The sequence below is a fragment of the Paraflavitalea pollutisoli genome, assembly GCF_029360705.1.
Taxonomy (GTDB): domain Bacteria; phylum Bacteroidota; class Bacteroidia; order Chitinophagales; family Chitinophagaceae; genus Paraflavitalea; species Paraflavitalea pollutisoli.
Genome location: NZ_JARKMX010000008.1, coordinates 925,620 through 983,290, shown reverse-complemented (window position 1 = coordinate 983,290; position 57,671 = coordinate 925,620). Strand labels below are relative to the sequence as shown.

General features: G+C 52.5%; 44 protein-coding genes (2 of these 44 cut by a window edge). 30 read left to right on the top strand and 14 right to left on the bottom strand.

The window, feature by feature from the left end; all coding sequences use genetic code 11:
• The 3 genes from P2W70_RS17905 to P2W70_RS17895 form a co-directional block, all read left to right on the top strand.
• Positions 1 to 794: the 3' portion of a HEPN domain-containing protein gene (locus P2W70_RS17905; protein WP_276482875.1), read on the top strand. 7 nt of this gene lie to the left of the window's left edge; only the last 794 of its 801 coding nucleotides appear in the window; the start codon falls outside the window, past its left edge; the stop codon is at positions 792 to 794.
• 1,437 nt (positions 795 to 2,231) lie between these two features.
• The gene (locus P2W70_RS17900; protein WP_276482874.1) at positions 2,232 to 5,129 is read left to right on the top strand and encodes a T9SS type A sorting domain-containing protein; all 2,898 of its coding nucleotides are present in this window, start codon (positions 2,232 to 2,234) and stop codon (positions 5,127 to 5,129) included.
• A 173-nt stretch (positions 5,130 to 5,302) separates the two neighbouring features.
• On the top strand, positions 5,303 to 6,517 hold the full coding sequence (locus P2W70_RS17895; protein WP_276482873.1) for an MFS transporter: 1,215 nt from the start codon (positions 5,303 to 5,305) through the stop codon (positions 6,515 to 6,517).
• A 92-nt stretch (positions 6,518 to 6,609) separates the two neighbouring features.
• On the opposite strand, the gene P2W70_RS17890 is transcribed toward P2W70_RS17895, so the two are convergent.
• Positions 6,610 to 8,256: a tetratricopeptide repeat protein gene (locus P2W70_RS17890; RefSeq protein WP_276482872.1), complete on the bottom strand. Its 1,647-nt coding sequence runs from the start codon at positions 8,254 to 8,256 to the stop codon at positions 6,610 to 6,612.
• 213 nt (positions 8,257 to 8,469) lie between these two features.
• Here P2W70_RS17890 and P2W70_RS17885 point away from each other — a divergent pair, with 213 nt between their 5' ends.
• The 7 genes from P2W70_RS17885 to P2W70_RS17855 all read left to right on the top strand — a co-directional run bounded on the left by P2W70_RS17885 (position 8,470) and on the right by P2W70_RS17855 (position 13,533).
• Entirely contained in the window at positions 8,470 to 9,159 is a 690-nt protein-coding gene (locus P2W70_RS17885) for a response regulator transcription factor (RefSeq protein WP_276482871.1), read from the top strand.
• Between the two features lie 4 nt (positions 9,160 to 9,163).
• Complete coding sequence (locus P2W70_RS17880) at positions 9,164 to 10,543, top strand: HAMP domain-containing sensor histidine kinase (RefSeq protein WP_276482870.1); 1,380 nt, start codon at positions 9,164 to 9,166, stop codon at positions 10,541 to 10,543.
• Positions 10,544 to 10,614: 71 nt separating this feature from the next.
• Complete coding sequence (locus tag P2W70_RS17875; protein ID WP_276482869.1) at positions 10,615 to 10,839, top strand: hypothetical protein; 225 nt, start codon at positions 10,615 to 10,617, stop codon at positions 10,837 to 10,839.
• A 48-nt stretch (positions 10,840 to 10,887) separates the two neighbouring features.
• A complete protein-coding gene (locus tag P2W70_RS17870) occupies positions 10,888 to 11,703 on the top strand; it encodes a universal stress protein (RefSeq protein WP_276482868.1) in 816 nt (271 codons plus the stop codon).
• Positions 11,704 to 11,783: 80 nt separating this feature from the next.
• Entirely contained in the window at positions 11,784 to 12,917 is a 1,134-nt protein-coding gene (locus P2W70_RS17865) for a mechanosensitive ion channel family protein (RefSeq protein WP_276482867.1), read from the top strand.
• A gap of 18 nt (positions 12,918 to 12,935) precedes the next feature.
• Complete coding sequence (locus P2W70_RS17860; protein WP_276482866.1) at positions 12,936 to 13,196, top strand: hypothetical protein; 261 nt, start codon at positions 12,936 to 12,938, stop codon at positions 13,194 to 13,196.
• A 67-nt stretch (positions 13,197 to 13,263) separates the two neighbouring features.
• A complete protein-coding gene (locus P2W70_RS17855; protein WP_276482865.1) occupies positions 13,264 to 13,533 on the top strand; it encodes a hypothetical protein in 270 nt (89 codons plus the stop codon).
• A gap of 51 nt (positions 13,534 to 13,584) precedes the next feature.
• Here P2W70_RS17855 and P2W70_RS17850 read toward each other — a convergent pair whose 3' ends face one another.
• Positions 13,585 to 15,978 (bottom strand): ABC transporter permease, encoded by a 2,394-nt coding sequence (locus P2W70_RS17850; protein ID WP_276482864.1) that lies wholly within the window; start codon positions 15,976 to 15,978, stop codon positions 13,585 to 13,587.
• Positions 15,979 to 16,160: 182 nt separating this feature from the next.
• Here P2W70_RS17850 and P2W70_RS17845 point away from each other — a divergent pair, with 182 nt between their 5' ends.
• The 4 genes from P2W70_RS17845 to P2W70_RS17830 are packed head-to-tail and all read left to right on the top strand — an operon-like array spanning position 16,161 to position 23,261.
• Positions 16,161 to 18,677 carry a carboxylesterase family protein gene (locus tag P2W70_RS17845; protein WP_276482863.1) on the top strand — a complete coding sequence of 839 codons (2,517 nt, stop codon included), beginning with the start codon at positions 16,161 to 16,163 and terminating at the stop codon, positions 18,675 to 18,677.
• Between the two features lie 19 nt (positions 18,678 to 18,696).
• Complete coding sequence (locus P2W70_RS17840; RefSeq protein ID WP_276482862.1) at positions 18,697 to 20,136, top strand: alpha-L-fucosidase; 1,440 nt, start codon at positions 18,697 to 18,699, stop codon at positions 20,134 to 20,136.
• A gap of 59 nt (positions 20,137 to 20,195) precedes the next feature.
• Positions 20,196 to 22,859, top strand: a complete 2,664-nt coding sequence (locus P2W70_RS17835; RefSeq protein WP_276482861.1) for a glycoside hydrolase family 2 protein — start codon at positions 20,196 to 20,198, stop codon at positions 22,857 to 22,859.
• 15 nt (positions 22,860 to 22,874) lie between these two features.
• A complete protein-coding gene (locus tag P2W70_RS17830; RefSeq protein WP_276482860.1) occupies positions 22,875 to 23,261 on the top strand; it encodes a group III truncated hemoglobin in 387 nt (128 codons plus the stop codon).
• 36 nt (positions 23,262 to 23,297) lie between these two features.
• Here P2W70_RS17830 and P2W70_RS17825 read toward each other — a convergent pair whose 3' ends face one another.
• The 3 genes from P2W70_RS17825 to P2W70_RS17815 form a co-directional block, all read right to left on the bottom strand.
• Positions 23,298 to 24,530 carry a hypothetical protein gene (locus P2W70_RS17825; protein WP_276482859.1) on the bottom strand — a complete coding sequence of 411 codons (1,233 nt, stop codon included), beginning with the start codon at positions 24,528 to 24,530 and terminating at the stop codon, positions 23,298 to 23,300.
• Positions 24,531 to 24,612: 82 nt separating this feature from the next.
• Positions 24,613 to 26,208 carry a RagB/SusD family nutrient uptake outer membrane protein gene (locus P2W70_RS17820; protein ID WP_276482858.1) on the bottom strand — a complete coding sequence of 532 codons (1,596 nt, stop codon included), beginning with the start codon at positions 26,206 to 26,208 and terminating at the stop codon, positions 24,613 to 24,615.
• A gap of 22 nt (positions 26,209 to 26,230) precedes the next feature.
• Positions 26,231 to 29,221 carry a SusC/RagA family TonB-linked outer membrane protein gene (locus P2W70_RS17815; RefSeq protein ID WP_276482857.1) on the bottom strand — a complete coding sequence of 997 codons (2,991 nt, stop codon included), beginning with the start codon at positions 29,219 to 29,221 and terminating at the stop codon, positions 26,231 to 26,233.
• A 367-nt stretch (positions 29,222 to 29,588) separates the two neighbouring features.
• Here P2W70_RS17815 and P2W70_RS17810 point away from each other — a divergent pair, with 367 nt between their 5' ends.
• The 7 genes from P2W70_RS17810 (at position 29,589) to P2W70_RS17780 (ending at position 39,749) form a co-directional block, all read left to right on the top strand.
• Positions 29,589 to 31,952 (top strand): alpha-L-rhamnosidase-related protein, encoded by a 2,364-nt coding sequence (locus tag P2W70_RS17810; RefSeq protein ID WP_276482856.1) that lies wholly within the window; start codon positions 29,589 to 29,591, stop codon positions 31,950 to 31,952.
• A 188-nt stretch (positions 31,953 to 32,140) separates the two neighbouring features.
• Positions 32,141 to 35,293: a SusC/RagA family TonB-linked outer membrane protein gene (locus tag P2W70_RS17805; protein ID WP_276482855.1), complete on the top strand. Its 3,153-nt coding sequence runs from the start codon at positions 32,141 to 32,143 to the stop codon at positions 35,291 to 35,293.
• A gap of 53 nt (positions 35,294 to 35,346) precedes the next feature.
• A complete protein-coding gene (locus tag P2W70_RS17800; RefSeq protein WP_276482854.1) occupies positions 35,347 to 36,873 on the top strand; it encodes a SusD/RagB family nutrient-binding outer membrane lipoprotein in 1,527 nt (508 codons plus the stop codon).
• Positions 36,874 to 36,900: 27 nt separating this feature from the next.
• The gene (locus P2W70_RS17795; RefSeq protein WP_276482853.1) at positions 36,901 to 37,431 is read left to right on the top strand and encodes a DUF1735 domain-containing protein; all 531 of its coding nucleotides are present in this window, start codon (positions 36,901 to 36,903) and stop codon (positions 37,429 to 37,431) included.
• Positions 37,432 to 37,631: 200 nt separating this feature from the next.
• A complete protein-coding gene (locus P2W70_RS17790; protein ID WP_276482852.1) occupies positions 37,632 to 38,168 on the top strand; it encodes a LytR/AlgR family response regulator transcription factor in 537 nt (178 codons plus the stop codon).
• Positions 38,169 to 38,414: 246 nt separating this feature from the next.
• The gene (locus P2W70_RS17785) at positions 38,415 to 39,347 is read left to right on the top strand and encodes a hypothetical protein (protein WP_276482851.1); all 933 of its coding nucleotides are present in this window, start codon (positions 38,415 to 38,417) and stop codon (positions 39,345 to 39,347) included.
• Between the two features lie 30 nt (positions 39,348 to 39,377).
• Positions 39,378 to 39,749, top strand: a complete 372-nt coding sequence (locus tag P2W70_RS17780; RefSeq protein WP_276482850.1) for a hypothetical protein — start codon at positions 39,378 to 39,380, stop codon at positions 39,747 to 39,749.
• Positions 39,750 to 39,860: 111 nt separating this feature from the next.
• Here the strand turns inward: P2W70_RS17780 and P2W70_RS17775 are convergent, their stop codons facing one another.
• Both P2W70_RS17775 and P2W70_RS17770 read right to left on the bottom strand, forming a co-directional pair.
• Positions 39,861 to 40,856, bottom strand: coding sequence for a phosphotransferase enzyme family protein (locus P2W70_RS17775; protein WP_276482849.1), 996 nt, complete (start codon positions 40,854 to 40,856; stop codon positions 39,861 to 39,863).
• Between the two features lie 137 nt (positions 40,857 to 40,993).
• A complete protein-coding gene (locus tag P2W70_RS17770; protein ID WP_276482848.1) occupies positions 40,994 to 43,753 on the bottom strand; it encodes a glycoside hydrolase family 127 protein in 2,760 nt (919 codons plus the stop codon).
• 196 nt (positions 43,754 to 43,949) lie between these two features.
• Between P2W70_RS17770 and P2W70_RS17765 the strand changes: the two genes are divergently transcribed.
• The gene (locus P2W70_RS17765) at positions 43,950 to 45,110 is read left to right on the top strand and encodes a helix-turn-helix domain-containing protein (RefSeq protein ID WP_276482847.1); all 1,161 of its coding nucleotides are present in this window, start codon (positions 43,950 to 43,952) and stop codon (positions 45,108 to 45,110) included.
• Between the two features lie 118 nt (positions 45,111 to 45,228).
• A complete protein-coding gene (locus P2W70_RS17760) occupies positions 45,229 to 46,617 on the top strand; it encodes a serine hydrolase (protein ID WP_276482846.1) in 1,389 nt (462 codons plus the stop codon).
• 70 nt (positions 46,618 to 46,687) lie between these two features.
• Here the strand turns inward: P2W70_RS17760 and P2W70_RS17755 are convergent, their stop codons facing one another.
• The 4 genes from P2W70_RS17755 to P2W70_RS17740 form a co-directional block, all read right to left on the bottom strand.
• A complete protein-coding gene (locus P2W70_RS17755) occupies positions 46,688 to 47,020 on the bottom strand; it encodes a 2Fe-2S iron-sulfur cluster-binding protein (protein ID WP_276482845.1) in 333 nt (110 codons plus the stop codon).
• A gap of 11 nt (positions 47,021 to 47,031) precedes the next feature.
• A complete protein-coding gene (locus P2W70_RS17750; protein WP_276482844.1) occupies positions 47,032 to 48,036 on the bottom strand; it encodes an NAD(P)/FAD-dependent oxidoreductase in 1,005 nt (334 codons plus the stop codon).
• A 400-nt stretch (positions 48,037 to 48,436) separates the two neighbouring features.
• Positions 48,437 to 49,237, bottom strand: a complete 801-nt coding sequence (locus P2W70_RS17745; protein ID WP_276482843.1) for a hypothetical protein — start codon at positions 49,235 to 49,237, stop codon at positions 48,437 to 48,439.
• A 107-nt stretch (positions 49,238 to 49,344) separates the two neighbouring features.
• Complete coding sequence (locus tag P2W70_RS17740; RefSeq protein WP_276482842.1) at positions 49,345 to 49,995, bottom strand: hypothetical protein; 651 nt, start codon at positions 49,993 to 49,995, stop codon at positions 49,345 to 49,347.
• A 283-nt stretch (positions 49,996 to 50,278) separates the two neighbouring features.
• Between P2W70_RS17740 and P2W70_RS17735 the strand changes: the two genes are divergently transcribed.
• The 3 genes from P2W70_RS17735 to P2W70_RS17725 all read left to right on the top strand — a co-directional run bounded on the left by P2W70_RS17735 (position 50,279) and on the right by P2W70_RS17725 (position 52,206).
• Complete coding sequence (locus tag P2W70_RS17735; RefSeq protein ID WP_276482841.1) at positions 50,279 to 50,815, top strand: RNA polymerase sigma factor; 537 nt, start codon at positions 50,279 to 50,281, stop codon at positions 50,813 to 50,815.
• Positions 50,816 to 50,818: 3 nt separating this feature from the next.
• Complete coding sequence (locus P2W70_RS17730) at positions 50,819 to 51,628, top strand: anti-sigma factor (RefSeq protein WP_276482840.1); 810 nt, start codon at positions 50,819 to 50,821, stop codon at positions 51,626 to 51,628.
• Between the two features lie 164 nt (positions 51,629 to 51,792).
• Entirely contained in the window at positions 51,793 to 52,206 is a 414-nt protein-coding gene (locus P2W70_RS17725) for a hypothetical protein (RefSeq protein WP_276482839.1), read from the top strand.
• A gap of 150 nt (positions 52,207 to 52,356) precedes the next feature.
• Here the strand turns inward: P2W70_RS17725 and P2W70_RS17720 are convergent, their stop codons facing one another.
• The 3 genes from P2W70_RS17720 to P2W70_RS17710 form a co-directional block, all read right to left on the bottom strand.
• On the bottom strand, positions 52,357 to 52,608 hold the full coding sequence (locus tag P2W70_RS17720; protein ID WP_276482838.1) for a hypothetical protein: 252 nt from the start codon (positions 52,606 to 52,608) through the stop codon (positions 52,357 to 52,359).
• Positions 52,609 to 52,768: 160 nt separating this feature from the next.
• Positions 52,769 to 53,578, bottom strand: a complete 810-nt coding sequence (locus P2W70_RS17715; RefSeq protein WP_276482837.1) for an SOS response-associated peptidase — start codon at positions 53,576 to 53,578, stop codon at positions 52,769 to 52,771.
• Between the two features lies 1 nt (position 53,579).
• Positions 53,580 to 53,822, bottom strand: coding sequence for a hypothetical protein (locus tag P2W70_RS17710; RefSeq protein WP_276482836.1), 243 nt, complete (start codon positions 53,820 to 53,822; stop codon positions 53,580 to 53,582).
• 177 nt (positions 53,823 to 53,999) lie between these two features.
• Between P2W70_RS17710 and P2W70_RS17705 the strand changes: the two genes are divergently transcribed.
• The 4 genes from P2W70_RS17705 to P2W70_RS17690 all read left to right on the top strand — a co-directional run.
• Positions 54,000 to 54,935 carry an extracellular catalytic domain type 1 short-chain-length polyhydroxyalkanoate depolymerase gene (locus P2W70_RS17705; protein WP_276482835.1) on the top strand — a complete coding sequence of 312 codons (936 nt, stop codon included), beginning with the start codon at positions 54,000 to 54,002 and terminating at the stop codon, positions 54,933 to 54,935.
• A 155-nt stretch (positions 54,936 to 55,090) separates the two neighbouring features.
• A complete protein-coding gene (locus P2W70_RS17700; RefSeq protein WP_276482834.1) occupies positions 55,091 to 55,372 on the top strand; it encodes a hypothetical protein in 282 nt (93 codons plus the stop codon).
• Between the two features lie 314 nt (positions 55,373 to 55,686).
• On the top strand, positions 55,687 to 56,841 hold the full coding sequence (locus P2W70_RS17695; protein ID WP_276482833.1) for an acyl-CoA dehydrogenase: 1,155 nt from the start codon (positions 55,687 to 55,689) through the stop codon (positions 56,839 to 56,841).
• Between the two features lie 124 nt (positions 56,842 to 56,965).
• Positions 56,966 to 57,671: the 5' portion of a YggS family pyridoxal phosphate-dependent enzyme gene (locus P2W70_RS17690; RefSeq protein WP_276482832.1), read on the top strand. It continues 53 nt past the right edge of the window; only the first 706 of its 759 coding nucleotides appear in the window; it begins with the start codon at positions 56,966 to 56,968; its stop codon lies beyond the right edge, outside the window.

The following is a 57,671-nucleotide window of genomic DNA, read 5'->3' as shown; positions in this document are numbered from 1 at the left end:
GGTCCGTAATGATCTGTTACTGTATAGGGCCGGGAATCTATTGCTACGGTAGGTGGGTGCAGGAGCGCGGTACGGGGGAGGGAAGGTTGTATGAGTATGTGAGCGACTACGATATCCTGGTGATCACCAGAAGCGGCGATATGCGGCGGGATTACGAAGTGCAGGATATTATCGAGAACAGATGCGTGTACAAAACACCGGTAAACGCGATCGCCCATGAGATCGGCTTTGTCAATAAGATGCTCAGCGAAGGCCAGTACTTCTTTAGCGATATCGAGCAGGAGGTGATACTATTGTTCGATGCTGGTAGCACTGCGCTTGCCGAGCGCAAGCCGCTAAGTCCTGCCGAGGCAAAAGCAATCGCTCAGCAGTATTATGAACAGTGGTTCGAGGGGGCTAAAGAGTTTTTAATAGATGCTCAAAATGCCCATGCACGCAATAGCTTGAAAAATGGCGCCTTCTACCTATACCAGGCCGCCGAACGCACCTACAATGCCGTCATCCTCGTAGAAACCGGCTACAAACCCAAGACGCATAACCTGGATAAATTAAAGCGCTATAGTAAGCGGTTTTCGGAACAACTGGACAGCGTTTTCCCGGACAACACCCCGGCAGAAAAGCACCTATTTGACCTGCTGAAGCGCGGCTACGTAGATGCCCGCTACAAAGACAACTACCAGATTGCCCCGGCGGAACTAAGCACCCTAATAGATCGCGTAGAAAAGCTACAAGTAGTAGCGGGGCCGTTGTGCTTACAAAAGATCGCCTCCTTTGACCAGCTCACTACACCATAGCTCCGCGGACATTTCGGACAATTCGGACAATTTGACCAGTTCCGGACAGCCTCTATTTTCTCAATCGAACAAGTAGCCCGATCTTTGTATCCTGGCAATAAGGAGAACATTCAGGTGTTTTACCCGCCAATTAAGTTTTTTCAGTACAAAACAAGGGTATCAAACAGCAGGATATTGCATGGATATTGTATGGATATAGCATAGATACTCCCAGGATAGTGTATGATAATAGCGTTCTCAACCAAATCAGCCGTTTTTCGCGCAAAAACAGCCCTGCCAACTATTGAGTGGCCATCCTGGTCTTCGTTAAAATGATTTCTACTGAAGAGGGAGTATAGGAATCGCCACTACCAGCCACCGCAATAATCTCCTCCGCTCATCGTTATTTACCCGGCGCTCCCCTCATGCGCACAGCCCTATGAAACCCTTTAAATACCTGCTGGGTCTATTGATCATTCTCCAATTGGCCGATTGCGGCTCATCAGCATCATTAACACCATCCTCCACAAAGCCACCCGTCAATAACAAAACTCCGCGCGGACATTTCGGACAAAACGGCCCTAAACGGTCATGAAAGTTTATTCGATGGCGTACGTCCATTGAGTTTTATTCATGTGCCTATCACCGGCCATTATTTGCCGAAGTAAAGCCATGGATCAGGCAGGGCTCTGCCTTCCTTAAACCGTAATTACTTGCTTAGGTTCTGTATCAATATCGTTCAGCTGGGAAAACTAATGTGATGGCCGCATCCACCCGATGGGCCTTTTTTTTATCGATACCTGAAGCATTGATGCAGCAATAAAATTTACCGACTCGGTAGTTTATTTGCCGTATTATTTATAGGAGGTTGCTGCGGCTTTACCCGCTCGCCCGGATGAAAGGTTTACATCGCTCTTTAAAGCCTGTCAACCGGCCAATATAAATTTTACCCGAGTCGGCAAACCTCGGTAGAAATCCCTTCCTGTTTGCCCCAGTTTTGTGTTATCAAACTTGATGTATATGATAACAGCTACCAACATACCTACTGTCAACCTTCGTGCGATCATGCCGACGCTGACTGACAACGGCCCGTTGCTGGCCTGGATACTGCCTACACATGGCCTACACCCCTTAGTGAAATGGCCTTCCTGTCAGAGAGCGTTCAGGCAATGTGTAGAGCATGTGCAGGCAATGGATAGGCTGTGTGAAGTCCAGGATCGATTCGGGTATTATTGCAATAGCGATGGCATGCCAGGCAATCCAGCAGAGAAAATATATAATTCACATGCATCATCTATATTTGTGTCAGCTCCTTATTCTTTTCCATCCTTTCATAGCGTTCCCGTAACAGGTCATCCTTTTCTTTTGTGGCGAACCAAAGGTTCACGCCGGTTAGCATGCATGCCTTTGCCACGCCATAAGCCATGGCTCTTGGAAAGTAACCAATGTCACCAACATATGAAAGCAAGTCCGCTGTGTCGTCTTATCGGTAAACGCTGCCGGCGGTCCGTCAGCCTCTTTGCCTTGCTGTTCGTTCTGTTCAGTATGCCCGTAAAAGCCCAGATCAACGTGGCGCTGGGCAGGCCGGTAACATCTTCAAGTATCGTCGCAGCAACACCCGCTGCCAACCTCACCGATGGCAATGCCACTACCGTAGCCGGCACCGCCAACGCCATCGCCAATCCGGGTACTGAATGGTTCCAGATTGACCTGGGCACTGAATCCATTATCGAAAACATCCGTATCACCGCCAATCCCTCCAACCACAACCGTGGCCGCCGTTTCCTGATCATGACCTGGCGGGATGCACTCGGCCCCGGAAGTCTCGGCGATAATCCTGCTTCTTATGTCGGTAATGCGCTTACCGTTTCCAGGTACAACCGGCTGATCTATACTGCCCCAGGCTCGGTCACGACAAGCGCCGTGTTTGGTGGCACCATACCTGGCGCAGCGGGTGCTACCCTGGGCCCCGATTATACCGCTCGTACCTTCAATGTGGGCATTCATCCGGCCCGGTATGTGCGCATTATGGCGCTGAACGATGAGCCGCTGGAACTGGCGGAGATCGAAGTGTTTCGCAGCAGCATCGTACCGCAACGTGGATTCTCCAATGGTAATTTTGAACAAGGCTACGCCGGCGCAGCCAATACCAATTCCAACATCCACGAAGCAGCCGTGAATGGATGGAGTACGTCGGAAGCCGTTGCTATGTTCAGCAATACAGCTCCTTTCAACGATCCCAGCAACGGAAGCTTCATGGAGTTTTGGTCCAATAACTTTTTAGGGGTGGCGGCTAACCAGGGTACCTATTTTGTAGAGTTGAATGCTTATACCAATGGATCGCTAAGCCAACAGCCTATTTGCGTGTTGCCGGGCGAGTCCTTCACCTGGTCATTTGCCCACCGTGGCCGCGACGGGGTCGATGTGATGCGCATGGTCATCAACGGCACCGACGTAGCCGAGTTTACCGACGGCAATACCGCCGGCTCTACCCATACCAGTAACGTATTGCAGCCTGCCACAACAACAGTCACTACACAAGTGCCCGAGGCCGCCGGCTGGACACAATACACCGGCACCTGGACCAATACCACCGGTGCACCGCTCACCGTCATCTTTTCTTTCCGCGCCGTCAGTACCTCCACAGGCAATGTATCGGTAGGCAACCTGATGGATGATGTATCACTCGTACCGCTGTCGGCCCTGGTAACGTTGAGCGCTGCAGCCAGCTTCGGCCCGGAAAGTATTCCGACGGCCAACCTGCCCCGGCTGCTCGTCAACGGTACGGTAACCCTGCCGGCCACCGTGCAGGTCAATATTACCGGGGGTACTGCCACTCGGGGTGTCGATTATACGACAACGCCGGCAGCAGGGCCACTCGTCGTGACCATCCCCGCAGGTGTTTACGATGGTACAGCGGCCACGGGCATCAGCCTGGCCCCTTACCTGCAAATTGTAACGGATGGCCTGGCCGAGCCGGCAGAAACGATCCTGCTGCAGCTACAGGCGCCCGTAGGCGTGGCCATACCTGTTACCGGTGGCTGTGTGACCGGTACCACGGCCAATACCTACACCATCGCCGATGCTGCAGATATCACGGGCAATGTGTTCAACGATGCCAATGGTGCTGTCAATAGCCTCATCGATGGGGTGGCCTATACGGGACTGCAATTGTATGTTAATGTGGTAGACGTCAACGGACTGATCGTGGCGACCACAACCGTCAATACGGTTAGTGGTGCTTATGCCGTTACCGGAATCGTAGCAGGCGATTATTCCGTTCAACTCAGTACCAACCTCGGCACCATCGGTCAACAAGCACCGTTGGTGGTGCTGCCTGCCGGATGGGTATACACGGGGGAAGGAAGTGCCGGCGCCGGCGACGCCTTGCCGGACGGCCATTTCTCCGTAAGTATAACGGGAGTCAACGCAACGGTCAATTTTGGTGTGGAGCGTCCACCCGTCGCCACAACAGCCAACCCCACCATACCTACGCAAGGATTGAATGTGCGCCTCACACTCGACGGGGCAGGCGGTAATCCCCCTGCCCCCGCAGCTACCGATGCCGAGGATGGACCATTGGGTACAGGCGCTACCATCGTGATCAACCAACTACCCACCAATACGATCCTATACTACAACAATGTGGCCGTAACGGCCGGGCAGGTTATAACCGGTTTCAATCCCGCTTTGTTGCAGGTAGCATTTGGTATACCGGCGGCCACCGCTTACAGTACTTCTTTTTCGTTCAGTTACCACGATGCTGCCGGCATGACGTCTCTGCCTGTCACCTATACCCTGAATTGGTTGGCTGCCTTGCCGGTTACCTTTACACAGGTTTTGGCCGAACTGCAGCAGGCGGATGTACTGGTGAGCTGGCAAACGGCCCAGGAGGTAGGCAACGACCGCTTCGAAGTGGAATACTCTACAGACGGCATCAGCTTTACTATGATTGGTTCAGTGAAAGGGAGTGGTGTCACCCCGGCGCCTGGCAACTACCAGTTCCGCCACGCGGGAGCCGCACTGCTCAACGCAAAGACCTTGTACTACCGGCTGAAACAAGTCGACCTGGATGGACAATCGGCTTACAGCAAAACGGCCAGGGTAGGTTTGCAAGCGGTCGATGCTGTCCGGTTGGTGCCCAACCCGGTGAGGCGTGGTAGTCAGCTCGTGGTTACTGGTAAAGCGTTGCAGGAGATTGCTATTTTCAATCTGGCGGGCAAGCGCGTATGGCACAGCCGGTACAACGGCAGCCAATCCAGCGTCACCGTGCCTACCACGCAATTACTGCCGGGAAGCTATCTCGTATACGTCAACAAAGCACAGCTGGTGGGTAGGGTCGTAGTGGTAGAATAACATTGACTTAAACATGGTTCATGCATAGTTGGGACTGTCCGCAAGGGTGGTCCCTTTTTTATCGGCAACAGGAACGCTGCGCGATTTGTCCCAATCGCCCCGTTTGATTGTCTGATTAGCCCCGCCCGCAGGAACCAGCCAGCCCGTAGATTTGTGCACCTTAACGTTTGACTATGACCATGGCCGTGGCTTCCAGACAAAAAATGAGATCGGGTGAATTCATCGCCCTGTCCGCCTGTACCATGATGCTGACCGCGCTCGGTATCGATATCATGTTACCCGCCTTCGCCGCAGTACGGCAACATTTTGGTTTGCCGCCACAGTCTACAGCTACGGCACAGATCATCACCTTTTTCTTTATGGGGCAGGTGGCCCAGCTACTCTTTGGCATCCTGAGCGACCGGTATGGTCGCCTGCCGATCCTGCGAATCGGGTTTCCGTTGTACATCATTGGGGGTGTGGCAGCCACCTTTGCACCCAGTATGCCGGTGATGTTTGCAGCGCGGTTCCTGGCCGGCATAGGTGCTTCCGCCGTATTTACTACCACCATTGCCGGTGTGCGTGATCGATTCGTCGGCGATCAGATGGCCCGCACCATGTCGCTCATCCTGACGATCTTCCTCTTTACACCCATCTATGCGCCGTTTCTCGGCATCGCCATCCTGTCTGTCGCTTCCTGGCAGTGGGTGTTCATTACGCCGCCGCTGTTTGCGGTGGTGGTGTTTGTGTGGTCTTTGCGGCTGGAAGAGTCCCTGGACCCGCAAAATCGGCTTTCGCTGAATTGGAAGAATGTAGGGCAGGGGATCCGGAAAGTGCTGGCCAACCGCGTTTTCCTGCGGTATACGACGATCACCACCCTGCTGTTTACGGCCCTGAGCGCTTATGTGTCAAGTTCGGAGCGGATCATTGGCGAGATCTATGGACGGCCGACACTGTTTGCCTGGGTCTTTGCCGGCATCGGATTAATGATGTCGGTAGCTACGCTGACCAATGCCCGGCTATCGATCCGTTACGGCGCTAAGAAAACCGTGAGGTGGCTATTGCTGTTGTACACGAGTGTGGCAGCCTTATTCTTCGTCTGCACCCTGGTGGCCGGCGATCCGCCTCCCATGTTCATCTTCTTTGTGGCAGTAGCACTCATTCTTGGCATCAACCTCGCCATCGAGCCCAATAGCAGCGCCCTGGCTATGGAGCCCCTGGGTGACCTGGCCGGCATGGCATCCTCCGTTTACGGCACGCTGTTCTTCTTTGTAGGCTCCGCCCTGGGTTCCTTCATCAGCGGCGCGATGGTACACGGCATCTGGCCCCTCGTGATCGCCTTTTTCGTGATTGGCGTGATTTGTGTGGGGCTGGCGTGGGGTGATCGAGATCACGCTAACCTTCGATAGCGCACATAAAAATGCCGGAGGCTTGACAACCCCCGGCGTGCAAGAAATCAACAGTCAAGAAAAAACTGGCTTGGATAAACCAGAAACCTATTTTATTTATTAGTGGAATTGTCTTTGTCTTTACTATCTAGACTAAGCTTTTTCTCAAGGATGGTGATATAATTCGCCGCATCCTTATTGGCCGGATCGATCTCCAGCACCTTCTGCAAATGCTCGATGGCTTCGGCATAATCCTTCTCCTGGTTGGTTTCATACGCGGCAATATAACCGTAGCTCTCTACCAGCCACTTCTTCGTAGTAGCGGTCGCATTGGCACTGTCTTTCTCCAGCATCGCCACCAGCGTTTCATAATGCGGGATCGCCAATCCTTTCTCCATCGCCGAATCCTTCATTGAATTGGCCCGGGCACGCCAGTAATAACCAAAGCTCTGCTCCGGATACTTGGCGATATAAGCGCCAAACACCGTATCCGCCTCATGGTACTGCTGTGCCTTCACATGGGCAATACCCCAGTTGAACAAATCGAGGTTGGTGGCCCTTTCATTACCCGCATAATACTTGCCCAACCAGATCGCCTCGTTGGCAGGATCTTTCCGCTCCTTGTACAGGTCGGCCAATTGGCGGTAGTAGGCATACAAAGCCGCCGAGTCGGTGACTTTGGTCACCGCCGTTTGGTAAAACACCAGCGCCGAATCTTCCATACCGGGCGTAGCATTGTACAGGTTGGCCATCAGTTCATAATCCTTAATGGCAATCGCACTATCGTGCGCGGTACCGAAATAAGTTTTCATCGACGTCAAGGCACTGGCCGTATCTGTAGAACCCGCATAGCTATACGCCAGCAGCTTGTGCAGGCGCGGCATCGCATCGGGTGGGAGGGAAGCGAGTGTTGACTTCGCCATGGCAATGGCCGAGTCATACTTTTTATTGATGTACAACAGGTCGATCAACTGGAAGTGATTGTCGGCACTGAAATCACTCACCGCCAGGTATTGACGGAAATAATCCAACGCCTTTGCTCCATCCTTGAAATAAGCATCGTAATACAGCTCGTAGAGCGCCGGTGCATACAGGGGATCGGCCGCTAAGGTCTTATTGAAATAGTCTGTATAGCTCTCTGCATTCTTCTGCGCCACGAAGATCTTGCCCATCTGGAACAGCGCTTCAGCATTCTTGCCTTCTTCATTCAAGGCCGCCTGGTAAGCGCGGTACGCTTCCGTACCATTGGCCAGCTTGCGGTAAGCATTACCCCGCACCACATTGAAGGCAGGTGACTCGATGTCCTTTTTACCACCCTGGTTGAGCACCAGCAGCGCCGCATTGGCATCGCCGTTCTTTTCGCTTACATACGCATTGGCTACGGCCAGCAAAATAGCCGCATCTTTTTTACGACCATCACCAATCGCCTGGTCAAACAGCGCCTTGGCTTCATCCCCCTTGTTCTGCGCCAGCAGAAGCTGTCCGGCCGCTACCTTGTAAATAGCTTGTTCCTTGACAGTGGCAGGCGCCAGTTGCAGTGTATCTGCCAGCGGCTGCACCTGCTTCAGGGGCAGGTAGGCTTGTGATAATTGATACCAGGCTTCCGCATTGTTCGCCTCTGATTTTAATACACCGTGTAGCGCTGATTTCGCACTTTCATACCGTTCGTGGTAGATAAACTGTTTGGCGTCGGGCAAACTTTGAGCCGTCAGCGCCGCCGACACACAAAGTCCACCGATCAGTAAGTAAGTCTTTTTCATGAGTTCGCTATTGTGGCCCACAACTTAGCCCCGGCGAATTAGTGACCTATTAGTCTCTCATTAGAAAAATATTAGAATTAAACCCGGCACTGCCGTAAAACCCTGTATCCCAGTGGCTCAGCAGGCCCCGAAAGGGCCCTCCCCGGCCCGGCCCGCAATCGGGTTCCCGTTTTTGACCGTACCTTAGTATTGTAAAAAGAGTTGTCGAAGCCTATGGAAGAAAGAAAAATACTGATCGTAGAAGACGAACACAAGATCGCAGACACGCTGAAAAGCGGCCTTGCAGAAAACGGTTACCACGTAGAAGTGGCTTATGACGGCAAGATTGGCGAACGATTGTTCCTGGCCCACGATTTCAACCTCGTGATCCTCGACATCAACCTGCCCGGCATCAATGGCTACGATCTCTGTAAGATCATCCGTGCCCGCAACGCCCACGTACCCGTCATCATGCTAACCTCCCTCGGCCGGCTCAATGATAAGATGGAAGGGTATGATGCCGGGGCCGATGATTACCTCGTGAAGCCCTTCGAGTTTAAAGAACTCCTGCTCAAGATACGGGTGTTGCTGAAGCGTACCATGAACCAGCAATTGCCCGTCGGCAATGTGCTGAGCGCTGCCGACCTCACCATGGACCTCGATAAAAAAGAGGTGATCCGGGCCGGCAATAACATTACCCTCACCATGAAGGAGTTTCAGTTGCTCGAATACCTGTTGCGCAACAAGAACCGCGTGGTGTCGCGTGCCGACATCGCCGTCAACGTGTGGGAGATCGACTTCGATACCAATACCAATGTGATCGATGTATACATCAATTACCTGCGCAACAAGATCGACCGCAAATACGACCAGAAACTGATACAGACCCAGGTAGGTATGGGATACATCTTAAAAGAAAGCTAACCCGATGCCCGTAAGACTGCGGATAACCCTCTTGTTTGGAACGATCGTACTGCTCATCCTGGGGCTGGTATGCGGCTCCGTGTACTATTTCTCGCGCGACCAGCGCAAGAAAGATGTGCACCTGCGCCTCGTGAACCGTGCGATTACCCGCGCCCGCCTCCTGGCGCATCCCTCTTATTTCGATGCCGAACAGCTGCGCGTACTCGACTCCTCCACCATGATGGCCCTGCAAGACAAATCCCTGCAAGCCTACAACTACAAAGGGCAAAAGATTTATAGCTACAGCGAAGAACCCGAGGATACTTTATCCGTCGATAGCAGGATACTGGACGATGCCCGGGTGAAAGGGCGTGTGTTTTTCCGCATCGGCAACAAGGAAGCGGTGGCTTATCACCATGTCGACACCAATCTGCGTGTAGTGGTGGTAGCAGCCGCCTACGATGAACTGGGGCTGAACAAGCTGCACCAGTTGCAGAACATCCTTTGGACCTGCTTCATCGGTGGTAGCATCATTGCCTTCCTGGCAGGCTTTGTATTCTCCGGCCGTCTGTTGCAACCCATTAAAAAGATCGCCGACGATATCCAGGAGATCTCAGCACAAGACCTTACCCGCCGCATCAAAGAAGGTCCTTCCAGAGACGAATGGTATTACCTGTCTACAACGATCAATGAACTGCTCAACCGCCTCCAGGAAAGCTTTGACCTGCAACGGCGTTTTATCGCCAACGCTTCGCACGAATTATCTACGCCACTTACCTCCATCTCCAGTCAGCTCGAAGTGTCACTGTCCCGCGATCGCGAAGCCGATAAATACCGTGCCGTGATGGGTAGTGTGTACCAGGATGTACGCCACCTCGGTAAATTGACGCAAACTCTGCTGGAATTTGCCCAGGCTTCCGGCGACCCCGGCGGCATCTCCATTCAGCAAGTGCGTGTAGACGAGATACTACTCGAACTGCCGGCCGAAGTCAATAAGCTCAATCCCGATTACAGCGCTTCGATAGCATTTGGTGAAATGCCCCCGGAAGAAGAAGCGCTGATCGTGATCGGCAATCCCGAACTGCTGTCACTGGCCGTACGCAACATCGTGATTAATGCCTGCAAATACTCCGATGATCACAAAGCGGCTATTCACCTCGATGCAGCCGACCGTAAATTGACGATTACCATTGCCGATAAAGGCATCGGTATTCCCGAATCGGCCATGAAATACATCTTCCAGCCTTTTTACCGCGTAGACCATACCGGGCCCGAAAGTGGCTTTGGCCTGGGCCTCTCCCTGGCACACCGCATCATCAAGATCCACAAAGGCGATATCGAGGTACAATCGAAGCCTGGTGAGGGCTCTGTATTCCGTATTGTACTGCCTGCTGCCCAATTCTAATATAATTCTAATGTCAAACTAAGCACCGCTTAATTCCCGTCAGGCAATTTGCCGTTGTTAAGACAACGGGTATGAAATTCAATTATTCCTTATTCCTGTTCGTGGTCATTATTGGCTTGCTGAGCCTGAGTGGTTGCCTGTTTAAACAAAGCACGCACTACCAGGTCAGGAACAGGGCGTTGATTTTGGAAAACGATTCGCTGATGTCCGAAAACATCGAGCTCAGAAGAGAATTGGAGAAGGCGCAGGTAGAGGTACCCGCCAAACGGAAAAGATCAACAGTAAGGGCAAAATAACAGCAGCATGGTGAACCGATTTATTGTACGAAATCCAGCCTCCTTATCATGAGCGTGATCAGGCAGGTGGTGGTGCCGACTGATTACAGTGAAGCTTCGCTCAACGCATTGGAAAGTGCCGGATTCATCGCCAAACAGAACCATAGTCGCCTGCAGGTGGTACATGTGCAGGAGACCGATGAGTTGTACATGGACAAAGCCCCTTTGCTGATCAACGATCACGTACGCAGTGTGGCCGATGCCATTGCCGGCGGCGTGCAGCAGAAACACGGCATACCGGCCAACGCTGCTGTGCACACAGGCTCGGCTGGCCCCTCTATCGTGAAAACGGCTCTCGACCTGCATGCCGATCTCCTTGTATTGGGCGCCCATGGCGCCTCGGGCATGCGGGAAGGGTTCATAGGGTCCAGTGCATACTACGCCGTGAAATACGCCAACTGCCCCGTGCTCATTGTGCCCGAAGGCAGCAAATGGCCCGGATTCAGCAATATCCTGTTTCCCCTGCGCACCGGCTTTGGCAGCCAAAAGCGATTTGAATTTGTACGCGCACTGGGCAGCGAGCAAGGCGCGAACATCGAGATATTTGGATTGTCCATCGACCGCGATCCAGTAGAAGGCCATGCGCTGGAGCTGCTGCGCAATCGTCTCAACGCAGGCACTAAAAAAGGAGCATTTACCCTGTCGCTGCACCTCAGCGAACACAAACATATATCCCGGGAGATACTCGACCGGGCCGACAGAATGCAGGCTGATCTCATTGTATTATCGCCTGCCGTGGATGTGGTCAACAAACAATTCTTCGTGGGCCCATTTAGCCAGCGCATCCTGCACCAGGCGAAAGTGCCCGTTTTGTACGTGCGTTGATGGCACAATTTTTACCAGTGAGTAGGAGAACGTAAAGGAACGACTACGCTTGCCATTGGGGAACCACAAATTTTGCATGTATGGAACACTTCTGGAGTCAGGTCTTTCTGGGCAACACCCTGAAAGACTGGGCAATAGCCGTAGGTATCATTGTCGTTACTTTAGTGGGGTTGAGGATTGCCCGCAAACTCGTACTCAACCAATTGCGGGCCTGGGCCAAACACACCAATACCACCTTCGACGACTTCATTATCAGCCTGATCGATCGATTCCTGGTCCCGTACCTCTACCTGTTGGGGATCTATTTTGGGGTGCAAACCCTCCAGCTGTCACCCAAGGCAGACCGGGTCGCCGATGTGGTCATCCTATTTATCAGTACCTACTTCATCGTCAGGATGATCGCTTCTACTATTTCTTATTTTATTAATTCATATGTAGGGGCGCATACGGGACAGGATGGCCGCAAAAAACAGGCGCGGGGCATCGTGGTGCTGGTCAATATCCTCATTTGGGTGATCGGTATCCTCTTCCTGGTCGACAACCTGGGGTATAATATCACGACGATCATTACTGGCCTGGGCATCGGTGGTGTAGCCATTGCGCTCGCTACGCAAGCCATTCTCGGCGACCTCTTCAGCTATTTCGTGATATTTTTCGATAAGCCATTCGAGATCGGCGACTTCGTCATCACCGGCGATAAGCTTGGTACTGTGGAGTATGTGGGTATAAAAACCACCCGTATTCGCTCGCTCAGTGGCGAACAATTGATCTTCTCCAATACCGACCTTACCAATTCGCGTGTACACAACTACAAACGCATGGACAAGCGCCGGCTGGTATTCACTTTCCGCATCAGTTATGCTACGCCCATGGATAAGCTAGAGAAGATTCCTGGCATTGTGAAAAAAGCGATCGAAGCACAGCCCGATACCACCTTCGACCGCGCACACCTCTTGTCATTTGGCGACTTCAGCTACAATTTCGAAGTGGTGTATTTCGTCATTAGTCCCGATTACAATATGTATATGGACAGGCAGCAGGCCATCAATTTCGATATGATCAAGACTTTCGAAAAAGAAGGCATCCGCTTTGCTTATCCAACGCAGAACCTGATTATCGGAAACGGTAATGGCAACGGCAGTCCCAAATCGTCCATGGAACAAATGACGCAGGGTGCCCAGCCATTCGAAAACCAAGTCAACAAGCATTCCTGATCACACAAAACCACCTGTATGCAACAAACGCTTACCGAAGTACTCGAACTACGCCAGTACGCCGAAGAAAGAATGGAAGTACATCTCCGCCAATTGGAGGTTGCCGGTCTGGACAATCGTAAAAAAGCCTTCAACGAACACCTGATCCGGTTTATCGATGAGCTCAATGAAAAATGTAAAGCCATCAATGGCGAAGATTGCAACGACGGCCAGGGCCGTTTCAAATCCATGTATGCCCTCATCAACGACTACCAGAACCGTTTCATGGCCCGTTTTTAATCCATTACCATTTTTGATCAGCGATATTCGTTTTACGTAGTACCTTTGGTTTCAATACCTTTTAATTATGGCATTACCTAAGTTCATGATCGCAGACGATCCGGTTACGGATCCAGACAACGAGTACATCTTACACACCCAGGAGCCACGTTTCATTGCGCAGCGGGTGGATGACGACGACGAAAATGCACACATCGATATTGTAGAGGAGATCGACGATGTAGCGGGATTCTTTCAGAACGACCAGGTAGGTCTCCAGGCCCTGCTCGACGAGTTGGGAGATTGGTACGCCGAATACATGGATTGGCTGGAAGAAGAGGAAGGCGAAGAAGAGTAACCCACAAAGAATTAAACCGGCATGGAATCGCTCCATGCCGGTTTTTTTATCTTATTCCGATCGCAGGCTGCGGACGGGGTTGGCAATCGCTGCCTTGATCGCATTGAAGCTGATGGTGCCCAACGCCACCAGGATGACCAGCACGCCCGCCAGGGCAAACATCCACCAGCTCATATGAATGCGGTAAGGATAATTTTCCAGCCATTGATTGGCCACGATCCACGCAGCCGGAATGGCCAGCACCAGCGCGATGGCTACCAGCTTGAGGAAATCGCGGGAGAGGATCGTTACCACATGGCTCACCGAAGCTCCCAGCACTTTACGGATACCAATCTCCTTGGTACGTTTCTCGGCCGATAATACCGACAAGCCAAACAAGCCAATGCAGGATACAAAAATGGTCAGCACGGCGCCAAACAATACAATGTTCTTCCAGCGTGCTTCCGATTCATACTGAGCGCGGTTCTCATCATCTTTGAATTTATACACAAAAGGCGACAGGGGATAGCGCTGTTTCATCATCTGTCCCAGTTGCTCCAGCACGGCCGTTTCTTTGCCAGGCTGTATTCGGATAAAAGCCCGGCCATAGCCATGCGAAGGTTTCATGGTAAACAGTTGCGGTTCGATGATCTTGGTGAGCGATTCATAATGGTAGTCCTTCACCACACCGATGATGGTGTATTTATCCTTGTTGTACCAAAAGTCGACCACCTCCCCAACACCGTCGGCCCAGCCGGCTGATTTAATAAATGCCTCATTCACCACCACTGCCCGGGTAGAGTCGGACGGATAGGCGGCAGAAAAATTACGCCCGCGTAGCAAGTGGATCTTGAGATCCGGGAAATAGTGCTCATCGATGGTTTCATAGGCAAACTTGACCTCCTGGTCACCTTTTACGTGTGCTACAGAAGCCCAGCCACCACTATTCTTCAGAGCGATCGACCCGATACCTGGTATTTTCTTCAACTCATAGGCCAGCACATTAGCCTCGGGCCCTTTGAGGTTGGGTATATCCAACGCCAGCAGATTCCGATCGTCATAACCCAGCTGCCTGTGGGTAAGCAGGTTGAATTGTGCATAGATCGCGATGGTGCCGATGATCAGGAAAGAAGCCAGGGAGAACTGCAATACCACCAGGCTTTTTTGCAGGTAATTCTTGCCGGCCAGCGCAAAGCGGCTGTACAAAGTCTGCACCGGGTTGTACGAAGACAAGACCAGCGAAGGATAGAAGCCTGCCAGTAGGCTGGTGATCAGGAATAATCCGATGTAGCCGGTGATCAGCTGTACATCGAACAGGTAAGAGAGTGCCAGCGATTTATTGGCCAATTGGTTGAACAGGGGTAACACCAATTGTACCAGTCCTACCGCTACGATAAAGGCCACGAGGCATAGGAAAAAAGACTCGCCCAGGAACTGCCAGATGAGCTGGCGGCGTTCACCACCGATCACCTTGCGGATACCGATCTCTTTAGCCCGCTTGATGGAGCGCGCCACCGTCAGGTTCACGAAATTGATACAGGCAATGAGGAGTATGAACAAGGCAATACCCGACAGGATATAAGAATAGGTCGGGTTGCTGGCATCCACCAGCCCGTTGTCGGCCCGGTACTCCGTATTCAAGTGCATACCCAGCAGGGATTGCAGGTTGTAGGTAGTGGTGCCTGTTTCACCGTATTCTTTCGCGACAAAGGCAATGGTTTCTTTGGCTTCGGTCTCATACACCTGTTTCATCTTCGCTTCCACCGTTTTGATGTTCGCGCCGGGTTGCAGCACGACAAACGTGTTGAGGAAGAAATTCATCCAGTTCATGTTCTGCGCTTCGTCTTCTTTCGACACTTTGAGTCGCAGCAACATGTTGAACTTCAGGGACGAGTTTTCCGGTGTTGTCCTGGCTACACCGGTCACGATATAGGGAACGAGGGTTTTGTTTTCTTTGAACAGGATCTGCTTGCCCAGCGCATCGCTGGTGCCGAACTGTCGGATGGCAATGTCTTCCGTAATGACCACCGAATGCGGATCGAGTAAAGCGGTAGCTGGATTGCCGCTCAGCAGCGGAAAGGTGAATACCGAAAAGAAATTGGAATCGACGAAGTGGATCGGTTGCGATTTGATGTCCTGGCCGATCTGGATATCGCGGGTGTAGTTTTGAACGCGGGTAAATGATTTGATCTCCGGGATCTGCGCGGTAAACCGCGGACCCTGGAAGTAACCCGTCCAGCCACCGACGCCGTCCAGCGTGCCGTCGGCTTTGACCCGTTTGTTGCCGATGCGGTAAATGTCGGCAGCCTGCTCATGAAAGCGGTCGTAACTCAACTCATCTTTCACATACAGGATGATCAGCATGCCGCAGGCCAGGCCGATACTCAACCCCAGCACGTTGATCAGGGAGTACACCTTGTTGCGGCGAAAATTCCGGAAAGCGGTTTTGAAATAATTCTTAAACATAAACAGTACGCGTTTGGCTTTATTAATCAAAAATAGTGGCACATTTTACGGCCATGGTTTTCAGGATATTGTAATTGACAAACTTTTATTACTGTTCGGTTTTGATACAGTAGTTGTTCATTTCTAACCATTTAATTCGATAAATTGTAGCTTTTTACTGACTCAATCGACACAGTCCCTGCATGATGAAAAGAACCATTGGAACCCTATTGCTCGTTTGCCCGCTCCTGGCTGCTACGGCAACCCATGCCCAGGAAGTATTTTTCAAAAAAGGATTGATCGCCAACCTGCCCAGCCGCTACGGCCGTGAAGCCGTGTACAGCGATGAGCTGGCTTACCGCCTCTACAGCGGCACGATGAAAACGCCGGTAGAAGGCGATACCATTGGCCGCACCGATCGTGGCCAGGCCATCGTGTGGATGCCCATCGACGCTGACAGTACCAACCGCCTGCGGGTACGGGGTGGTCCCGGAAGGGGAGGCGCACCTGCCGGACCCGGCGTAACCCCCGGCGCCCTGCGCGGTGGGTTAGGAGCCGGTGGTGCCTACATCTACCTCACGTATGAGTCGCCCAAAGCACAAAATGCCTTGCTCAATATCCGTGGCAACAGCGGCGTATTCGTCAATGGTGCCCAGCATACCGGCGATGCCTACAACATGGGCTATCTGTACATTCCCGTGGCACTTAAAAAAGGCCTGAATGAATTCTATGTGCGCGGTGCCAGCGCCGTGGCCAGCCTTACGTTTCCGGAAAAACCGGTATTGCTCAACATCGACGATCCTACCTTGCCCTTTATCGTTCCCGGCCTGCAGGCAGGCGTGCAACAAGGCGCGATCGTGGTGGTCAACAGCACCAGTCAGCCGCTGAAAGGCTTGACCATTACCAGTCAGCTGGCTGGCAAAGAAGCGAAAATTGCCGTGCCGGATATTCCGGCGCTCAGCAGCCGTAAAGTGCCTTTCCACTTCGATGGCAGTGCCATCAACGCCAAAGGCAAATATGCCTGCAACATAATCCTCCTCAACAAAGCACGCATCGTCGATGCGCGACCGGTGATGATCGAAGCCGTGAATGCGGGAGAACAGTACAATACCACCTTCACCAGCGCCATCGATGGCAGCTTACAATATTATTCGGTCACGCCGCAGTCTACCACACCGACCGCCAACAGCGCTTTATTCCTGAGTGTGCACGGCGCCGGCGTGGAAGCCATCAACCAGGCGCGTGCCTATAAACCCAAAGACTGGGGCACCCTCGTGGCAGCTACTAATCGCCGCCCACGTGGCTTCAACTGGGAAGACTGGGGCCGCCTCGATGCACTTGAAGTATTGGGCATCGCCAAACAACGCTTTCAACCCAACCCGCAAAACGTTTACCTCACCGGTCACTCGATGGGGGGCCATGGTACCTGGTTTCTCGGTGTTACCTATCCCGACCTCTGGGCCGCCATAGCGCCCTGCGCCGGTTACCCCACGATGAAAGGGTATGGTTCTGCTGACGGTTTAATCCCCGACAGCAGTGGTAACCCGCTCGAGCAATTGCTGCTTCGTGCCGGTAACCAAAGTGATGTACCGAAACTGGCTACCAACTACAAAGCACACGGCGTATACATTTTCCATGGCGACGACGACAGGACCGTACCGGTGACCTATGCCCGGCAGATGCGGCAACAACTCGGCGGGTTTCATCCCGACATGAGTTATTATGAATACCCTGGTGGCAGCCATTGGTTTGGCGACCACAGTGTAGACTGGAAACCCCTGTTCGATTTCTTCCAGTGGCACCGCCGCCTGCCCGATAGCAGTGCCAATACCATCGACTTCATGACGGCAAGTCCTGGTATATCGGCCAGCTTCCGCTGGGCGACCATCCAGCAACAACAGCAGGCCTTGGCGTATAGCCGCATCCAGCTGCGCAGGGATCGTGCCGCCCGCACCATCACCGGCACCACCGATAATGTACGGTTGCTGACGTTCAACCTCGCCGAATTTGCTCCCGGCACGGCGCTCACCATCACCCTCGATGGCAAGCAGCTCAACTACACGACCCAAGTGTCGCAGGACAGTATCACAATGTTGCATCAGGATAACAACTGGACGATCACCACACATCCCGGCGCCAGGCAGAAGCTGCCACAACGCTATGGAACGTTGAAGGAAGCGTTCAACCACCGCATGGTATTCATCTATGGCACTACCGGCAATCGAGTAGAAAATGCCTGGAGCCTGGAGAAGGCGATCTTCGATGCCGAAACCTGGTACTACCGCGGCAATGGTGCCGTAGATATCATTGCAGACAAAGACTATTCACCGGAAAAATACAAGGACCGTGGCGTGATCCTGTATGGCAACAAGTCGACCAATGGCGCGTATGCTACCTTGCTGGCCGATTGTCCCATCCAGGTGGACCGCAACCAGGTCACGGCTGGCGACAAACGCTGGCAGGGTGATGACCATGGTGCCTATATCGTGTGGCCGTTGAAAAACTCCGCTGTAGCATCGGTAGCCCTGATCGGGGGTACGGGCGTGAAGGGAATGCAGGCAGCATCGGCCAACCAGTATTTTGCCGGTGCCAGTGGATTCCCGGATTTCATGATCTTTAACCTGGAGATGCTGCACAGCGGAGCAGGTAAGCTGGAGATGGCTGGTTTCTATGACCATAGCTGGCAGATCGATGCGAACAATACAAGCTATCAACCATAATCATTACAACTGCATGACCATGCGATTAAGAAACCTATTGACCGCTGCGCTGCTGGCTGGTAGTTGCGGCGGCTTTGCCCAAAATACCATCCACCCGGTGTCGGTGGCCTATGAGTGGCCCCAGGAGCCTGCCGTGCGTGCCAAGCTCGACCAGTGGCAGGACCAGAAATTCGGCATGATCATCCACTGGGGATTGTATGCGGTGCCGGGTATGATCGAGTCCTGGGCGCTCTGTTCGGAAGACTGGATCGACCGCGACAGCACCATCGGGTACGACAATTTCAAAAACTGGTATTGGGGGCTCAGCAAGCAATTTAATCCTACACAGTTTGCCCCCGAACAATGGGCGGCAGCGGGTAAAGCAGCGGGCATGCGCTACCTCGTGTTTACCACCAAGCACCACGACGGCTTCAATATGTTCGATACGAAGCAAACGGATTTCAGCATTGCCAAAGGCCCGTTTGCCAGCAACCCCAAAGCCGATGTGGCGAAGTATGTATTCGATGCCTTCCGTAAAGAAGGATTCATGATCGGCGCTTATTTTTCCAAGCCCGACTGGCATACGGAATATTACTGGTGGCCGAAGTATGCCACGGCCAACCGCAACAACAACTACGATATTCGCAAGAACCCCTGGCGCTGGAACAAGTACAAGGAGTTTACCTATAACCAGATCGGTGAACTCATGAGTAATTACGGTCAGATCGATATTCTCTGGCTGGATGGTGGCTGGGTACGCCCCCGCGAATCGGTGACCGAAGAGGTGCTATCCTGGGGCGCGCCGATACCCGACTGGAGCCAGGACATCGACATGCCGAAGATCGCCACCATGGCACGCAGCAAGCAGCCCGGTATCCTGATGGTGGATCGTACGGTACATGGTCCTTACGAGAATTACCAGACACCCGAACAGCGCATCCCTGATAAACAATTGCCACATCCCTGGGAAAGCTGCATGACCCTCGGCGGAGCCTGGGGTTGGGTGCCGAACGAACAATACAAATCGACCACGAAGGTGATCCATTCGCTCATCGAGATCGTAGCGAAAGGGGGCAGTCTGCTGCTTGGCGTAGGGCCTAAGGCAGATGGTACTTTACCGACTGAAGCAACAGAAAGACTGGCCGCCATCGGTGCCTGGATGAAGGTGAATGGAGAAGCGATCTACGGCACGCGCACAGTGACCGATTATCAGGATGGTAATGTGTATTTCACCCAGCAGAAAACCGGCGGTACCTGGTATGCGCTGGCTACCATCAAGGAGGGTGATGCCCTACCTGCTGTGGTGGAGTGGAAAGGAAACCTGCCGAAGAAAGGCAGCAAGGTCAAATGGCTGCAAACCGGCAAGGAGGTCAAATATGCCGTGACCGATGGGAAGGTGACCATAACACTGCCCGCCGGCAGTTTGAAACAGACGGCGCCGACACCGGCATTGTCGTTTTCGTTTACACCCGCTCAATAATCGTTATCTTATACAGCCGTCGTGTGGCCCGGTCCGTACGACGGTTTACTTCACTGCTTATGAAGCATCTGCTGCTTTGCTTACTTTTTGGTGCAACTGCTGTGCACGCGATAGGTCAGGATCGTTATGAACTCCACAGCGGCTGGCAATATGCTATGATCAATACGGTGAGCGTGAAAGGCGATGAGCTATCCAGGCCGGGCTTTTCACTCAAGGGCTGGCGTGCCGCCACTGTACCGGGTACCGTACTCACGAACATGCTTCACCACCAAAAAGTGCCCGATCCTTTTTATGGCATGAACAACGAACGCATTCCCGATATCTATCATACCGGGCGCGACTATTACACGGCCTGGTTTGTCAATAACTTCAGAGAAGCAAGGCCGGTGAATGGCCAGCAAGTATGGCTTGACCTGCGTGGTGTAAATTACAGCTGCGAAGTATTTCTGAATGGACATCTCCTTAATGAAGCAACGCACAAGGGCATGTTCCTGCGGCAATCGTACAATATTACCCGTTACCTCGCTGCAGATGGCAACAACCGGCTGGCCGTAGTGGTCTACCCGCCCGACCCCGTCGGCAATCCCAATGGCGGACAGGGTGGGGATGGACGCATTGCCAAAAACGTATCGACCCAATATGTCGCCGGATGGGATTGGATACAACCGGTGCGTGACCGCAATACCGGTATCTGGGATAAGGTATTCATAGAACGGACGGGCGTGGTCAACCTGCGCAACCCGCACATCGTGACCCGCGTGCCGGGTGAGCGGCATGCTCGGGATGAAGCACAACCGCCTGCTACCGTACAGATGACCGTGGAGTTGGAGAATACCAGTGCGCGTACGGTCAAGGGCGTGGTGCAGTATACGTTGGAAGGCGTAAAACTGCAGCAAGCCATCACCCTGCAACCGGCCTGTACCACGCTGGTGAAACTGGCGGATCTCACGATCGAGCGGCCACGGCTATGGTGGCCCGTGGGCTATGGTATGCAAGACCTGTATACGATGGAGTTACAGTTTATAGCAGACGGTCAGATCAGCGACCGGGAAGCGGTCAGCTTTGGGGTGCGGGAAATATCCCGCACCTGGAATAAGGCTACCCAAAGCAGCGAGATCCGGGTAAACGGATTACCCATCTTCATCAAGGGCGGCAACTGGATCATTTCCGATGCGATGCTGCGGCTGAGCGAAGCACGTTACGACGATGAGGTACACCATCACCGCGACATGGGGCTCAACCTGATCCGCATCTGGGGCGGTGCCTTGCTCGAAAGGCCGGAGTTTTACAAAGCCTGCGATAAATATGGGTTGCTGGTATTCCAGGACCTGTGGATGTCGGGCGACTGCAATGGCCGCTGGCTGGATCCGAAGAAAGCAGAAGACCAGGCCACCCGTCGCCAGTATCCCGATGACCATGGATTGTTTTTACGCTCTGTGGAAGACGGCATCAAACTGATCCGTAACCACGCCTCCCTCGCCATCTGGTGCGGGGGCAACGAGATCACACCGCCCGACGATATCCTGCGGGCCGTGCGCGATACGCTGTTGCCCGAACTCGATGGTACGCGCATCTTCTTCGACTATTCCAACTCCGACAGCATGTCGTTGAATACCCTGGGCGGTAACGGCGATGGTCCTTACAATATTCAGCCCATCGATACTTTCTGGCAACACCGCACCTGGCCCTTCAATTCGGAAGTGGGGTCTGTTGGACTGGGTGATTATGCATCCCTGCAACGATTTATTCCTTCTGCCAACTTGCAGCAATGGCCGGTGTACACACCTGCATTGGGAGAGCAACGTGAGCGTGAGAAGGCTGATTCTGTCTGGGAGTACCACAAATACATCGGCTACAAACAATACATCACCGCCTACGGTCCTGTAAAAGATGTACGCGACTTTGCCCGCAAAGCGCAACTCGTCAACTACGATCAGTACCGCGCGCTGGCAGAAGGGTTTGCAGCGCACCGCTGGCAATGGTATACCGGCTACATCATCTGGAAAACGCAGAATCCCTGGACCGCCTTGCGGGGACAGATGTATGACTATTACCTCGACCCGAATGCGTGTTATTATGGCTTGCGCACAGGAACACGGGACCGGCATATCATGTACAACCCGGTAACCGGCCAGGTAATGATCAACAATGAACAAAATACTCCCTATGGGCGCGTAACCGTGCGTGCTGTTGCCTATGACATGGCTGGTAAAAAGTATCCGCTATTAGAGGAGACGGCCTATGTGACCGGTGGCAGGTCATATACCTTGTCATCTGTTAAACGACAGCTGGACATCCTGCGGGTGAAAGCCGGTATTTTCCTGGCATTGAAAGCCACCGATGAAGCAGGGCACTTCTTCGACGATCAGGTTTACTGGTTGCCCGATAGCAGCGGACAATACAGTGGTCTGCAAACCCTGGCGCCGGCAGCGCTTTCTGTGACGGTAGGTCATGTGAAGCCCGGTTCGGCTACCCTCACGCTGCGCAATGCAGCCGGACAACCGGTATCGTTCTTCAACCGCATCACTCTGCTGCACCCCGTGACCCGGGAGCGCATCCTGCCTGCTTTTTACAGCGACAATTATGTGTCGGTACTGCCGGGTGGGTGGACGTTTGTAGCGTTTGATTGGAAAGACCATTCAATCACCCCCATTGTCGAGATCGAAGGTTGGAATACGCCAACCATCAGCGTGGTTTTGCCATCGCCCAGCCCGGCCAAATAGGTTACCTTTGCTGATATGCACGACATTCAAAATAGAGAAGACATCAGTTTACTGGTGAACGAGTTTTATAAAAAAGTAATACCCGATCAGCTGATCGGGCATTTCTTTACACGGGTCGTGCATTTTACCTGGGAGGACCATATACCGGTGATGATCTCTTTCTGGGATACGGTGTTGTTTGCGCAGTTGTCGTACAAGGGCAATCCCATGGTGAAGCATGTGGCACTGGATCAATTATATCCCCTCGATCCGCTGCATTTCGATCGCTGGCTCTACCTGTGGCAGGAGACGGTGCGGCATCATTTTGCCGGCCCCAAGGCCGATGAAGCCATCGAACGGGCTCACTCCATTGCGAAGATCATGAAAGCCAAGATCGCGGCACAGCATCCACCGAATACGTAAGAGCAAGGATCTGCCTCGCTGCCTTGTATTCAATGCCTACTTGCCCCGTTGCCTCTTAATATACTCCGCACTTTTTTCCGCATAGATCGCAATCAAATGCGTGCGCACCTGGTTGACATTTGCTACCTGCTTGTCTTCTTCTTTTAAACTGATCACCGATGGCAAGGCCGGCATATGGCAGTCGATGCAATTGCTGGTAATGGCCGCGGCCGGTAACTGGGCTGCGAAACTATGTTGCACACTGGTGTGGCAACTGCTGCAGCGGGCAGACAGCACCGCCGTATTGTCTCGTTCCTTTGCATGCGGATCATGACAGGAGGTGCAGGTAAGAACCGCGCTTTTGGTAAAGCAGGCGCTGGCCGTCATCAGTTGGTATTGGTTGCCGTGTACATCCAGTTTGCTGGCACTGCTGCCCGTAGCAATCGCCGAAGAGAAATACTGCGACAGTGAGTCGCCGGGCCTGAACTGAAAGATAGAGTTATAGGAAGTATGACCACCCGAATGGCATTGCGCACACAGGTCCAGTTGTTGTTGCTGGGATAATTGCTTGTACAGGGCTATATGTTGCGGCTTTTTCTCCGCCGGGTTATTGGTATGAAAGCTGACATGTTCCGCACCGGGCCCATGACAGCGTTCGCAATCCATGCCGTAAATGATCTTCGACTTGTCGAAATAATCAACCTGTCGGTTGCCTTCCTGCTGCGAGCCTTTGCGCTCGATATAAGAGCCGTGGCATTCAAAGCAACCAATGTTTACTAATCTGTCGAAGCGAACCTTGTCGGCCGGGTAGCTGGGACTGTTGACCCAATTGCCTGCCTGCACCGAATAGGAAATGGGCAACTGAAATACATTGTCATCCCACCAGTACAAATAGGTCTGCGCTTTACGTCCCGACCCAACGACCATCCCAAACGGAAATGCCTGTTTTTCTACATCGTTCATATAGGCCACCTGGTAACACCAGTCCTTGCGTTGCTCCATCACCACTTTTAGTTCAGGGCGATAACGAAAAGTATTGTGACCTGGTTCAAAACTGCCTTTGATGGATGTCAATGAGGGGCGGGCGGAGGTGGCGTGGTGGGCAGTCGTCAGCCAGTTTTGGTGTATAGACTGGTGACAGGCTTTACAGGCATCCGCGCCGGCATAGGCAACGCCACGAACATCTGCGGTAGTCCGGGGCAACTGCTTGCGGGGCGCTTCCATACACCGGGCAAGCCCGAGTATCGACACGGTGATGGCAAAGGCAATGAATAGCTGGGTGCGGTTCATAGACGTTGTAAATATGATGAAACCCCTTGTAAAAACAAGGGGTTACCAAAACTAACTGCTATATGACAATATACCATAAACACTATCTGTAATCTGCGTTCTGCTGCAGGTTGGGGTTCTTGTCGAGTTCCACCTGGGGGATCGGGAAGAGGTACCGCTTCTTGCCATCGTTCTTCGGGCGGTGGTTGAACCAGATCTTGCGATCGTACACGCCAAAGCGGATGAGCTGTTGACGGCGCTGACCTTCGGCTGCGAATTCCCAGCCCAGCTCATCGAGCATACGGCCATAAGGAATATCGGCGCCGCCTTGAAACTCGGCAATGGTGCCATCGGTGTTTTGCCAGCCATAACGGTAAGAGCTGCCAAGCTGAAGCTGAGCACCTGTTACGGTAGCCTTTGCGGGGCTACCTAAAAATGCACGCTTGCGTACGTTGGTAACCAATACAGCTGCTTCATCTGGTTTACCACTGCGCAGCAAGGCTTCCGCTTTCATCATCATGATACCTGCCAGGCGGAATACGGGGTAATCTACACTGAGGCCGCTGCGGGCGCCTGCCTTGATCTCGTATTTGCCGATCCGGAAACCTTCGAAGAAACCGGTATTCTCGATGCTGGGCACTGCTTTGGTATAGGTGAGGATCAGCTCGCCGGTGCGCACATTGCGTTGTTCGCCCTGTAGCCAGGTATCCTTCATGCGGGTATCATCGGGGTCATAGGTATCGATGAATTGTGGTACGGCGCAGTTGCCACCCCATGGCTGGCCGGTAAGGTCCAGTACATTGCGGTGAGCCGTTGCCAGTGTTTTCATGTGTATGCTGTTCTGCGTAGCAAAGATCTCGTCGAATGGCACCGCGAAGATCAGCTCCTTCGAGGTGTTGTTGGTCGTGATGAAGTTGGTCTTGAAGGCCGCTTCCAGCACATACGGTCCTTTGGTGAGTATCTCATCGCACTGATCGATACATTTTTGCCATTGCGCTGTACCGGTATATACCTGGGCATTGAGGTACAGGCGGGCCAGGGTGGCGCGGGCAGCCCATTTATTCATGCGGCCATACGTGGAGTTGTCATTCTTTTCACTCAGCATCGGGATATTTTCCAGCAATTCCTTTTCGATGAAGTTGAATACTTCCACCTGTGTAGCCTGTTTGGGCCGGGCAGTGTCCTTGAAGTCGACTACCAGGGGCACATTACCATGATTAGCCACGAGTTGTGAATAGTAGAAGGCGCGTGCCGCTTTCAATTCAGCGATCAGGGCTTCCTTTCCGGTAGTTACAGGGATCGACCCTTCGTTGATTTGCGACAGGATCCGGTTTACCGTGTTCACCCCCCGGAAGTTCTCGTTCCAGGCATTGACGGGCTGCCATTCGGTGGGTGTCCATTCGTGACGGTGCATACGTTGGTAGGTACCACCATCGTACCAGCCATTGGGGCGTACGGGGGTAACGATCACGTCTGCCGGTTCTTCCTGCAGATCGAAATCACCCTGCCAGCCTACCATTACCGTACGGAGTGGCGTATAAGCTGCCCCAATGATGGAAGGAATATCGTTTTCTGTCGGATTGAAGGAAGTTTCTAGTACCTGGTCATACACTTCTTCGTCCAGTTTGGTACAGGAGCCCAGCATGAGCGTAACGCCCATCGCCAGGTATATCGCGGAAAATAGTTGTTGCTTTTTCATATACAATGTAATAAAGCTTTAGTTAGAAAGTCAGGTTAAGTCCCAGGGTGAACGTACGCATAGTAGGATACTTGTCGCGGTTGTCGTTGCCGGGATCCATACCCAGACGGCCTGTCTCAGGGTCGAGGCCTTTGTAACCAGTGATCACGGCCAGGTTCAGTGCAGACGCATACACACGCATGGCCTTGATGAACTTCACTTTGGACGTGCTGAAATTGTAACCCAGGGTTACGTTATCGATTTTCCAGTGATCACCATCCTCGATATAATAGGAAACATAGGACAGGGGAGAGGTAAGGCGCGTTTTGCCATATACCTTATCAAGGGCGCTTTCCAGCATATTGTATTCCTTCACGGTAGGGTTCTCATAATACATACGCTGGAAGTTCAGGATCTGGTAGCCAAAGGAACCACGCATGTTGACAGCCAGGTCGAGACGTTTGTAGCGGAAGCCAAGGTTCCAGCCTGCGGTATGCTTGGGTACACCGTTGCCGAGGATCTTCTTGTCTTCGTTCTTCGCATCGGCGATGGGCTTGGGTTTGCCATCTACGCCTTCGATGATCCATTTGCCGGCATTGTCGATGTCGACAGATTTATAGCCGTAGAAGTTGCCGATCGGCTGACCAACCTGCACACGGTGCGTGATCAACTGGATGGGTTCGCCGGTATGACCTGCGTCGAAGAATGGATTGGCCAGTTTGAAACGCTCGTCGGAAGAGATCGAAACGAGGGTGTTCTTATTGTAAGACCAGGTGATATTACTGTTGATCTCGAAATCCCTGGTTTGATATACCTGCGTATTGATCAGGACCTCGATACCCTGGTTCTTCATTTCACCGGCATTGGCCATGGTAGAACCGTTCAGGTTGGGTGGTACCGGTACGGGGAAGTTGTACAACATATCGCGGGTACGACGTTGATAGAGGTCGATGCTACCGCTGATGCGGTTCTTCCAGATAGCGAAGTCCAGACCGATGTTGTACTCGGTTTTCTTTTCCCAGCGAAGATCCGGGTTGGGGTTACGTACGGGCTCGATGGGCTGTATCCACTGACCATTGTACAGGAAGCGGTTGGTGCTGTTGTAGTTCATGCTGATCAGCGACATGTAAGGGTCGGAGGGCACTGTACCCGTAATGCCGATACCGCCACGCAGTTTCAGGTCATTGATGAAGGACGCATTTTGCATGAAGTTTTCACGGTTGATGCGCCAGCCGATAGAAGCCGCGGGGAAGTTACCCCACTTGTAGTTCTCACCGAATTTGGAAGAACCTTCATGACGTATACTTACCATCAACATGTACTTGTCGTCATATACATAGTTGGCACGGGTAAAGAAGCCGATGAGCTTGTGGTTGTTCTTGTAGCTGCTCATGTTCACGGTGTTGTTCTGCAGCAACAGGGCATCACCCGATTGCAACCTGTTGTAAGAATACAGGTCGGTGGGGAAGTTGGAGTTGGCGGCGCCAAAACCTTCTGCTGTCACACTCTGCCAGCTGTAACCACCCAGCAGGGTAATACGGTGCAGGTTGAAGGAGCGGGTGTAATCTCCTGTAAGTTCCAGCAAGTTGTCGCGCGAGTAATCTGTACCGCGGGAGGCATAACCGGTCCTGCGCGACGTTTCAGAAGCACGGTGTTTGTTGTTCTCTGCATAACCAGTGAGGCTGGTGAGCTTCACGGTAGACAGCAACAATTTAACATTCAGGTTCTTGATGGGCGTGAATACCACGTTGGCGTTGTAACGCATTTCGTTAACCGTTGTTTCGCCATCTACTTCTTCAATCGGACGAAGCGGGTTGTCGTAGTTATAGCCATTGGGGTCTTCGCGGTAGAAGCCGGCGTAGTTGTATACGCTGTCTGTCGGGTTGCGGATGATCGCCTGGCGATAGATATAGCTATAGTTGGGCGCTGCAAAATAGTTACGGTTACGACCGATGACGTTGAAGTTCATCTTCAGCTTACCGTCGAACATGATATGGTTGAGGTCCGCACGGCCGATCAATTGCTCATTTTCGGAGCGCTTGAAGAAGCCCTGCCATTGACGCACGTTCAAAGAGGCCACATAGTTGGTCGTAGCAGAACCTCCCTGGATCGATAGGTTATGTGTTTGGCTGACGGGGTCGCGGCTGACCACATCCAGCCAATCGGTGGAAGTGCCTTTATCGAAATTAGCGGGGAAAACACCTTCCTGGATACCGCGGCGATAGCCTGCAGCGTCGAGGAACTTCATTTTCCGGGCAATGGTCTGTACGTTCACTTGTCCTTCATATGTGACGGAAGAAGCGCGGCTGCCTCTTTTCTTGGTGGTGATGAGGATAACGCCGTTGGTACCACGGGTACCATAGATGGCGGCAGCAGAACCGTCCTTCAATACGTCGATGGCCTCGATGTCTTCGGGCGCTACGGTGTTGATCGCACCGGGGATACCGTCGATCAGGATCAGCGGCTGCTGGGATGCCATCAGGGTGCTGGTACCACGTAGGGAGATCTGGGTGGTGGCATTGGGGTCACCACTGGCGCTCGTTACGGCTACACCGGCTACTTTGCCTTGTATCAATTGGCCCGCATCCCGGGCAAAACCTTTCGTGAAATTCTCTTGTTTAACGGTGGCTACGGCGCTGGTTACTTCCCCTCTTTTCTGTTTACCATAACCTACTACGACCACCTCATCGAGGCTGGCATTTTGATTCTGCATGGTGATGGCCAGGGTAGTCTGGGTGCCTACTTTTACTTCCTGGGCGGCATACCCTGTCGCAGAGAATACCAGTGTTTCTCCTTCGTTCACATCGATCGAAAAGGAGCCGCTGCCGTCGGTGGTGGTGCCGCGTTGCGTGTCCTTGACCAGCACGGAAATGCCAGGCAGTGGATCGCCTTTAGCATCTTTTACAACACCCGATACCTTGGTGGCAATCGGCGACTTTTTGTAAAAGGGCAGATCTGGAGCAAATGCGTTGACTGAGGCAGGTGTAAAACATAGCCAGGATGCTATGCCCGCGCCCGCAAGGAGCTTAATCATAAGCAATTTGATTTGTTTGTTTAGTGTTTATGTACAATCGTCGCTTCTATAGTACAGGATGTCTGCTTGTGTTTTTTTGGATACGGTTAGGGTACACTAGTTGATGCTGGGTAGGAAGCATATGGCAATACGATTCCCCACCGGGCCTGCCGGTTTTTTTCTCGACTGTTGTTGAAAACGGATATAACGAAAGTATCATTATACCGTAACATCTTGTTTATACCATTTAACCAGCTCTTGTCAAATATTGACTTTAATTGTACACACGACAATTAAAGCGCATGGCCCAAAAGGTGGGTGATTGGGTGGTCAATTTTATTTTCAATACATTTAGTAACTGATTGTTGCACCGATAACGCCATAGAACATGAGAGCCTTCGCTTTTCTTTTACTGATTTTCACCGCTCTGCAGCTCCTCGCACAAGAACCTGCTATCAACCCTCGGTGGCTGCGACAGCACTGGACCGCCAGCTGGATCACCTGTCCCGATGTACCGCAGCGTGCCTACGGCATCTATCATTTCAGGAAAAGGTTTTCCCTGCCAACCAGGCCCGCCCGTTTCGTGATTCATGTAACGGCCGACAACCGGTACCGTCTTTTTGTCAATGGGCAGGCCGTTTGCAGTGGTCCCGCCCGCGGCGACCTATATAATTGGTATTTTGAAACGGTAGATATCGCACCCTATCTGAAACCCGGCGACAACCTGCTGGCGGCACAGGTCTGGAATATGGGCGAGCAGGCGGCCGTGGCCCAGATCTCTAACCAAACTGCCTTTGCTCTGCAAGGGGATACCGACGCAGAGCAGGTGGTGAATACGGACAAAACCTGGAAGGTGACGCAAAACAAAGCGTATCAGCCTTGCTCGATCGACAATGGTCCGCGCCTGCATACCTATATGGTGATCGGCCCGGGCGACAGTGTGACGGCTGCCCGTTATCCCTGGCAATGGGAACAGGCGGGCTTTAACGACGCCCAGTGGCAGCCTGCCCGCCGCATCGATGCGCCAGTGCCCGTTGGCTATGGCACGGATAACCTGTGGACACTGGCGCCCCGCAACATCCCGCCCATGGAAGAAAAGCCCCAACGTATCGGGCAGGTGCGCCGGGCCAGCGGTATTACGGTGCCGCAAGGCTGGCTGACCGGCAAAGCGCCCCTGACCATACCGGCCAATAGACGGGTTAGCCTCTTGCTCGACCAATCGTTCAATACCGTGGCCTATCCCGAACTGATCCTGAGCAAGGGTAGGGCGGCACAGGTAAAACTCACCTACGCAGAGGCCTTGTTTGGTCCGCAGGGAAAAGGCAATCGCGACGAGATAGACGGCAAAGAGATACGGGGCAATTACGATGTGTTTGAAACGGATGGCGGAGAACACCGGTTGTATCGCCCGCTATGGCTGCGCACCTATCGATATTTGCAGCTAGACATCACAACCCGCGACGAAGCCCTGGTGATCGACGACCTCTATGGGATGTATACAGGTTATCCTTTTGAACAACGCGCGTCGTTTACCAGCAGTGATTCGTCACTGCAGGATATCTGGAACGTGGGCTGGCGTACCGCCCGCCTCTGTGCCGGTGAGACCTACTACGACTGCCCCTACTACGAACAATTGCAATACGAAGGTGATACGCGCATTCAAGCTCTGATCTCCCTGTATGTGGCGGGCGATGACCGGTTGATGCGCAAAGCCCTGCTGGACTTCTACCAATCGAGGGTGCCGGAAGGCCTTACCCAGGGACGTTACCCCAGCAACCGGCTGCAGGTGATTCCCCCATTCTCTTTATATTGGGTATCGATGGTCTACGATTATTGCATGCACCGCCGCGACGATGCTTTTACGGCACAATTCCTGACCGGTGTGGAAGGTGTGCTGAACTGGTATGAAAAGCACATCGACACGGCACGGCAGATGCTGGGACCAATGAAATGGTGGAACTTTACTGACTGGAACCATGCCTTTCCCATGGGCGTGCCCGATGGTGCTACTGATGGCAATTCGTCGGTAATCACCTTGCAGTATGTATACACCTTACGGCAGGCGGAAGCGTTGTTTAGATATTTTAAGAAACCTTATCAGGCTGCCCGCTATAAAAAGATCGCCACGGCCCTGGCTGCCGGCACCTATCAGGCCTGTTATGATGCCGGCAAACAAATGATGGCCAATACGCCGCAACGCAATACCTTTTCGCAACATGCCGGCATCATGGGCGTATTGACGGGTGCCATACCCACTAGCCAGCAACAGATTGTGATGAAGCGGGTATTGTCTGATACTACCCTTAGCCAGGCGACTTTCTATTATCGCTTTTACCTGACATTGGCACTCAAGCAGGCAGGCATGGGCCAATTGTATTATGCCCAGTTGAAACCCTGGCGCGATATGCTGCGCAGGGGCCTTACCACTTTTGCCGAAAACCCCGATCCTACGCGCAGCGATTGCCATGCCTGGAGCGCCAGTCCCAATTACGATTTCCTGGCCACGTTATGTGGTATCACGCCGTCTTCTCCCGGATTTCGTACGGTGGAGGTGAAGCCGCAACCCGGCGAGCTGCAGCAGGTCAGTGGCCGCATGCCGCATCCGGGTGGTGAAATAGCCGTTGAGCTGGTGCGAAAAGGAGCATCCGGCGTGCAGGCTACCGTTACCTTACCACCCGGGGTAACGGGCACCTTCATCTGGAATGGCATTACCTCAAAGCTGATAAGCGGCAGTAACAAGATCGTTCGTTGACGCCTTTTTACATGCCTGCTGCGTAGTACTACCTAGGTTCAAAAAGACCTGCTGTGGTGGTTTGTTAAAGCTCAGCAGTTCGTATGGTGTAGGCCATCTGGCTATTCAGGTGATTCAGCGAAGATGCAGCGCAGAATGCTGATGGAAAGTGTCTTTGGTCTTTATTCATCAAACCAAAGCAAAAGTCCATGTCAAGAATTCTATCGCTGCTCTCCCTACTATTACTGTATGGGTGGATGGCGGTGGCCCAAACCCGAACGGTTACGGGCACCGTCACAGATGAGAAAGGCAATCCCATTGCCTTTGCCTCCGTGCTGATCCAGGGCACCTCCCGTGGAGCCACTACCAACGAAAAAGGCGCCTTTACGATCGAAGTCAACCCCGGTGCGGTCTTGGTCATCTCAGCCGCCGGCGCCAGTTCCCAATCCGTTGTGGTAGGCGCTGCCAACAGCTATCCGATTGCGCTGCAAAAAAACGGCACCCTCGATGAAGTGGTAGTAACGGCACTGGGAATACGCCGTAAACCCCGTGAACTGGGTTTCTCTACCACGATCGTAAAAGGCGAGCAGATCACGGCCGCCAATAATCCCAACCTCGCCAATGCCCTCACAGGTAAGATCGCGGGACTGGTGGTCACCAACGTCAACAGTAGTGTACAGGCCGATACACGCGTTGTGCTGCGCGGTAACCGGTCGATTACAGGTAACAACCAGGCGCTCATCGTGCTCGATGGAGTGCCTGTGCCGGGTAATACCCTCGACTACCTCAATCCGAACGATGTAGAAAGCGTGAATACCCTCAAAGGCGGACAAGCTGCCACCTTATATGGATCAGACGGTGTCAATGGCGCCGTCGTGATCACCACGAAAAAGGGGAGGGGCAGCAAGAGTACCGTTACGGTCTCCTCTTCTGCCAACTTCGAGCAAGTGAGTTTTATGCCCAAATTTCAGAACCGCTTTGGTAACGGGTCGGGTTATAGTTCGCTTCCCTCGCTCAACTATCGGGCCTATGAGAACCAATCGTACGGTGATGAATACGATGGTTCGATGCGTCCCTTGGGTAGGGTCACCGAAGATGGCGATACACTGATGGTGCCCTATAGTGCCAGGCCTGATGAAAAGCGCAAAGTGTGGGACCTGGGTTCCGTTTTTCAGAACGATGTTTCCATATCAGGCGGCGATGAAAAGAGCTCTTTTTATATTTCTTTTCAGGACGCCCGGATATCGGGTGTAGTGCCCGGTGATACACGCAATCGCAATGCTTTCCGTTTCAACAGCAGTCGCACCTTTGGCAAGCTCAAGGCCGGTTTCCAGGCTACCTATGCCATCGACCGGTTTGACCGTACCTGGTCCGATTTCTATGAGCTGGTGGTCAATTCGGCAGCACACGTGCCGCTCACGGAATTGCGTGACTGGCGCAACAACAAATTCGCCAACCCCAATGGTTACTACAATGACTATTTCCAGAATCCCTGGTTCGACCTGGACAACAACCGCCACAAAGGGAATACCCGTAGCTTCAACGGTAGCTTCGACCTGCAGTATGCACCCACAGACTGGATCAATGCAACGTACCGCCTGGGCCTCGTCAGTTCCAACGCAGAACAGAAGTTTACGACCGGTCAGTTCATCTATTCCGACTGGGCGCGTAACAGAGCCTATGTGCCCGATCCCTGGACCAATGACTACAATGGCATCAGCCGTGCACGGGGTAATATCACCGGCGGCGTGGAAGATCGTTTCAGCTCGTCCAATCGCCTCAACTCCGACCTGATCCTGTCGTTCTCCAAAGACTTCAACAATATCAGCACCAACCTGATCCTGGGTAATAATATTCAGCAAAGTACCAGCAATTACCTGGAGGTAGCCTCAGGCTCGGTGATGATCCCCGACCTGTACAACATTGCCAACCGCACCGGCGAATTGCAGGGCGAACAGACCTATGCCCGTGACAGAAAATATGGCTTCTATGGAGACCTGACGGTTGGCATCAACGATTACTTGTTCCTGCATGGTGCGGCCCGCCGGGATGCTACTTCTTTGTTCTACCGGGAAGGTCGGAAATCCAGCTTCTACCAGTACTGGTACTACGGAGGCGATGTGTCGTTTGTGGTCAGTGATGCGCTACCCGTTCTCAAGCTGGGGCCGATCGACTACCTCAAGCTGCGGGCAGGCTATAACAAGAATGCCAACGCCAATATCAGGCCTTATTCGCTGGACCTTATTTATATGATGGGAAGCGGTTTTCCCTATTCCTCCCTGCCCGGTGGTACGGTGGATAATACCCTGCCGGATGGTGGCCTGCGACCTGAGTTTGTCAAATCGTTTGAAGGAGGCTTTGAGCTATCGTTGCTGAAGAACCGCATCGGCCTCGATTTTACCTATTACTACCAGATATCTGAAGGACAGGTGATGGAAGTGGGTATGAGTGCCGGTACCGGTTACCGCAATGCCCGGCTCAATGCCGGACGGCTCGATAACAAAGGGTTTGAAGTGGAGCTGAAGCTGCAACCGGTAAAAACCAAAACGGTTACCTGGGACCTCAATGTCAACTATAGCCTGAATGACAACGTCGTCAAGGAACTGTATGGAGATATGAATGCACTCTCGCTCAATAATAATTATATCGAGTCACGGGTGGCTACAGCCTTTGTGTACGCACAAAAGGGTAGTGCCTATCCCTTGCTGCGCACAACAGGCTATCGCCGTGACAGCCTCGGTAGGGTGATTGTCAGTGCTACGAGCGGTAACCCCAGCATAGCTGCGGATCAGGTGGCCATCGGGCGCACCATTCCCAAACACGTGCTCGGATTGAGTACCCGCCTCACGTGGAAGGCGTTTGCGCTGTCTGCTACGATGGAGTACCGCGGCGGCTACTATGTATTTCATGGACTGGGCTCCACCATGGCCTTTACCGGTATCAGCGCTATCACCGCCTCCTATGGCCGGGAAAACTTTGTACTGCCCAACTCGGTGTATGAAGACGGCTCTGGCAAATATGTGCCCAATACTACCATGCCGGTATCGGATGGTCACTACGGTTACTGGGATACACAGTTCAAAAATGCCGGCGAAAATTTCGTATCGCGCGGTGATTTCTGGAAACTGCGGGAGGCGAACCTGACGTATACGGTGCCTGCCTCGCTGATCGGCAAGATGAAATTCATCAAGAGCGCCAGTTTCAGCCTCATTGGCCGCAACCTGTTTATGCTGCTGCCCAAGGACAACCAGTACGCCGATCCGGAATTTGCCAATACCACCGGCAATGCCCTGGGGATTAACGAAACCACCAATACGCCACCGGTACGGTCATTTGGTGCCACCTTATCCCTGGTATTCTAAAAGAGGCCAGCAGGCATGAACAATCTCTTTGTATCAAAAGAAATATAACAGTGATGAAACTCAATACAGGCATTTATATACTGGCCACCTCCCTCGGCATAACTGCTATGGGGTGCCAGAAATTCATTGATGTGAACACCAATCCCAATAGTGCTACGGTGACCAGTCCTACCCTCATCTTTACCAATGCGCTCAATGTCTACGCCACATCGCTGGCGAGAGATGCGAATGTGCTGGGTAATTTCTGGGGCGGGTATTGGGCGCATTCTACCAGCTATACTACTGGTGCGCCGGAGAAAACATACAATTTTACCAATGGCGACTTCAACTATTGGGGGGGCATTTTCGATAACCTCACCGATTTTCAGTATGTACTCGATGAGGCCGATCGCGTTGGACAAAGCTACCTGAAGGGACCAGCCAAAGTGATGAAAGCCCTGCGGTACCAGGAGCTGGTTGACCTGTACGGCAATGTACCTTATGCCGATGCCTTCAAGGGTACGGCGGTGTTTCAACCGAAATATGATCCGGCCACTACCATCTATGATTCCTTGATCAAAATACTGGATGAAGCGGTGGCTGACCTCAAGGCACATAATTTTCCAACGCCTTTTCCCGCGGGTATTTTTAGCATCGGCAGCCGGCGTGGTACGCAAGAGTGGATTCGGTTTGCCAATACGGCCAAACTGCGTATCCTGATGCGCCAGAGCCTGGTGGCCAGCCGTCAGCAGTATGTGCGTACAGAGCTACAGAAAATACTGACCGAGGGAAGCGGGTTTATAGGAGCAGGAGAAGATGTAACGTCTCAGCCAGGTTATGCAAAATCGAGTGGTAAACTCAATCCTTATTACCTCGCTACGGGCTACAACGAGAATGATGCCCCGCAAACGGGGCAATCACTGTATCGCATGAGTGCATTTCTGGTTAATGACCTAAAGAGCCACAACGACACCATGCGACTGAAATACCTGGCTGCTGTGGCGGAATCGCTGCAGCCTGCCAATGCGCCGGATTTCTACCTGGGCAATGTCGTCGATTATGTCGGCGTGCCATTTGGCGGAGAAGGAGAAGATTACCTGGCTTCATTGACATCAGGTGTGGGGCCTGCCCGTGTGATCCTTGGCCGGGCTACAGAGGCGCAGGTGATCTTTACTGCGGCCGAAAGCTTTTTGTTGCAGGCAGAAGCGGCGCAACGATTCGGTTTGGCTGGTCTGGGCAATCCGAAGGACCTGTACGAGCAAGGAATACGTCAATCATTCCGGTTGCTGGGGGTGCCTGCGCAACACGCTGATGAATTGATAGCCGGCAGCGCTAGCTTTGCTGCTGCACCGGATAAGGTCCAGGCCATCCTTTACCAGAAATGGGTAGCCCTGGCGAATTTCAACGGCCTGGAGGCCTGGTCGGAGTTCAGGCGCAATGATTATCCATTGATCCCCCTGTCGGTGAACAGCTCACAGAATGGCCATCGCCCGGTACGCCTGTATTATCCGCAGGATGAGTATAGTACCAATGTCAACAATGTAAATGCCCAGGGCGATATCGATGTCGCTGAATCGCGCCTGTTCTGGGATATACGCTGATCCATTTACCATCATTTAAATCTCATTATGAAACTGAATCGATCTCTATGGCTGACAGGTTTTGCCTTCTCCGCCATGCTCTATAGTAGCTGCCTGAAAAAAGCAGGCACGTATGTCGACGACCTATTGTACACGTCCAAATCAAACCTGGTAGAGTTAAGGCAGGCTGAAGGACAGCAATTGCCCGATCCCACAGATCCTGTAGCGATCGGGTACGCGCCAACGCCGGCGGAAGAAAGCTTGCTGATCGCCTATGTACGGCTGGCGAGCGCTTCACTGCCCACAGCGCCGGTGACGGTCAAGGTGAAGCTGAACAACAGCTGGCTGCCCGCCGGGTATGTGCCCTTGCCAGCGAATGCGTATTCATTCGTTACGCCACCGGGTAATATGACCATTCCTGCCCAAAGCAGGTTTGCAGCGATCCGGATCGTGCTCAAAAAGCAATTGCTCGATCCCGCTGTTCATTACGGCCTGGGCCTGGAATTGGAAGACGCCGGGGCGGGCAACGGGATTAGTGAGCGCTCGTCGTTCATCATGGTGTCGCCACAGCCCGAATAGCGGAAGAGGCAGGTAAGCAGCCCTGCCAACTTACGTTAAAAGCGATAGAATCCCAAATAGTACGATGAATGACAACCGGTGCGTTCATCGTACTATCCTGAAGCTGGTAGGTATCGGGCGGTAAAGAAGAACGACGGTGAATAAATTGCATTGTCAACATCATCGAGAACCTTACCACGATAGCCATGCAACAGGATACCATGACAAAAACATCGCAGCCTTCCAACAACGTGAAAGGAAATCAAGAGCCACTACCGGCCGAATTGGCTGCCGATCAGGAATTACAACAGTTGTTTCAACAGCTGCGCTCCAGGGAACCGGAATTGCTCCGGAAGCTACTGCGCTCCTGCGCGGCACTGGTACTGAAGGATCAAGAGGCAGAAACGGTGTACAATGCAGAGAAGGAGCGTTTCCTGGTCAAGACGGGCCGCCACCTGACCTCCGTACACATCAGCCAGGTCGCTTTCTTTTATTGCGAGAACAAGACCGTATACATGAAAACACGGGACGATCGCAACCATATCCTCAAGTCGAGCATAGAAGAGATCGAGCATACCGTATCGCCGCGCGATTTCTTCCGCATCAGCCGGCAGATCATCATCAGCCGGCATGCGATCAAAAAGATCATCATCTGGTTCAATGGGACCTTGCGTATAGACCTGCAGCCGGGCGAACATGCCAATATCATCATCAGCAAACTGCGGGCGCCACAGTTCAGACAATGGCTGGGCGAATAAACACTTCAAATTATAACTATCGCCGTCTAATTACCTGTTTCAACATAAAGGGTGTGTAATATTTCTCATGTGCAAAAGTTAGTTTTTGCTGCGGAGGGCCAATTATGGCCCTCCTATGTTTTTAGCCCTGCCCTTGCACGGTAATCAGTTGGTATGCCGCGCCTTGTACGTCGAACTAAAAAAAGAACCGGGCGGCTTTAAACCTTTATGGCCTCCCTCCGTCTGATATTACAAAACCACCCTAGTATGAAAATGAGCAGGTACACGCCGGGGCTTTTGATGGGCCTGGGCCTTGGCTTACTGTCGACCGCAGCTTCTGCACAGACCAATGCGGACTCAACCGGCTTACCGGGCGATCAATTTAGTTTGCAGGGCGCACTCGAATTATTTAAGCAGGCAGCTTCTCCGGAGGCCTTTGAGCAATTACTGAATAGCGAATCCAGCAAGGTCAATAACCTGGACCTGAACGAAGATGGTAAAACGGATTATATCCGGGTTGTGAGTAAGAAGGAGAACGATGTGCAGGTATTTGTGCTGCAGGCACTGGTGTCTGATAAAGAAAGCCAGGACATCGCGGTGATCGAACTGGAGAAAACTGGTCAGGACAATGCCGTATTGCAAATCGTCGGCGACGAAGATATCTATGGCGAAGAGACAATCGTAGAGCCATCAGACGAGGATCAGGCAGTGCTGGAGGCCAGACCATCTTTATTGGCGAAAGGGCCAAACCTGGAAGTGCTGCCGGTAGACGCAGCGACGGGTGTGATCGTGAATGTATGGGCGTGGCCCTGTGTACGATATGTCTATGCACCGTCCTATCGTATATGGGTATCTCCCTGGAGCTGGGGCGTACGTCCCGCCTGGTACCGTCCCTGGCGCCCCCTGGCCTGGACAGTATATCGCCCTATCCGCTATCATTTCCGTCCACATTATACCGTGGTACATACCCGCCGGGTAGTATATGCGCCTCGTATCTATAGACCGATGCGTGTAACTTCAGTAACCGTTGTCAACCGGCATCAGGTGGCTGTCAACCATTACAGAACCACCAAAGTCAATCGTTCGGTAGCCACCCATGGCAACCGTCATGGACAGGTTAGCCGTAAAACCACCACGGTCCAGGGACCACGTGGTAATAAGGTGAGCAGGACAAAAACAACCGTTCGTAGAAAGCATTAATTTTTTCTAACTAATAAAGAAAGTTTGATCATGAAGAAGTATTTATGGGCGCTTGCCATCGTGCTGATCGGCAGTGTTACGATGGGTTATGCGCAGAAAGGTGACAGGGCCGCTGCTGCCAAAAGAATGACCGATTCCATGACCGTTAAATTGCAGCTGACAACCGAGCAGGTCCCCAAGGTGCAAGCCATCAATGAAACCTGGGCCAGCAAGGCCGCAGCGATCCGCAGTGAAGAAGGAGAAAGAATGGAAAAGGCAAAAAAGATAAAGGAAGCCAACCAGGACCGTGACAAGGCTTTGAAAGAAGTGTTGACGGAATCGCAATATGCCGACTACGTGGCCAACAAAAAAGAACTGAAGAAGGAAGCCAAAGGGCGCATGCGCGACAGAAAGAAAAATTAGTCAATCAGGTATACAAACAGACCGCCGTTCTTTACCGGCGGTTTTTTTATGCGTATCCCGTAACCTGTTCGATGATCCCGTATTTTTCCGGGGCAGTCACACGCAGTGGCTTCAGACAGCATACACGTCCAGTATCTTCTTAATAATGTTGACCCGCTCTCGCAGGAAACCATTGTTGAAGTACTGCGAAGAGAAATCGTCGAAGTGTTCGTAGTTGAAAGCCATGTAAAAGATCCAAAAGCCAACATGTAACCAGGGCAAGGCCTTGATCTCGGCATCGGAGAGCGGACGCACGGCAGTATAAGCATCGAGGAATACCTGGAAGTCGATGTCCGATTTTTCTTTGGTTTGTCTGCCCAAGACGGCGTGCAACGCAAAATGTACCCAGTAAGTCATGAGGTCATTGGCGATGACGCCCCGGCCGGCAAAGTCGAAGTCGAAGAAAGTGAGCTGGTCCTGCGCATCGAAATGAAAATTCTTGGGCAGGAAGTCGTACTGAATATAACCGGTGGGGAATTGGTCGATGCCCAGCGCATCAAGCTGACGAATAGCTTTATCGGCTTGTTCCTGTAGTTGCCTGTACTCATCGGGCATCTCTGCAAATGCAGGTTCCAGCACGGTCACGGGTTGCCGGAAAATGGTATCGTGGTCATAGCCTTTTCTGGGATAGGGTAGCTTCACCCCCGATGTGATGTTGTGCAGCTTCGCCATTTCGCGGCCCGTTGTGGCAAGCTGTTCTGCCGTGGGGAACATGGCTGGCTTGCCTTCCGCGAAAGTAAATACGACTCCCCAACGTAGCCCCTCTGCTGCCTGGAGGGGTAGCAGGAACTGGCCTTGACGGTCAGCGAGGGGGTAAGATACCGCCGCGCCTCCGGCGCGTAACTGGTTCAGCAACTCCACCTCGCTGAGAATCTCTTCCTTTTTGCGGTGTACGTCCCGGTAGATCTTCAGGATGTATTTCTTATCCGTACCCGTTAGCACATACGTGTCGCTCACGCCCCGCAACAACAACCGGCCAGATAATTGGCCGAGGTTATACAAGTCCGAAATATGAGGCCCCAGGGCGGTGGCGGAGAGCGTGGAATGTTGTGTAGGGAAGATTTGCATAGCTGGCGGTTGAATGGGGCGCTAAGCTACGGAAATGTGGCTTCCCGCGCAAGCAGTGGTATTATCTTAAAATGAAAACACACCACCTCGCGGTGATGTGCTTTCTGCGGTATAACAATCAAAACTTGCGAGAACGCTTATTGTTTTCTTTCTTCCTTGATCCACACATTCGATTGTGAGGCACGATCCATACGAGCCTGTGGCGGCTCATTGGGGCGTGTAGGAACGGTTTGGTTTTCATTGTTGGGTGTGGGCGATGTGGGGATACGATTCAGGCGCGCATAGTTGGGAATAGCCAACAGTGGACTACCATCACTCCAGGTGCCTTTGATGGTCATCACACCATTCAGGAAGGTAGGCTTCCACTCCAGTGTGAGGGGGCCTTTGCCGATGGTGCGGTTGATGTCACCATTGTTGTCGGCTGTTTCCACATTGTAGATCAATGGACCTACGCGCATGGCTACACGGCCACGGTTGCCCTCGATGCGCTCATCGGCCGTGATCTTCTGGATCTCCATGGGTAATACCACTTCGATCTTATCGCCTGCCTTCCAGGTACGTTCGATCGCTACATAGCCATTTTCGATCTTTACAGGTACTGCTTTACCATTTACCTTCAGGGCTTTCAGTCCACTCACTGCCGGTACAGGTTTGTACAGTTCACTGGTCGTGCGGTTGGGTACGCGAACATACACGGTGAATTTCTTCGATACTTTAGGGTTCACCGTGATGGCTATATCACCGCTCCAGGGATAGTCTGTTTTCTGTACCATCTCCACGTCGGTACCAACCACTCTTTCTACCTTGATAGTGCTGCCCACATACATGTTTACATAGATGCCCTTGTCGCCGGTAACATACGTCCAGGTAGGGATCATTAACAACGTACGGGGAATATTGCCTACGCAGCAGGGGCACACATGCCACTGGTAACGTGGCTGGAAAGAGGAGAGGGGATTGGTGTACAGGAAGTTCTTGCCCTCGAGGTCGATAGACCCCAGCAAGGCATTGTACATGGTTTCTTCGTACAGGTCGGCATACTTCGCATCGTGGTAGGCCAGGTTCATTTTATACTGGAAGAAGATGAGGCCGGCGCTCGAGCAGGATTCGCAATACGCATTGTTGCGCAGCGAATAGTTGCCACCAAAACCTTCAGAGGTTTCACCACTGCCGATACCACCCGTGAGGTAGTATTTCTTGTTGATCATATTATCCCACAGCGACATCACGGCGCTTTGGTAATCGCGGTCGCCGGTTTCGGCGGCCACATCGGCCATGGCCGAATAATTATAAGTAGCGCGTACGGCGTGACCGACGGCTTCATATTGTTGTTGTACCGGAACATGGCTCTGGTCGTACTCGCTGCCGTTCTTGCGGTTGTCGAGCAGGAATTTGGCCAGGTTGATATAGCTATCGCCATGGCTGCCCTTGCCTTCCATATCGTTTACAAAACGACCGAAACGCACGAGGGCCTGTTCCATTTCCTGGTGGCCGTCATACCATTCGATCTTACCGGGAGCGATATTGGCTACCCAGCAATCGGCCAGTTTCTTGGCGGCATCGTACAGGCGTTTGTCCTTGCCTTCGGTGAGGGTGTAGTGATTGATGGCGCTTTCGATAAAGTAGCCGGCCACATATCCTTCATGATCACCACGGTTGCGTTCGTTCCAGCGGGTTTTCCAGCGGGTGGTGTCACGTAACGTGAAGGCGGTTTGCAGGTAGCCGTCAGGCTCCTGGGCAGAGAGGATGAGGGGGATCCATTTTTCAAGGGTCACCTTCATTTTCTCCTGGGCAGCAATGATCTCCTTATCGCCTTGTGGGTCCACCATCAGCGCGATACAGATCGACTCGATGGTTTGGTGTACCCACGCGTTGGAGAATACATAACCCCGGTGTTTGGCATGGGGCTCACCACGCAGGGCCTTGCCAGCTTCGATGAAATTGTCGATGCCACCTTCACCAGTCTTCAGGTCGGTACGCTCGCACTGGTCCACACACCAGGGAATCCAGTTGGTGATCATGGCTTTTGCCCGATCGTTCCAGAGCTTGCTGTCGATCTTGTAGCGTTTGGTATATACCACATCGAGGCGTTTCTCCTGGGGTGGCAGGTGCACTTTTACTTTCAGGTCAGAAGCGCCGGATTGTTTGGCACCGGTAGCAGAAAGTTTCAGGGTATAGTCACCCGGCGTAGAGAAAGTGGCCGTAGCGTTCTTGTCGGCGGCATTGCTGAATGTGACATTGCCGGGACCGGAAACCTTTGTCCAGCTGATCTTACTGATCGGGTCAACCGATTTCACCGTACCATTGAGCCAGGTACGGCCTCCAACCATTACATCGCGGTCGCCATTGGTCGCCACCACCGGTGCAGGAGCCGCAGAGTTGGGCGCCTGGAATACTGCCCATTCGAGCAGGGTTGCGGTGGCGCGGTCGGCCGAGTCCAGGTCGATGCGGAGTTTGGTCGTCTTTACTTCGTCGAAAGTGGTTTTGTTGTATTGGTTATTGGTAAGCCCCAGGCCGGCAGCGTTCTTGACGGGCACATAAGCCTTGCCATCCCAGTAAGAAAGGCGATAAGCTTCCGGCAGTCGCAGGTTGCCGTTGAAGTCCCACCAGTAGATGGCCATTTCGCGGGTCGTTACGGGCGTGGTCCAGGTATACTCGACCCAATATTGAGCGCGGGGAAAACGGCGTCCGCCACCACGGTTGTTGCCGGAGGGGGTAGGCGTTTGACCATCATTGAGGGCATCGAGACCGCCAAAACGATTGGTGGCCGATGGGGTCGCTACAATGGCGAGGTTGGGCTGTGCGGCAGGCGATTGGCTTTGAGCCGGTGCTGCCGCAGCCAGTAGAGCGATCAGGGCGGCATAAGAGCCAGCCCTTGCAGTACGATTTGTTGGCATGGTACAGTTGTCGTTAAAATGATTCAAGAAGAGACCTTTTCAAATGTAGTACTACACAAACGATTGCCATACGCGTATATTAACCAATGCCGGGTGATTATTAACCTACTGTACCAGTTTATCTACCACCAGGCCGCGACAGTTTCCATCAGCTACCGCCTGATGAATAACCTGCTGTAAATTGGTATCTTGGGTCATGGATTCGATGGTAAGCCTTTTGAAGCTGATCATTACGCTGGGCATTGTGCAGGGAGCCATTGCAGGTGGCCTGTTGTTTTGGGGAAAGCGTAACCAGCCAGCCAATCGTTATCTCGCGGTCATGATCTGGTTCTTCTCGCTGGCCTGCCTCAACCTGCGTTTCTTTCAAGAGTCTACCTTATATACCACAACGCTCGGTGGTTTTATCGGCGCGTTTGTGCCGCTGATGTGGATCATGCCGCTGGGTCCGCTGTTCTATTTCTATATACGGGCAAGTATGGACCCGGATTTCCAATGGAAGCGGCGTTACCGGGTTCATTGGATAAGCACCTTCTTCGATCTCGCGCCGCAACTGTCGGCGATCGTTTATATAGGTGGTATATTACTCGGCCTGGTCACCCATAAAATTCCGCTCGGCGAATACATCGATGTATATAATGTTTATGTAGACATTCCCCGTTGGCTATCATTTACAGGGTATCTGTGGGCCGCTCACCGTTTCCTGCTGGGTTACCACGCAGGCAGGGGTGTACAAAACGATCCTGCGACGGCACGGTTGATTTCCGTGCGCTGGCTGCGGCAGTTTATATGGGCCTTTTTAGGTTTCCAGGTATTGTGGCTGGTTTTTCTGATTCCCTATGTATGGCCCGGTAATAGCGAACCGCTGTTAGCGGTCGTGGGCTGGTACCCGATCTATGTGCCGCTGGCCATCCTGATCTATTGGGTGGGCATCAAGGCCCTCCTCGTGACTTATCAAATTCCCATGGCTCTTCCCCAAAAGGCGACACCTGTGCAGGTACTGACTGCTGAAACGGTAGGACAGTCACTGATCATATTAAAGAAGGCCATGGACGAAGAACAACTGTACCTTGATCCTGACCTGAGCCTTAGTTCCCTATCGAAGCACACCGGTATTGCACCCAAAACCATCTCGGCAGTACTGAACCAACACCAGCATTCCAGTTTCAATGAGTTCATCAATGGTTACCGCATCCGTGCTTTCCAGCAGCGCCTGCAGCAAGCCGACCTGCAAACCATGACCATTACCGGCATTGCTTTCGACTGCGGTTTCAATTCTCAGGCTACTTTTCAGCGGGCCTTTAAGCAGGTGACCGGCATGTCGCCCACCGAATACCGCAAGACCGCTATGCAGGGCTGAAACCAGGCGACACGCTCTCAAAGACCTGTTAAAACCCGTCATCAGTACTAGTCAAATCGCGATATGACTAGGTCAACCCCTTCTTTTACAGGTGTTTTGCTGGTAAAAATCACCTGTTATGAAAATCGTCCGCGCAGCCCTCTTGCTGCTGTTTAGTGTAGCCAACGATACGGGTTTTGCCCAGCCCCGGTCGGACAAAGCCATTGAAAGATCGCTCGACTCAGCCCTGCAGGCCAATTTCCAACCCAACGAACCCGGCATTGTGGTCCTCGCCGCCCGCCAGGGTAAGATCATCTACCAGAAAGCCTATGGCAGCGCCAACATCGAACTGGGCGTGCCGCTGCAACCGGATATGGTATTCCGGATCGCCTCCGTATCCAAACAGTTTACCGCCATCGGCATCCTGCAACTGATGGAGCTGGGAAAACTTCGACTCTCCGACAGTATCCGCCAATACCTGCCCGATTTCCCGTATAAGGGGGCTACCATTACCATTGAGCACCTGCTGACCCATACCTCCGGTATCCCCGATTTCATGGGCATCGATCATCCCGACCGGTACATCGAGCGTCATGACCTGACACTCCAATTGATCATCGATCATTTCAAGAACGCACCCTTGCAGTTCAAGCCAGGCACCCGGTATGCCTATAGTAATTCGGGCTATACCTTGTTGGCAGCCATCATCGAAAAGGTAAGCGGACAACCGTTTCACCAGTACATGCGCAAGGCCGTACTGGACAAAGCAGGTCTGCAGCGCACGTACTACGAACACGAAATGACCGTCATCCCCGGGCGCGTGGCCGGCTATACCCGCGACAAAGGTTATTATCAGAATACCTATTTTCAAAGCATCAGTCTCGGGTATGGTTGTGGCGACCTGTTGAGTACGGTGGGCGATCTGTACAAATGGCACCAGGCATTGTATGCTTACAAGCTCGTATCGAAGCAAACCCTCGAAAAAGCCCAGAGCTCTTATACGTTGCCGGATGGAAACCCCACGGGCTACGGTTACGGATGGATCATCACCACCAAGTTTGGTATGCCCTATATTAAACATGAAGGACAGGTGAGTGGATTTATCTCCCTGGAAGGGTACCTGCCCGGGCAGGATATTTTCGTGGCTGCCCTTACCAACCTTAAGTCAGGAGAAGACCGTACTGATTTCAGCTCACGTCGCTTCATGCTGCTCAATGCCTTGCCCGAACTGGTCGCTGGTACACCGGTGCAGGAACTGACGCTTTCGAAAGAGGAAATGGCTGGTTATACAGGTAAATACAAAATGGCCAATGGCAACAACAGGTTGGAGGTGATCGTGAAGGATGGCCGCCTGTTCCTGCAACAAGGGATGCCTTTCAGGATGCAGCCGATCACACAACGAAAGTTCTTTGTGCCGGATATTCCCGGCGATGCCACGGTAGAATTTGTATTGGATGCCTCCGGTAAGTCGACCGGCTTACTGGTGTGGCAGGGAGGAGTGAAGTATGACTGGTTGCGCGTGGACTAAAAAGAAAAAGCGGAAGACAGCAGGCGATGGTATCGCCGCGTCTTCCGCCTGGTATAATCATCTTTAACAATTACCCAATCTCGATGTCCTCTTCCGCGCAGAGCTGGAATACGGCACCAGCCATGTTCTCATCAACCCGCAACTGGCAGGCCAGCCGGCTGTTTGGCGCCGCATCGGGCAGGGTGTCGAGCATATCGAGCTCGGCATCACTATGACCTGCGAGGTTATCCATGCCTTCCAATACCTGCACATGGCAGGTGCCACACATCGCCATGCCACCACAGGTGGCCAGTACGTTGTATTCATTGGCTTTGAGGATCTCCATCAGGTTCAACCCCATATCCTCGGGTACTTCCAGTACCTTTTCGTCTCCCAACTTGTTGAGTACGGTAATATTGATCATGACTGCTAAGTTTAAAATGCGTTGACACCATTCACGGTCGTATACTTGAAGCTCAACCGCTGATTGGGATACACGTGCTTGAAGGCGCTTTGTGCCATCAGGGCCGATTCGTGGAATCCACAGAGGATGAGTTTCAGTTTACCGGGATAGGTATTGATATCGCCAATCGCGAAGATGCCTTCTACATTCGTCGAATAGTCGAAGGTATTGACGCTGATGGCGGCTTTGTCGATGTTCAGTCCCCAGTCGGCGATAGGGCCCAGCTTGGGGCTCAGTCCGAATAAGGGGATCAGGTAATCCGTTTCCATCGTGGTGATGGTCTTGTCGGCTCCTTCGATATGTACTTCGTTGAGCTTACCGTTGCCGCCGATCTTCACGATGTTGGACTTTAACACCAGGTTGATCTTACCGGCTTCTGCCAGGTGGAATACCTTTTCGGCAGAGTCCGGAGCGCCGCGGAACGTTTCACCACGGTGTACCAGGGTAACCGAGCTGGCCACGTTCGACAGGAAGATGGTCCAGTCGAGGGCAGAGTCGCCGCCACCGGCCAATACGATCTTCTTGTCGCGAAATAGTTCAGGATCTTTTACCATATAATTGACGCCCTTGCCTTCAAACAGTTCGAGTTGCTCGATGGCAGGTTTGCGGGGCTCGAAACAACCGAGGCCACCAGCAATGGCGATCACTTTACAATGGATCTTTGTATTGTCGGAAGTACCAACGATAAACGATTTATCCTCCTGACGCTCGATGGTCTCTACTCTTTCACCCAGGCTGAAAGTGGGGGCAAAAGGAGCAATCTGCTTCATCAGGTTGTCGACGAGTTCCTGGGCCTTGATTTCCGGGGCACCGGGAATATCATAGATCGGTTTCTGGGGATAGATCTCAGAAAGTTGACCGCCAACCTGGGGTAAAGCGTCTACCAGGTGGCAGCGCATCTTCAGTAAACCCGCTTCAAAAACCGAGAATAAACCCACCGGGCCGGCTCCAATAATACAAATATCAGTAGTAATCATTATGTATAATCCTCGTTATTTAAGTCTGCTACAAGCATTTTTGTTGGTTTCCCAACTGCCTGTATCCGTGGCTGGCCCGAGGCGTTGGCCATTTTAACCGCGTGCAAAATTACGACGCAGCTAGTTCATTTTCAACCCTATTTGGAAATCAAGTTTACGCAATCAGAAAAAATACCTAGCGAAGCGTCCTAACTGCACATAATAACAGTATGCCATCGGGATAGTTCACTGAAAGCCAGGCAGGTGATGACGGGGTTAAAATTTCGCCAAAACAGTGGACGAGCCGGGACGTTGTGGAGGATTGGCGCAACCTACGGTGCCCTTTTTAATGCCGACCTCTTACAAACGAATAAAGCGGCTTCCGGGGGAATCCGCTTTATTACAAGTTGTGAGGTCCTATTTAGAACGTAATCGTAATCTGCTTCACTTGCCCGTCGTATTCGATCGAGGCCGTGCCTTTCTGGCTGCATTTGTTGGGCCAGGAAGAACGGTTGGGGCCTAGTTCCCAGGTGAGTTTGGTGGCTGTAGCACTCGAGGTGTAGTCCCAATAGGTGTTGGTGGAGCTATTGGAAGGCCCATAGCTGTTAAACCAGGTTTGCCAGGTAGACTGTCCCTGTGAGCCGATCACTTCTGCGGTAAGCGTTCCGTTGAAAGCGCTGCCCTGTCCCCAGGTGTTGACGCTGGCGCAATCACCGGTCGGTTTGTACACGCGGATCTTGAAAGTACCTTTTTTCGGGCCACTGCTGCCACTGCCAGATCCCGAGCCGCTGCCCGAACCGGAGCCCGAGCCGCCACCGCTACACGGGAAATTGCTGCTCTTGACATACTCGGTGGCATTATTGGTGTTGATCGCCTGGTCGGGTACACCCACGATCAACTTGCCACCCGAATACTTCAGCGGAAATTTGATGGTATTGCCACTGATGACAAAGGTCATGGAGGGTTCGGACGCATTGTAGGTGCCTACCGTGACGGCGCCGTTCACACAGGTCCGGGCTACCGATCCTTCAAAGCTGATGTATGCTGTACGCTGACCATCGTTGCGGGACCAATAACTGCCGGATCCACTGCCCGAGCCGCCGCCACCAGCCACCGTATCTTCTTCGTCTGCTACATCCTTTTCGCAGGCGGGCAATGAAAAGAGGAGTGTGCCCAATGCCAGGCACTTTAATACTGTAAGGGTCGATTGGGTCGATTTCATCAGGGGGGTATTTAAGTCGGTAAAATAGGCAGCAACCCCCGCCGGTAAAATACTCACTAATGAGCATATTCAGGGCGACGCCAATCCTTTTGATATTTGTCAATTGCCTACTTTTTCAACAACCCATCCTTGACCAGCTGTGCGATCAGCTTCTTCGGATAATCGCGTACGAAATTGTCGATACTTCCCGGGTTCACCGTCTCCGACTGCGCACTCCAGATCAGCTTTTCATCATTGGTCCTGTACAGGTTGGTTTCCAGAAAATAGGTTTTGTCGGTGGTGTAGTAACCCGGATCCCATAGGTTGGGGTACCAGTAGTTATAATAGGAGTAGAAGCCGCCATACCAGCGATAGGCGGGGTAGGGGGCATAGAACCGGTTACTGCCCGGCACGTACCGCGTGTCACTTTCTTTGTTGATGAGCGAAATGGTGAGGATGGCGTCCACCTTCGATTCTTTGATCTTGTCGAGCAGGGCCTCGCGGGTAGGCATGGTCACCGTAAAGGTAGCGGGGAAGTACTCGGTGCTCTTCACGACCATGATGTTGCGGGCGGCAGCCTCCGCCGCCAGGGCGTTTTCCAGTTTGGTACGTACTTCCATGTTCTGGCTCATCGAGGCGATGAATACGCTGGCGTTCTCTTTGACATTTCCTTTAAGCTCAGGATCGATCCAGGAGCCAGTGATGCGGGTATTGCCGCCACAGGATCCCAGCATCAGGAGGCATAGCAGAACAGCCGCCGACAGTGTGTAATGTTTCATGCGTGTATGATTGATTGATGAACGAAGCAACAGGATCGGGCATGGACGGTACTACGGGCGGTTGGGGGCTTGCCGGCCTGGCAAGCTGGGGAGCATTTCGAGAAAACGGCTGTTAACAGACTGTGCGACAAATATACAGTAACCCTCAATAGCCGGGGGGGCGGTGTTGCCAAAAGGTAGAAAACCGGAATGGGAAGGCGGGATACCGGTAATTATTTCCGGGAGGTAAACTATTTAACCCTGCACTTCGTACATAAGGTACATCTGATGCACTTTATCACTTTTGAAAGGTTCACCAACATATTCTGAACAGGAGCTCGTTGATTTGCTGAAGCAACGCACACAACAGGCTTTTAGCTACCTGTACGACAATTACGCGGCAACACTGAACGGCGTCATACTGGGTATTATCCAGGACCCGGAAGTGAGTGGCGATGTGTTGCAGGAGGTGTTTGTGAAGGTCTGGCGGCAGATCGGTACCTATGATCCTTCCAAAGGCCGCCTCTTTACCTGGATGTTTAATATTGCCCGTACAACCTCGATCGATATGCTCCGCAGCCGCGAGTGGAAGAACAGCCAGCGCAACCATTCGCTGGATGATGCGCATACGGACCTGCCCGAAAAACGGGGCATTGGGGAAGAAATGGGCTTGCGGAAAATGATCAGCGGATTGCGGGAAGAACACAAGGTATTGGTCGAGTTGAACTATTTTGAGGGCTATACACAGGAAGAAATATCGGGCATGCTCAATATTCCGTTGGGGACTGTGAAGACCAGGATGCGGGCGGCCATTGTACAATTAAGAAAACAGGTGCAATAAACAGTGGATATACAGGCATACATAGAAAGCGGTGTCATTGAAAGCTATGTGTTGGGCATAGCCAATGAAGCGGAGGTGGCCGAGCTGCAACGCCTGCAGCAACAGCACCCCGAGGTGGCCGACGCTATTGTTGCCTGTGAACAGTGGTTGCGCAACACGGCCGATCGATACGCCGCTCCTGTACCCCTGGCCGGTAAAGACCAATTATGGGCTGCCTTACAAGCGAGCGAAGAACAGACGACCTCACCGGCTATTAAACCCACATTAGCACCGGTACGCTCCCTGCGGCCAGCCGGCCGTTACCTGGCTGCTGCTTCGCTGATCCTGCTGGCGGGTAGTATTGCCCTCAATATTTACTTCTACAGCCGCTATACCCACGCACAAGACCAGTACCTGGGTTTGCTGACCGAGCGGGGCACTCTGATGGCCGATAACAAGGTCTACCAAACCAGGCTCAATACCCTGCAAGGACAGCTGCAGGTGTTGACCGATACTGCCCTGTTGAAAGTGCCCATGCCAGGCGCTACCGGTAGAGAACAACAGCTGGCTACTGTATACTGGAACCGCCAGACGAAAGACGTATACCTGATCAGTAACAACCTGCCGGCGGCACCGGCCGGTAAGCAATACCAGTTATGGGCCATCGTTGATGGCAAACCGGTCGATGCCGGTGTACTCGGTGACTGTGCCTCCTTGTGCCAGCTAAAGAATATCGGTGCAGCGCAGGCATTCGCGATCACCCTCGAACAGGCAGGCGGTAGTCCTGCGCCCGATCTTACCCAGCTACAAGTGATGGGCAAAGTGCCTTCCTGATAAGACAGCGGTCAAATCTTTCATTAGGCAAACTTTTATTACTTCCCACTTCGTATATAGAATAACACCACAGCAGCACGGTAACTTCTCTACCACCGCATTTGCATAAGGAAATGTTCGATTGACGGTTTTATCTTTTTATTCATCATACTAAATCAAACACAATGAAACGGATTGTAGGCCTGATGGCTATTTGCATGCCCTTACTCGTAGCAACTACCAGCAATGTACAAGCTAATACGGTAGCCAACCCAACACCGCATCATAAGCATACGATGGACGACTGGAAAAAGTCAACGACAGGCACCTGGCCTGGCATGAAAGATGGCGTTACGTATTGGTACAAGCTCGACAAGAAAGCAGGATTGTGGTGGAGCACCGATGGTAAAAAATGGGCGGAAGTAAAAGAAGGTGCCTGGGCCGATAAGGATGGCAAATGGCTGAAGATTCATGACAAGAAACTGGTATGGAGCACAGATGGAAAAGCCTGGGCAGAAGTGCCTGAATGGAAATGGGAAGGATCTGATGGCAAGTGGTATAAGTTCGATAGCAGCTGGATGCTTTGGATCAACGGCTAGCACGCAATGTCAACATAAGCAAAGAGGGAGCTTCCTGGAGGCTCCCTCTTTTTTTTGTCATGGCAATAGCCGGTTTTTCATAGTACTACGGATGGGAGGGAGGAGGATAGGTGAATGGTACAATAAGCTGACAGGCAGGGATGCCCGTGCCTAGGTAAAATCTTTATCAAACAGGCGGATGATCATACTGCAGGGTACGTCCAGCAACTGGCTCATCTGCTTGATGTCTTTGTAACGCAGGTCGGTTGGGTTGTTGATGATATCATCGATGCGGCTGGTGTTCTTACGCAACGCTTTGGCCAAAGTAGATTTGGGCAGGGTGTGAAAGATCTCTTCGAATTCAGCGATGCTTTGGGTTTTAATGAGGTTGCTCGTGGCCTTATAACGTACATCGTTAAGCATTATCGAAAGTAAAATAAGAACGGCGCTTTTGATGCGCCATTCTGTACTTTCTTCGATACGATCCGTACCTTATACGATACATAATGTATTAATAAAGTCTTGTTTGGTAGTATACGCGCTACTATTGGTAGCTGGGGGGATACAAAATGACTGCAACGGGTCAGCCTATTGCCTCAAGCGCCGGCAAGTCTTCATACGCGAATGCTTCCGACGGATCGACCGCTTCGCGGAAATCTTTGGCAATGCTATAGGCTTCCATGTCAGCCGCAGGATATTGATAGCGGGCAATGGCAGTAATGCGTTCTTCCGACAGGTCTTCCAATAGCCATTCAAACGCGAGGTCTTCCGGCAACAGGGTGGGCATGCGCTGCTTGCTATTGTGTACCTGGCCCATCAGTGTATTGGCTGCCGTGGTAATGATGGCAAAGGTCTCTATATATTCACCGGTCTGCTGGTCGGTCCAGGGTTGCCAGATGCCTGCCATAAAGAAATAGGGTTTGTCCTTCACTGAAATATGATAGGGATATTTGATGGCCGTCTTGACGGGCTTACCTGTTTTTTTGCTGACGGGAAAAACATGACGCCATTCATAAAAGCCGGTCGACAAGACCAGGCAGCGACGCGATAAAGCGGCCTGCCGGTAGATCTTACGGGGCTGCAGCAATTCTTCCGATACCGCATTGAGGGTCGTGATCATGGGATGAAACACGCCTGCTGCATCCTTGTAACCAAATCGCATCTTCTGGGCAGCATCGCGGTCCCTGATATACGACGGGATAAACCCCCATTCCATCTGCACCAGCTCAAAATCAGCTTCGCCCTCTTTCTTCTTCAGCACCGGGTGCTGACCATACTCAAACCCAACGTGCAAGGGGTTGCTGAGGAAATCGTAGTTGGCAATGAGTTTCTCCAGTTGTTTCAACCGGATGTATTCGATCTTGGTAACCTTTACGCCGTTGTAATAGCACATATTAGCTGGCTTTTTTGAAATGAGCTTCAATAAGCTGACCGATCGCCTGGGCCAACTCCAGTTTTCCTTCGGGAATTGAGGTCCAGAATACCTGACCATCGGCCCCGGTAGCCGTTGTAATGACAAGCGGCTTTTTATCGGGCAAAGGGATCACAAACATCGGCCTGCCTGAGAGGGATAATTCCTGCACGGGCACGGTCCTGTCCTGGAAAATGATCTCGAAGTGATTGACGGGTGTAGCCATGGTATGGTGGTTGAGACCCTCCAAAGATACGTATCGCTAAAGTTATTAGCAACAAAAAGGCGCCCTTCCTGGCGCCCGGGTTAAACCTTTTACCAGGGGGCAGGTCCTACCCATACTTTAACCGGGAAGCAGGCGTTTATAGAACCTGTTTCCATTACCTCCATGAAACCAATAGAGATGCAATCCATTGTTCGCTGGCCCTTGGCCCTGTTATCGATCTTCACCGTGTTGGCCTGTGGCAAGGACAGGGACAACACCGATCCCAACAAGAAATACCATCTCGCGGGCAGTATGACGGTCGATGGCAGAATCCGTACCTACTGGCTCAACCTGCCTCCGGGATATGATGCGGGCAATAATTATTCGCTGGTCATTGCGCTGCATGGAGGTGGGGGATCGGGCGAACAGTTTGAAGAATCCTCTCGACTGTCGGAAAAAGCAGATTCGGAAAAGTTTATTGTGGTATATCCCGAGGGCGTACAAAGCGATGGACTGTTGCGTGCCCGCACCTGGAATGCCGGTACCTGCTGCGATTACGCCGTGGAGCAAAATATCGATGATGTGAAATACATCAGTCTGCTCATCGATCAACTGACCAGTAAGTATAAGATCAATCCCAAAAAGGTATATGCCACTGGGCATTCGAATGGGGGTATGCTGAGTTATCGCCTGGCTTGCGAACTCTCCAATAAGATCGCTGCCATCGCGCCCAACGGCTGTACCATGGTCGTGAAAACACCTTGCAATGCTCCCCGTGCGGTGCCCATCCTGCACATGCATTCGGCAAAGGATCAGAATGTACCCTACAAAGGCGGTATCGGCAGTGGGGTGTCCAATACGTATTTTCCACCGGTCGATTCGGTCCTGAATGTATGGTCCACGCGCAACGGCTGCGCCGTCAAAAAGCAGACGGTAGAGACGAACAGCCAATTCGTGCATTGGGCCTGGAGCAATTGCGCCGGCAACAGCTCGATACAATGGTACCTGACAGCCGACGGCGGACATGCCTGGCCCGGTGGACTACCCGGCCGTAGCGGTGCCGATGAACCCGCTACCTCCATCAAAGCCAATGACTTGCTCTGGACTTTCTTTCAACAATACCAGGTCCCTTAGCAAGCGGCAACCCTTTCCAGGGAGCTGTGTTTTTCACGCTCCCAAAAGGGGGCGGAAGAAACCTGGAACAAGCTATCCCTAGCTACATCGATACCCGCGGGAGCAAACTGCGGTAGCTCCTTGGTGGATTCCTGAATACTAATTAATTTAGTAGCATGAAAGGGGAGATCACCGTGCGGATCGAGGGATACATGCGTCGCTACCCGGTAGAGCGGATCTCGGCTACGCCGAAATTCGAGCAATTCCGGGTATCCGGGCGCAATGGGTTTATTGTATTTCAAAGTAACCGGCCATTACTGCGTGGTAACGGGCTGAAGTTAAAGCGGATCGACTGGAAGCTCATAGAAGGTTCGCTGCGCAGCATGAGCGCCAGAGACGCCCTCGCCAACAGCCTCGACGAATACGTGCGTCGGCTGGAGAAAGAAGGGAATTTGTAAGTGGCACCCCAATTCCTTGCTGCTAGGTTCAGGAAAGCCCGCTCCAGGCCATTGTTTCCTTCCCTCTACCTCTCAATAACTACACAGCCGACCGGAAACCTGCCCATAGCCACAAAACAGAACGAACAATTGTTAGTATTTGTGATAAATTCTCCTATTTTTGTTGCCACCACTGGCGGGTTTTGTCCGTGATTCCTTCGGGAATTGTTCGGTCCACCATTGGGAAATACCAAAGCGTTCCCGAAGAAAAGGCGAACAAGTCCCGAACGAAGGGGGTATTCGTATACACCGACAAAAAAAACGAGATAGGCCATATGCAGTTCCAATTATCAGAAGAACACGAGATGATCCGCAACGCTGCCCGTGATTTTGCACGGACAGAATGTTTGCCGGGCGTTATCGAAAGAGACGAACACCAGAAATTCCCCAAAGAACAGGTCCTCAAACTGGCTGAACTAGGCTTTATGGGCATGATGGTCGATCCGCAGTACGGTGGCGCCGGCCTCGATACCCTCAGTTACGTACTGGCCATGGAAGAGATCAGCAAGATCGACGCCAGCGTGAGCGTATGCATGAGTGTCAACAACAGCCTCGTTTCCTGGGGGCTCGAAGCCTACGGCACCGAAGAACAGAAACAACAATACCTGACACCCCTCGCACAGGGCCGTAAAGACGGCGAATTATACATCGGCGCCTTCCTGCTGAGCGAACCCGAAGCGGGCAGTGATGCTACTTCCCAGCGCACGACGGCAGAGGACATGGGGGATCATTACCTGCTCAACGGCACCAAGAACTGGATCACCAATGGCTCTTCCGCATCCGTATACCTGGTCATCGCACAAACCGATGTCGCCAAAGGCAGCAAAGGTATCAATGCCTTTATCGTCGAAAAGAAATGGCCCGGCGTGGTAGTGGGCGCCAAGGAAAACAAACTCGGCATCCGCGGCAGCGATACGCATTCTATCCTGTTCAACGATGTGAAGGTGCCAAAGGAAAACCGCATCGGCGACGACGGCTTTGGTTTTACGTTTGCCATGAAAACCCTGGCCGGTGGCCGTATCGGCATCGCCTCCCAGGCATTGGGTATTGCGAGTGGTGCTTATGAACTGGCGCTGCGCTACTCGAAAGAACGCAAGGCCTTTGGCAAAGAGATCAGTCAGCACCAGGCCATTCAGTTTAAATTGGCCGATATGGCCACGCGCATTGAAGCCGCCCGTTTACTGTGCCTGAAAGCCGCCTGGGATAAAGACCAGCACAAAGATTACGCCCTCAGCTCTTCGATGGCCAAAGTATTTGCCAGCGAAACCGCCATGTGGGTATCTACAGAGGCCGTTCAGGTACACGGCGGATATGGTTACGTGAAAGAATATCATGTGGAAAGACTGATGCGTGACGCCAAGATCACGCAGATCTATGAAGGCACCTCCGAAGTGCAACGGATCGTGATCAGCCGCTCCATCCTCAAATAGGTTTTAGCCAATACTATCTGTAAGTTATGCCAGTGACGTTCATGTCATTGGCATATTTTTTTAGTAAATAGTGCTAGTTTTGGCGTTTGCATCCAATCCATCTATAGACAAGCAATCCATCAACATGGCGATCAACATTGAGCAATACAAGGCCATCACGGCCGAGCTGGGCACCTCCGTAACACTGGTGGCCGTATCCAAGATCAAACCGGTCGAAGACATACAAGCCCTGTACGACCTGGGGCAACGGGACTTTGGCGAGAATTATGTACAGGAACTGGTCGAAAAACAATTGCTGCTCCCCACCGATATACGCTGGCATTTTATCGGCCACCTGCAGTCGAACAAGGTAAAATACATCGCGCCTTTTGTTCACCTCATCCACGGTGTCGATAGTTTCAAATTGTTGCTGGAGATCGACAAGCAGGCGGGGAAAAACAACCGGGTCATCGATTGCCTGCTACAGGTGCACATCGCACAGGAGGAAACCAAGTTTGGGTTCAGCGATGAAGAACTGGCTGAGGCCATGAAAGTCCTGCGCGCCAATCATGCGTCGGGCCTGTTGGGCAACGTGCGCGTGGTGGGCCTGATGGGTATGGCCTCCTTTTCGGAAGACCAGCAGATCGTTCAAAAAGAGTTTATGTACCTGAAGGGATTGTACGACGAATATTTTCCCGCGGGTGATGGTTCAGCCACGCCAGTGGCGAATGAACCTGATACGGCTGCTGCATTGGCGGCAGCAGTGGTGCGCCCGATAGCACCACCATTACCTACTGCTATGCTATCGATGGGCATGAGTAATGATTACCGGCTCGCCATTACCTGTGGCA

Coding starts and splice junctions, on each gene's coding strand:
- P2W70_RS17780 (WP_276482850.1), top strand. CDS start 39,378: ATGAAGAAGTATTTATGGGCGCTTGCCATCGTGCTGATCGGCAGTGTT.
- P2W70_RS17875 (WP_276482869.1), top strand. CDS start 10,615: ATGAAATTCAATTATTCCTTATTCCTGTTCGTGGTCATTATTGGCTTG.
- P2W70_RS17715 (WP_276482837.1), bottom strand. CDS start 53,578: ATGTGCTATTACAACGGCGTAAAGGTTACCAAGATCGAATACATCCGG.
- P2W70_RS17775 (WP_276482849.1), bottom strand. CDS start 40,856: ATGCAAATCTTCCCTACACAACATTCCACGCTCTCCGCCACCGCCCTG.
- P2W70_RS17750 (WP_276482844.1), bottom strand. CDS start 48,036: ATGATTACTACTGATATTTGTATTATTGGAGCCGGCCCGGTGGGTTTA.
- P2W70_RS17795 (WP_276482853.1), top strand. CDS start 36,901: ATGAAACTGAATCGATCTCTATGGCTGACAGGTTTTGCCTTCTCCGCC.
- P2W70_RS17700 (WP_276482834.1), top strand. CDS start 55,091: ATGAAAGGGGAGATCACCGTGCGGATCGAGGGATACATGCGTCGCTAC.
- P2W70_RS17840 (WP_276482862.1), top strand. CDS start 18,697: ATGCGATTAAGAAACCTATTGACCGCTGCGCTGCTGGCTGGTAGTTGC.
- P2W70_RS17785 (WP_276482851.1), top strand. CDS start 38,415: ATGAAAATGAGCAGGTACACGCCGGGGCTTTTGATGGGCCTGGGCCTT.
- P2W70_RS17845 (WP_276482863.1), top strand. CDS start 16,161: ATGATGAAAAGAACCATTGGAACCCTATTGCTCGTTTGCCCGCTCCTG.
- P2W70_RS17760 (WP_276482846.1), top strand. CDS start 45,229: ATGAAAATCGTCCGCGCAGCCCTCTTGCTGCTGTTTAGTGTAGCCAAC.
- P2W70_RS17720 (WP_276482838.1), bottom strand. CDS start 52,608: ATGCTTAACGATGTACGTTATAAGGCCACGAGCAACCTCATTAAAACC.
- P2W70_RS17855 (WP_276482865.1), top strand. CDS start 13,264: ATGGCATTACCTAAGTTCATGATCGCAGACGATCCGGTTACGGATCCA.
- P2W70_RS17895 (WP_276482873.1), top strand. CDS start 5,303: ATGACCATGGCCGTGGCTTCCAGACAAAAAATGAGATCGGGTGAATTC.
- P2W70_RS17725 (WP_276482839.1), top strand. CDS start 51,793: ATGAAACGGATTGTAGGCCTGATGGCTATTTGCATGCCCTTACTCGTA.
- P2W70_RS17770 (WP_276482848.1), bottom strand. CDS start 43,753: ATGCCAACAAATCGTACTGCAAGGGCTGGCTCTTATGCCGCCCTGATC.
- P2W70_RS17860 (WP_276482866.1), top strand. CDS start 12,936: ATGCAACAAACGCTTACCGAAGTACTCGAACTACGCCAGTACGCCGAA.
- P2W70_RS17765 (WP_276482847.1), top strand. CDS start 43,950: ATGGATTCGATGGTAAGCCTTTTGAAGCTGATCATTACGCTGGGCATT.
- P2W70_RS17815 (WP_276482857.1), bottom strand. CDS start 29,221: ATGATTAAGCTCCTTGCGGGCGCGGGCATAGCATCCTGGCTATGTTTT.
- P2W70_RS17810 (WP_276482856.1), top strand. CDS start 29,589: ATGAGAGCCTTCGCTTTTCTTTTACTGATTTTCACCGCTCTGCAGCTC.
- P2W70_RS17805 (WP_276482855.1), top strand. CDS start 32,141: ATGTCAAGAATTCTATCGCTGCTCTCCCTACTATTACTGTATGGGTGG.
- P2W70_RS17830 (WP_276482860.1), top strand. CDS start 22,875: ATGCACGACATTCAAAATAGAGAAGACATCAGTTTACTGGTGAACGAG.
- P2W70_RS17850 (WP_276482864.1), bottom strand. CDS start 15,978: ATGTTTAAGAATTATTTCAAAACCGCTTTCCGGAATTTTCGCCGCAAC.
- P2W70_RS17885 (WP_276482871.1), top strand. CDS start 8,470: ATGGAAGAAAGAAAAATACTGATCGTAGAAGACGAACACAAGATCGCA.
- P2W70_RS17835 (WP_276482861.1), top strand. CDS start 20,196: ATGAAGCATCTGCTGCTTTGCTTACTTTTTGGTGCAACTGCTGTGCAC.
- P2W70_RS17900 (WP_276482874.1), top strand. CDS start 2,232: ATGAAAGCAAGTCCGCTGTGTCGTCTTATCGGTAAACGCTGCCGGCGG.
- P2W70_RS17880 (WP_276482870.1), top strand. CDS start 9,164: ATGCCCGTAAGACTGCGGATAACCCTCTTGTTTGGAACGATCGTACTG.
- P2W70_RS17825 (WP_276482859.1), bottom strand. CDS start 24,530: ATGAACCGCACCCAGCTATTCATTGCCTTTGCCATCACCGTGTCGATA.
- P2W70_RS17790 (WP_276482852.1), top strand. CDS start 37,632: ATGACAAAAACATCGCAGCCTTCCAACAACGTGAAAGGAAATCAAGAG.
- P2W70_RS17870 (WP_276482868.1), top strand. CDS start 10,888: ATGAGCGTGATCAGGCAGGTGGTGGTGCCGACTGATTACAGTGAAGCT.
- P2W70_RS17695 (WP_276482833.1), top strand. CDS start 55,687: ATGCAGTTCCAATTATCAGAAGAACACGAGATGATCCGCAACGCTGCC.
- P2W70_RS17705 (WP_276482835.1), top strand. CDS start 54,000: ATGCAATCCATTGTTCGCTGGCCCTTGGCCCTGTTATCGATCTTCACC.
- P2W70_RS17890 (WP_276482872.1), bottom strand. CDS start 8,256: ATGAAAAAGACTTACTTACTGATCGGTGGACTTTGTGTGTCGGCGGCG.
- P2W70_RS17800 (WP_276482854.1), top strand. CDS start 35,347: ATGAAACTCAATACAGGCATTTATATACTGGCCACCTCCCTCGGCATA.
- P2W70_RS17745 (WP_276482843.1), bottom strand. CDS start 49,237: ATGAAATCGACCCAATCGACCCTTACAGTATTAAAGTGCCTGGCATTG.
- P2W70_RS17865 (WP_276482867.1), top strand. CDS start 11,784: ATGGAACACTTCTGGAGTCAGGTCTTTCTGGGCAACACCCTGAAAGAC.
- P2W70_RS17755 (WP_276482845.1), bottom strand. CDS start 47,020: ATGATCAATATTACCGTACTCAACAAGTTGGGAGACGAAAAGGTACTG.
- P2W70_RS17740 (WP_276482842.1), bottom strand. CDS start 49,995: ATGAAACATTACACACTGTCGGCGGCTGTTCTGCTATGCCTCCTGATG.
- P2W70_RS17820 (WP_276482858.1), bottom strand. CDS start 26,208: ATGAAAAAGCAACAACTATTTTCCGCGATATACCTGGCGATGGGCGTT.
- P2W70_RS17710 (WP_276482836.1), bottom strand. CDS start 53,822: ATGGCTACACCCGTCAATCACTTCGAGATCATTTTCCAGGACAGGACC.